Source organism: Micromonospora orduensis (assembly GCF_006228125.1).
GTDB lineage: Bacteria > Actinomycetota > Actinomycetes > Mycobacteriales > Micromonosporaceae > Micromonospora > Micromonospora orduensis.
On record NZ_VDFY01000139.1, the window covers coordinates 1 to 57671 of the forward strand.

Sequence of the window (57671 nt, forward strand, 5' to 3'; positions counted from 1 at the left end):
GTCGTGGTGGGCGGCGGGGTGGTCGGCGGCGGGGTACCGGAGAAGACGCTTGCCTCCCGGGCGGTCTGCCGGATGCCGTTGGCGCCGTTGAAGAGCCGCTGACCCCAGGTGGTCAGGTTGGCCGGGTTGAAGGACGTGGCCAGGTCGAGGTATTCGACGCCACCGCCGTTGCCGCTCCACGACCAGCCCAGCCAGCCGATCCCGTTGGCCTGGCTGTAGGCGAGGATGGTGTCCTCGTCGGGGTCGCCGTCGGAGTGGTTGAACCCGAACTCACCGACCACGATGGGCAGCCCGGCGGCCCGGAACCGGCCCAGGTAGTCGCTGATCTCCGCGGCGGTGTCGAACACCCCGTACATGTGGATGGAGAAGACCGTGTTGCGGGCCGGGTCGGCGGCGAAGACCGAGGCGGCGTTGTCGCGCATGGTGAACGACCAGTCCTGCCCCCAGTTCGGCGCGTCCACCATGATCGTGTGGGTCAGCCCGGCGGCGCGCAGCCGCTTGATCGCCGCCGCGTTGTCGGTGGCCCAGGAGCCGTAGTTCTGGTTGCCGTACGGCTCGTTGCCGATGTTGACGATGACGTACTTCTCCTGGCCGGCGAGGACGTCGGCCAGGCTGATCCAGTAGTCGACCGCGCGGGCGAGGGTGATCGCGCCGCTCTGCTCGCCGTACCCGGTGGTGTCGTGCACCTCGAGCACGCAGATCAACCGGTTGGCCTTGCACAGCGAGATGACGTTCGCGACGTCCGCGTTTGTGTTGCGGGTCCACCTGTCGCCGCTGGAGAGCACCACCCGCACGGTGTTCGCGCCGAGCGCCTTCACGTCGGCGAACGAGCTGGTCTGCTGCGGGTACCAGGTGTGCGCGTGGTTGACCCCGCGCATGATGAATTCGGTGCCGTTGGCGTCGTACAACTTGCCGTTGGCGACTGTGAAACCGGCGGCGGCGCGGGCCGGCTGGCCGAACGCCAGCACCGCGACGAGCAGCGCCAGCAGCGCGGCGCCGGCGGCGGAGAGTCGAGTCTTCATGGCCTTCCTCAGAAAGGACCCCCGGTGCCCGACAGGGGTGGGACGTGACAGGGGGGAGGCGGCTGCAGCCCGGCAGCCACCGCTCGGCTCCCGGCGGCGCAGGCATCAGCGTAGGACGATGGGTCGACCCGCGCAACCGGTTCAGTGACCACAGGCGGCCCCGCACAGCCGTGACGGCCCACGCGAGCGCAGGCCGTCACGGGGCGATCACCCCCACCACAGGATGCGCGCCGCAACCGGTCTTAACCGGTTAAGAGCGACGGTAGGCAGGTCGCCGTCATCCGTCAAGCACCGTCGCCCACGAACCGGACGCGAGGGTTGAGGGCTGCCGACCTGGGTATCCCGGGAATGATCCGTCGGTGGAAGGGGAAACCAGGATGGTCAGCGTCGGCTACACCCTGATGGGCGAACAGGCCGGTCCCAAGCAGTTGGTCGACCACGCGGTACGCGCCGAGGCCGCCGGCTTCGACCAGCTCGTGATGTCCGACCACTACTACCCCTGGCTGGATTCGCAGGGCCACTCCCCGTACGCCTGGTCGGTGCTCGGCGCGGTCGCCCACGCCACCTCCCGCGCGGAGCTGATGTCGTTCGTGACCTGCCCGATCCGCCGCTACCACCCGGCCGTCGTGGCGCAGAAGGCAAGCACGATCGGCGCACTCTCCGACGGACGCTTCACCCTCGGCCTCGGTGCGGGCGAGAACCTGAACGAGCACGTGGTCGGCGGGTGGCCGCACGTGCAGCAACGCCACGAGATGTTCGAGGAGGCGTTGCAGATCATCCGGCCGCTGCTCAACGGCGAGACGCTGACCTTCTCCGGCAACCACTTCGACGTGCCCGACGCGTACGTCTGGGACCGCCCCGAGCGTCCGGTGCCGATGGCCGTCGCCGCGTCCGGTCGACAGTCCGCCACGCTGGCCGCCGAGTACGGCAACGGCATCATCGCCACCGAGCCCGACCGCCACATCATCGAGATGTACGACGACGCCGGCGGCGCCGGCCAGCCCCGTTACGGGCAGGTGGCCATCTGCTACGGCCCGGACGAGGCGGAGTGCCGCAAGATCGTGCACGACCAGTTCCGCTGGTTCGGGCTGGGCTGGAAGGTCAACGCCGACCTGCCCGGCCCGGACTCCTTCGCCGCCGCGACCCAGTTCGTCCGGGAGGAGGACGTCGCCGAGGGCATCCCCTGCGGCCCGGACATCGACGCGCACGTCGAGGCGTTCCGCAGGTTCGTCGACGCCGGCTTCACCCACGTGGCGATCATCCAGGTCGGCGGGGAGACCCAACCGATGTTCCTGGACTGGGCGCAGGAGCAACTGCTGCCCCGGCTGCGGCAACTGTGAGGTTGACCCCCGCCGGCCGGTTCGGGCGGACCGAGCTGCGCCTCGCGATGGCCGCGCCCCGGCCGGCCGCCGGACTGGTAAGCGAATGGCGGCTCGTCGACGGCCTGCGCAGCCACACCCGGAGAAGCGAGGACCCCGGCACCGGGGCGCCGCCGGTGGTCCTGCGGGACGTGTCGAACGCCCGGCCCTGGCGGGTCCTCGCGACGCTGTCGCACTCGGCGCGGAACGCGATCGAGGCCGATCTGGTCCGGGTCACCGCGCCGACCCTCGTCGTCGCCGGACGTCGTGACCCGGTCGCGCCGGCCGGTTGGCGAAACGAGGCGGCCCGGCTGGCGAACGCCGACCTGGTGGTCGTCCCCGGCGCCGCGCACAACGTGCTCACCACTGCCCCGACGGCGGTCGCCGACGCGATCCGCCACCTCCTCGCCCCCACCCTGACGAAAAGGTGAACCCATGCGCTTCGGCAACACGGAGATCCGCCCCCTCGGCGGTGGCCTCGGCTGCCTCCTGATGATCCTCTTCTCGATCGTCGCCTCGGTGGTGCTGACCGTCCTGCTCAACCTGGTGCTCTGAGCACCGCCGAGAGTGGGGTGTTCAGCGACGCACGCCCGGGGCGTTGAACACCTCACGTGGAGTGGGGTCCAGGTCCAGTTCGGCCAGCAACGGATAGTGGTCCGAGGCGGTGTCGGCCGCCCCGCCACGGATCACCCGACAGTCACTGACGCGTTCGGCCAGCGCGGGGCTGCCGAACAGGTAGTCCAGGCGCATGCCGGCGAACTCGGCCCCGCCGAACCGGGTGGGCACGGTCAGCCCCTCGGCCTCCGGCGCCCCGGGAGCGGACGCGGGCCAGAGGTCGACCAGCCCGGCGGCCAGCAACCGGGCGATGGCACGGGTGTCCACCGTCCCGCCGGCCCGTCGCAGGTGCCGCCGCCGGTACAGGACGGGCATCCCGGCCAGCCGTGCGGTGTGGTCCACGGTCGGGTCGAGCGAGTTGAGATCGCCGGTGATCAGCGTCAGGGGCCCCGGCGCGCGTCGTACGGCCGACACCAGCCAGTCCACCTCCATCCGCCGGCGCCCACCGGAGTACGGGTAGAGGTGGGCGCCCACCACGGTCAGCGGACCGGCGGAGGTGGCCACCACGGCGCGGGCGGCGGCGTGGTGGAACGGCCGGCGCACCGGTCCCGCGTCGACGACCCGGTACGGCGGCCGGACCAGCACCGCCACCGGCTGCCCGAAGCAGGACCGGGCCAGGTGGGGCGTCATCCCCACCCGGCCCGCCACGGTGGCCATCAGCCCGTCGCGGTCGAAGCCACGCAGCTCCTCAAGGGCCAGCACGTCCGGCGCCTGCTCGGTGACGACCCGGACCACCTGATCCAACCGGTCGGGGCCGCCACGGTCCCGGCCGCCGGTACGGATGTTCCAGGTCATCACGCGCACCACGGCGCGGCGCTCAGTCGGCCCGGCCGGCCCGCGCCAGCTCATCGTCGAGGGTGTCCACGTCCTCCGACTCGATGGCCGGCTGGTTGCCCTCCTTCAGGTCGGCATTCGGGCGGACAACCAAATAGAGCAGCCCGATCCAGAGCGCGGAGAGCAGGATCGCGCCCATGAAGTCGGTCGGGTGGTGCATGCCCCGGTACATCCGCGAGGTGGCCACACCGACCGGCATGATCACGGCCAGCGCCACGAAGATCCACCGCCACCAGCGGTCGGTACGGGGGAACACGATGAGGGTGATGGCCAGCCAGACGCAGATCGTCGCCGCGATGTGCCCGGACGGGAACGACGAGGTGGGCATCTGCCCGTCCAGGTTCTCCACCGGCGGGCGCGGGCGGTCGACCGCCCGCGCCGAGGCGAGGAAGAGGGTCAGCTCGCCGACCATCGCCAGCGCCACGAACAGCACCGGCCGCCAGCGCCGCCACACCGCCAGCACCAGCGGGCAGAACACCAGCGAGATGAGCAGGATCGCGTGGGTGTCGCCGAACTTGCTCCACCACCAGCTCACCTCGGTCAGCACCTCGGTGTGCCGCTCGGCGAACCAGCGCGGCACCTCCGTGTCGAGGGTGTCGAAGAAGGTGCCCTTGGCGTGGTAGCTGACGTACATGCCGAAGCCGTACAGCGCGCCGAACACGAGCACCCAGCCGACCAGCAGCTCGGCCACCGCCGAACGCGGATGGGCCAGCACGTGCTCCTCGGCCGGGGCGGGGGCGATGTCGTGCCCGGCCTCCGGCTCCAGACCCTCGCTCAGCGACGGCACCGGCCGGCCCCGCTCGCGCCGCCACAGCCGGAAGGCGTACGCGGTGACGCCCAGCCACACCGCGCCGAGCAGCCAGCCGCCGAACACGTCGGAGACGAAGTGCACGCCCAGCGCGATCCGGGTCAGGCCGATCAACGCCACGAGCACCCCGACGCCGACGATCGCCGGCTTACGCCAACGAGGCGCCATCGCCGGCAGGAACACCAGCAGCAGCGCCCCGTACGCGACGAACGAGCCGAGCGCATGCCCGCTGGGGAAGCTGTTGCCCGGGGCGCTGGCGATCGGCACGTCCACGATCGGGCGGAGCCGACCGACAAGCGTCTTGAGCGACGGGTCGAGGATCAGACCGCCGACCCCGGTGATGATCAGATAGACGGCCAGTCGGGGCTGCCGCCGGATCAGCAGCCCGACGACCGCGATGGTGACCAACCAGATGAGAATCGGCCGGCCGCCCAGGTCGGTCACCGCCTGGAGCACGGTGACGAGGGCGTGGTGCGGGGCGACGAGCCCGTTGAACCATTCGGCGACGGCATGGTCGGCGTCCTGCAACGGACTCCACCGCACCCGGACGAGCAGCAACAGCAGCCCGAAGGCCACCCCGACGCCGGTGACGGCCGCCAGGCCGGCGATGCTCCGTTCGGCGAAATGACCGATCGGACGCCGCGCCACCTCTTTGACCGCGGTCACCCCGCACCTCCCTTGTCGTCTCTGGCGAGGCGCATTACCCGATCCGCGTCGTGCGTACACGCGGGGGGACCGCTACAGCGCGGACATGTCCCCGGTGTCGAGCAGCTCGCCGCGGTCGGTGTCGGGCTCCCACCGGTCCGGCTGGGCGGGCTCCTGCACGCCGATGCGCAGCGCCTCCAACTGGGCGGCGAACGCCAGCCCACCGAAGAGCGCCATCCCGGTCAGGTTGGCCCAGAGCAGCAGCGCCATCATGCCGGTCAACGCGCCGTAGGTCTGCCCGAAGCCGTCGCTGAACCGCACGTACGCGGCGAGCAGCAGACTGGCCAGCCACCACAGGGCGGTGGCGATGCCGGCGCCGAACAACAGCCAGGACAGGCCGGGCTGGTTGCGGCGCGGCGCGTGCCGGAACAGCACGGCCACGGCGAGCACGGTCAACCCGAGGCTCAGCGGGAAACGGACCACGTTCCAGATGGCGTTGGCGACCTCGCCCCACTCGTAGTGCTCGCGCACCGAGTCACCCATCGCGCCGCCGCCGACGAGGATCAGGAAGCCGGCCAGCGCGGGCAGACCGGCGGTGACGGCCAGCACGGCGGCCCGGAGATATTTCCATAAGGCCGGGCGGTCCCGCTCGACGCCGTAGATGCGGTTGGCGCCCCGCTCGATCTGGGCCATCGTGGTGGTCAGCGCGACCAGACCCGTGAGCAGACCGAGGGTAAGCGCCAGCTCTCCGGCGTCCTCGACGCGTTCGCCCTCACCGAGCAGCTCGCCGACCATCTCGGCGCTCTGGCCGGGGGTGAGCGCCAGCACGGTGTCGGCCACCACCTGGCCGCCCTCCTCGACGCCCAGCTCGCTGATCAGCCCGGTCAGAGCGATCAGGAACGGCACCACGGCGAGGCAGAGCTGCAACGCGAAGGCCCGGGAGTGGCTGAACCCGTCGCCGTAGCGGAACCGGATGAAGGCGTCGCGCAGCAGGTGCCAGCCGCCCTGGCGGCGCAGTGTGAGCCAGGCGTCGTCGGCGGACAGCTCCTCGTTGGCCATCAGCCGGGTCTCCGGCACGATCCGGGTGCTACTCACGGCGCGCTTCCTCGATCAGCTGCTCGCCCCGCTCCCCGGCGCCCTGTGCGTCGACGGCCAGGTCGGGGGCGTCCTCGGGCTGCGGGACGCAGAGCCAGAGCGACTCAGGCCGGATGTCCGCCCGCAGTTGCCGGCCCGGGGAGATGAGGTCGCCGTCGAGCTCGCGGGGCTGCGCCCGGTTGCTGGTGACCACCACGCTGCGGCCGCGGAACACCTCCATCTGGGGCACCTCGCCGCTGCGGCGGATCACCGCCCAGCCCAGCGCGAGCCAGTGCCGCAGGCTGCGCGGGGTGAGCACCGCGACGTCGAGCCAGCCGTCGTCCGGCTCGGCCTCGGTGAGCAGCCGTACGCCGCCCTGGAGCCGGCCGACGTTGGCGATCAGGACCGAGCGGGCCCGGCGGCGTACCGGTGGCCGGTCGTCGATGCGGATCTGCACCCGCATCGGCCGGTCGCGCAGGTGCCGGACGGCGCCCACCACGTACGCCGGCCAGCCGATGCGGGCCTTGGTGGTCTCGTTTGTGGCTTCGAGCATCTGGGCGTCGAAGCCCATGCCGGCCATCACGGTGAAGTAGCGGTCCTCGACCGCGCCGACGTCGAGCAGCCGGCGGCCCCGCTCGACGGCGACCTGGAGACCGGCGGCCAGGTCGGTGGAGAGGCCCAGGTTGGCGGCGAGCAAATTGCCGGTGCCCTGCGGCAGCACGGCGAGGGCCACGTCGGTGCCGACGAGCGCGCTGACGCAGGACATCACGGTGCCGTCGCCACCGCAGGCGAAGACCAGGTCGACCCCGTCCTTGACGGCCTGCTCGGTCTGGCCGCGGCCCGGGTCGTCGACTGTCGTCTCGTACCACTGCGGCGCCGGCCAGCCGGCGGCGGCCAGGGCGTCGTCGACGGTGCGTCGCAGCTCGTCGAGATCGTCGACCTTCACCGGGTTGACCACCACGGCGGAGCGCAGCCCACCGTCGCCGCCCGAGGGTCGTCTGTCCTGTCCAGGATCCACGGCGCCAGTGTGCAGCACCCGGACGGCTTCAGCGAGCCCATGAACGCCCGGCGTCGGAAGTGCCACAGACAGGTTTCAACGCGTTGGCGGCCGGTCAGGCGGCGGTTCGCAGGGCGCTCTCCACCCGGCGGCGCAGATCGTCGAGGTCGACGCCGAACTCGGTGAGCACCTGCGCGCCCAGCCCGTGGCCCTCGCGGAGCACGCCCAGCAGGATGTGCTCGGTGCCGATGTGCTTGTGACGCAGGCGCAGCGCCTCCCGCAGGGACAGCTCCAGGGCCTTCTTCGAACGGGGTGAGAACGGCCCGCCCAGGTACCTCTTGCGCCTCCAGCGGCGGCGCGGCGCGGGTACGGCCTCGCGCAGCGCGTCCGGGCCGAAGGACTCCTCGATGCGGGCCACGATCGCGGCCAGGTCGATGCCGATCTCCCGCAGGGCGGCCGCGTCGGCGTCGCCGAGGCCGGCGCCGCCGCTGGCGGTGTGCCGGCGTACCCGTTCGCGCAGGTCGTCGGCGCGCACCCCGGCGTCGGTCAGCACGCGGCTGGCCAGGCCGGCCTCGTCGGCGAGCAGGGCGAGCAGCAGGTGCTCGGTGCCGACCGGTCGCTGCCCCTCGGCCCGTGCCTCCTCCAGCGCCCGCCGCACCACGTCGCGCGCCCGGTCGGTGAACCGTTCGAACATCACGCCTCCCAGGATGAGTTGGCCGCCGGTCGTCCGGCGTGCTTCTTGTGCACCGCCTGCCGGCTGACCTCGAGCGCGTCGGCGATCTCCTGCCAGGACCAGCCCTGTCGACGGGCGTTGTCCACCTGGACCACCTCGAGCCGCTCGAGCAGCCGGCGCAGCGCGCGGACGGCGCGCAGCCCGACCCGAGGGTCGGTGCTGCCGGCTGCCGCCGCGAGTTCCGTCGCCTGACTCATGCCGTCAACATACGTTGACAGCACCACTCATGTCAACCCCGGTTGACGAGGCCCAGGTGAATCGGCCCGCTGTCGTATCCATCCGACTACCCTCAGTCAGGGACAGCGTGGTCGTGCCGGGCGCGACGCCCGGGAGGTGATGTCGGATGACCGCATCCGCCGACGCGGAGGTGCTGGTCGGCCTCGGCTCGGAGCGCGATCTCCCGGTCGTCCAGCAGGCGGCGCTGGAGGCCGCCGGGCACGGCCGGGCACTGCACCTGCTGCACACCTTCGACTGGCACGCCGCCTTCGCCGCCGACACCGTCGCCGCACCCCGGGAATGGGCCGAGCAGCTGATCGCGCAGGCCGCCCAACTCGCCCACCAGACCGAGCCGGGGCTGACCGTACGCGGCGAGATCATCGAGAGCGCCATGCTGATGACCCTCATCCGGCGCTCGGAGGCGGCCTTCCTGTTGGCGGTCGGCGACAGCGGCATGGCCGGCAGCGGCCAGTGCGTACCGGCCGAGACGCCAGCGGTGCAGTTGGCGGCCCGGGCCGGCTGCCCGCTGCTGACGGTCCGCCGCGAGCCACCGCCGCAGGGTCCCGTGCTGGTCGGCGTGGACGGCTCACCCAGCTCCCACCTCGCCCTGCGATGGGCCCTGGACTGCGCCGCCCAGCGCGGCGCCCGGCTCCTGGCCATGCGGGTGGTGGAGCACGACGAGGACACCGACGCGGTCGCCGAGCAGCTCACCGAGGCGCTGGACCGGCACACCGCCGACCGCCCCGGGGTGGTGACCGAGTGCCGGGTCGAGCACGGCGATCCCGGCGCGGTGCTCGTCGAGACGTCCCGCTCGGCGCAGATGGCGCTGGTCGCGGCCCGGGGCGACGAACCGGGCCGAGCCATGTTGGGCGCTGTCGCCCAGTCCCTGCTCTACCACTCCCCGGCCCCGGTGGTCGTCGTGCGAGGCCTCGCCACGAAGCCGCTCACCGGGCCCGACGCCCGCCCGACGCGGGACCAACGGCCCTGATCCGGGGCGCCGCCAGCCGCGAAGCTGGACGCCGGACGCCCATCCCGACCCGCGAGAGGCAGCATCATGGACACCGCTCTCGACGTGCACCGCGCCCTCACCGACGACGAGCTGCGCCGGCTGGACGCCTACTGGCGCGCCGCGAACTACCTCACCGTCGGGCAGATCTACCTGCTGGGCAACCCCCTGCTGCGCGACCCCCTGACCCCGGACGACATCAAGCCACGGCTGCTCGGCCACTGGGGCACCAGCCCCGGGCTCAACCTGATCTACGCCCACCTCAACCGGGTGATCGTGGCGCGCGACCTGAACGCCATGCTGGTCACCGGCCCCGGGCACGGCGGCCCGGCCATCGTGGCCAACACCTGGCTGGAGGGCACCTGGTCCGAGCGCTACCACGGCGTGGCGCGCGACGAGGCGGGGATGGCCGAACTGTTCCGGCAGTTCTCGTTCCCCGGCGGCATCCCCAGCCACGTCGCGGCGGACGTGCCGGGTTCGATCCATGAGGGCGGCGAGCTGGGGTACGCGTTGAGTCACGCGTACGGCGCCGCGTTCGACCACCCGGACCTCGTGGTGGCCTGCGTGATCGGCGACGGCGAGGCGGAGACCGGTCCGCTGGCCGGCAGCTGGCTCTCCAACGTGTTCCTCAACCCGGCCCGCGACGGCGCGGTGCTGCCCATCCTGCACCTCAACGGCTACAAGATCGCGAATCCGACCGTGCTGTCCCGGATCCCCGAGGCCGACCTGCTCGACCTGATGCGCGGGTCGGGCTACCAGCCGTACGTGGTGGCCGGCGACGACCCGACCGAGGTGCACCGCACGCTCGCCGCGACGATGGACCGAACGCTGGACGAGATCGCGGCGATCCAGAGCCGGGCGCGCACCGGGGGCGTCGTCGAACGTCCCCGCTGGCCGATGATCGTCCTGCGGACGCCGAAGGGCTGGACCGGCCCCGGCGAGGTCGACGGCAAGCAGGTGGAGGGCACCTACCGGGCCCACCAGGTGCCGCTGTCGGGGGTTCGCGACAATCCGGCGCACCTGGCCGCGCTGGAGCAGTGGCTGCGCAGCTACCGGCCCGAGGAGCTGTTCGACGCCACCGGCGCGCCGGTGGACGAGTTGCGCACGCTGCCGCCGCGCGGCGATCGGCGGATGAGCGCCAACCCGGTCACCAACGGCGGGGTGGTGCTGCGCGACCTGGCCCTGCCCGACTTCCGCGACTACGGCGTGGAGGTCCCCGAGCCGGGTCAGCCGATGGCCGGCGCGACAGGGGTGCTCGGCCCGTGGATCCGCGACGTCATCGCCGCCAACCCGGAGACGTTCCGGCTGTTCGGCCCCGACGAGGTCGCCTCCAACCGGTTGGGCGCCGCCTTCGAGGTGACCGACCGGGCCTGGGTGGCCGAGACGGTGCCCGGCGACGACCACCTCTCCCCCGACGGCCGGGTGATGGAGGTGCTCTCCGAGCACCTGTGCCAGGGATGGCTGGAGGGCTACCTGCTGACCGGTCGGCACGGTGTGTTCACCAGCTACGAGGCGTTCATCCACATCGTCGACTCGATGCTCAACCAGCACGCCAAGTGGCTGAAGGTGACCCGGGCCATTCCGTGGCGGCAGCCGATCGCCTCGCTGAACTACCTGCTGTCCAGCCACGTCTGGCGCCAGGACCACAACGGCTTCTCCCACCAGGACCCCGGCTTCATCGACCACGTGGTCAACAAGAAGGCCGAGGTGGTCCGGGTCTACCTGCCGCCGGACGCGAACACCCTGCTCGCCACGATGGACCACTGCCTGCGCAGCCGGCACTACATAAACGTGGTGGTGGCCGGTAAGCAGCCGGCGCCGAACTGGCTGACGATGACCGAGGCCATCCAGCACACCCGGCGCGGCCTGGGCATCTGGGAGTGGGCCAGCAGCGACGCGGGCACCGAGCCGGACGTGGTGCTCGCCTGCTGCGGCGACGTGCCCACCCTGGAGACCCTCGCCGCCGTGGAACTGCTGCGCCAGCACCTGCCCGAGCTGAAGGTGCGGCTGGTAAACGTGGTGGACCTGATGCGGCTCCAGCCGGACACCGAGCATCCGCACGGGCTGCCCGACAAGGAGTTCGACACCATCTTCACCGCGGACCGGCCGATCATCTTCGCGTACCACGGCTACCCGTGGCTGATCCACCGGCTCACCTACCGCCGTACCAACCACGAGAACCTGCACGTGCGCGGCTACAAGGAGGAGGGCACCACCACCACCCCGTTCGACATGGTGATGCTCAACGACCTGGACCGCTTCCACCTGGTCATCGACGTCATCGACCGGGTGCCCGGGCTGGCGGCCCGCGCCGCGCACCTGCGCCAGGAGATGATCGACGCCCGGCAGGCCGCCCGCGACTACACCCGCCGGTACGGCGAGGACGACCCCCAGGTCGCGGAGTGGAGCTGGATCCGCGAGACCGACCCGACGAACCGCTGAGGAGGACGACGTGCGTGACGCGGAGATCCTGGTCGGCTACGACGGCTCCACCGACGCGTCGAGGGCCCTGGACTGGGCGCTGGACGAGGCTCGGCACAGCGGGCAGCCGGTGCGACTGGCGTACGTGTTCGAGTGGCTGACGGTGGCCGGCTGGGTGGGCCCGGGCGTGGCGCCCGGCGTCTGGCCGGACGACACCGCCCGGCGGCAGGTCGAGGACCTGGTCCGCAGGGCGGCGGCGGACGCCACGGCCGCGAACCCCGGGCTGACGATCACCGGCCAGGTGTACGACGGGCCGCCGGCCCTGGTGTTGCAGGAACGTTCGGCCGAGGCCGGGATGCTGGTGCTCGGCAGCAGGGGGCACGGCGGGTTCGGTGGCCTGCTGGCCGGGTCGACGGCGGTGGCGGTCGCCGCGCACGCGCGCTGCCCGGTCGTCGTGGTCCGCGACGGCGACGCCCCGAGCGACACGTCGCCCGGCCCGGTGGCGGTCGGCGTGGACGGCTCGGAGCCGTCGCAGGTGGCGCTGGGCTTCGCGGCGGAGCGGGCCGCGCAGCGGCAGGTTCCGCTGCGTGTCCTGCACGCCTGGACACCGGGCCCCGGCGGGCCGGCCGGGGTGCCCGACGAGCAGGCCGCGATCGAGGAGACGGTGGAGCCGTGGCGGCGGACGTTCGCCGAGCTGGACGTCACAGTCGACCTGGTGCCGGGCAGCCCGGCGACGATGCTGATCGAGGCGAGCCGCGACGCGCGGTTGGTGGTGGTCGCCACCCGGGGCCGGGGTGGGTTGGCCGGCATGCTGCTCGGCTCGGTCAGCCAGCAGCTGATCCAGCACGCCCACTGCCCGGTCGCGGTGGTCCGGGAACGCTGAGACCGGTCGGGCTCGCGGTTCACCGCCGCTCGGCCGCCGGATCGGACGGGTCCAGGGAGAAGAACTCCTCCTCTTCCTGGGCCAGGTGCAGGCGCAGCACGGCGTCCAGGCCGTACAGGGTGGCCAGCAGGTCGGGCACCTGGTCCGGACGCAACCGACCGTCGGCGCTCTGCGCGAGCTGGGTGCCGAGCAGGTCGACCTGGCGGCGGATCTCCACGTGGGCCCGGCTCATCGTCGAGGTCGCCTCGCCGCTGCCCAGTGGCTCGGCCAGCGCCGGATAGAGCTGCTGTTCCTCGGCGGCCTCGTGCGGCAGCACCCGGTCGGTCAACCGGTGGTGCGTCTCGCGCAGCGCCGGCAGGCACCTCGGCGAGGTCGGGTCCGTGGCGACCAGGTCGGCGGTGTCGCGCAGCCCGGCCAGCACGCCCCGGACCGCCTCGTGCTCCACGTCGAACCGGGCGAGCAGCTCCCGCGTACGCGGTGCGATGTCGCCTCGGTTCAGTCCGCCCCGCAGGGCCCGCAACGCGTTGAGGATGACCAGCACGTCGATGCCCTCCTGGAGGAACGCTCCGACCACCGGGGGCAGTCGACCGGCCGCCGCCGCGACCATCGCCAGCACGGCCAGCCCCATCCCGACGGTGGCGCTCTGCGCGGCGATGCGACGGGCGTACCGGGCGATCTCCACCGCGTCGGCGAGCCGGTCCAGCCGGTCCACGGTGAGCACGGCGTCGGCCACGTCCGCCGAGGCGGTCGCGCCGGTCGCGCCCATGGCGACGCCCACGTGCGCCTCGGCCAGCGCCGGCGCGTCGTTCACCCCGTCGCCGACCATCACGGTGACCGCGCGATCGGCCTCCGCCCGGACCCGGGCCACCTTCTCCCCCGGCGTGCAGCGGGCCAGGACGTCGTCCACACCGACCATCGCGGCGACCTGCGCGGCGGTGGATGGACGGTCGCCGGTGACCAGCACGATCCGTCGCAGCCCCGCCGCGCGCAGCCGGCGTACGGTCCGGCGGGCGTCGGGGCGCACCGGATCCTCCAGCAGGATCGCGCCGAGCGGCCCGTCGTCGTCGCTGACCCACACCGCCGACCAGCCGGCCAACTCGGTGCGGGCTCGGGCCCGGTCCGCCCACACCGGCGGCTCGCCGCGGAGCTGCCCGACCCGGATCAGCCGCCCGTCGACCCGGCCGCTGACCCCCCGGCCCGGCTCCTCGGTCACGTCGGTCGGCTCGGTCAGCGCCAACCCCCGCTCGCGGGCCTGCCGGACCAGCGCGGCGGCCAGCACGTGCGGTGACAACTGCTCCACCGACGCCGCCAGCCGCAGCACCTCGTCCCGGTCGCCACCCGGAGCGACGACCGTCTCGGCGGCACGGGGGTGGCCGGCGGTGAGCGTGCCGGTCTTGTCCACCAGCAGGGTACGGGCCCGGCCGAGCAGTTCCAGCGCGCCACCGTCGCGGACCAGCACCCCACGCCGGGCCGCCCGGGACAGCCCGGAGACGATCGCGATCGGGGTGGCCAGCAGCAGCGGACAGGGAGTGGCCACCACCAGCACCGCCACCGCCCGCACCACGTCGCCGGAGAGCAGCCACGCCAGCCCGGCCAGGACCAGCGTGAACGGAACGAAAGCGGCGGCGTACCGATCGGCAAGCCGGACCATCGGCGCCCGGTGGGCGGTCGCCTCCTCGGCCAGTCGCACGATCCCGGCGTAGGTGCTCTGCGCCGCGTTCTTCGTCGCCCGCATCCCGAACCCGGCGCCGGCGTTGACCACGCCGCTGGCCACCGACTCCCCGGCGGCCCGCTGGACCAGGCGCGACTCCCCGGTCACCACCGACTCGTCCAGGGTGGCCGCCTCGTCGAGGGTCCCGTCGACCGGCACCACGTCACCCGGCCCGACGAGCAGCCGATCCGCCACCGCCACCTGGTCCAACGGCACCACCTCGATCGCGCCGCCCGGGCCACGCCGACGGGCGGTACGCGGGGCGCGCGCCAGCAACGCCCGCAGGTCTCGGGTGGCGCGGCGCTGCGCGTACGACTCCAGGGACCGGCCGGTCGCCAGCATCACCGCGATCACCGCCCCGGCCAGGTACTCGCCCACCGCGAGCGCGCCGGCCAGGGCCAGCACGGCGATCACGTCCACGCCGAACCGCCGGTGCCACAGCGCCCGCAGCATCGACCAGGCGGCGGGCAGCAGCGCGGCCACCGTGACGGCCGCCCAGATCAGGTCGGCCGCTGCCGGCCGGTCGGCGATCCGCAGTGCCGCACCGGCCAGCACCGCGATCCCGAGCGCGACCAGCGGCGTCCACGCCCACCATCGCCGTACGCGGAGCCGGGCCGGCCGCTCCGGCACGCACTCGGTCGACTCCGCCGCCCCCACCTGCGCATCGTCGCAGCCCGCAGCCGGCCGGTGGCCCCACACGGGTGTTTCGCCGGCCAGGTGGGCAGGCGCAACGTCCCGGCCGGGTCGGGACCTGCGACCCGTGTGGGTCGACGCCGGATGGCACAGGATGGTGCGGCAAGTCCCGCACGGCATCGCGTCGTGAGGCACGATGGGCAGAGACGGAAAGGTCGTGACCATGAGTCAGGAGAGCCAGCTGACCACCGCGCTGGCGGAGGCCGCCGCCACCGCCGGCCACGCCCCCTCGGTGCACAACACCCAGCCATGGCGGTGGCGGGTGCTCCCCGACGCGTTGGAGCTGCGCTCGGTCGCCGACCGGCAACTGGCCGCCACCGACCCGGAGGGTCGGCTCCTCGCGATCAGCTGCGGCGCCGCCCTGCACCACGCCCGGGTGGCGCTGGCCGCGCAGGGGTGGCGCGCGGTCGTGGAGCGGCTGCCCGACCCGGGCGACCGCGAGCTGCTGGCCCGGCTGACCGACCTGAGCCGCACCGACGCCGACCCGGACGCCATGCGCATGGTGCAGTGCATGCAGGTCCGGCACACCGACCGACGGCCGGTGAGCGACGAGCCGGTGCCGACCGCCGCGGTCGAGCAGATCAGCCGGGCGGTCACCACCGAGGGCGGCCGGTTGCAGATCCTCGACCGCGACCAGGTGCTGGAGCTGGCCGCCACGGCCGGGCACGCCGACACGGTCGAGTCCGAAGATCCGGAGCTGCGTGCCGAACTGGCGTACTGGACGGGCCGGGCCGGCACCGGCACCGGGCTGCCGGCGGAGGTGCTGCCCGAGCAGCTCCCCCAGACCACCGTGCCGGCCCGCGACTTCGGCCGCCCCGGCAGCCTGCCGGTGGGTCCGGGTCACGACCGCGCCGCGGTGTACGCGCTGCTGCACGGCGACGAGGACGAACCGGACAGCTGGCTGCGTGCCGGCGAGGCGCTCTCCGCCGGTTGGCTGACCGCCACCCGCCTCGGTGTGTCGGTGGTGCCGCTCAGCGCCGTGGTGGAGGTGCCGGGCACCCGGCAGACCCTGCGTCAGCTGCTCGCGGGGCTCAGCTACCCGTACCTGGTGCTGCGTCTGGGGATCGCCGACCCGGCGCACGCCGGCCCGCCGCACACCCCGCGACTGACCACCGAGCAGGTGGTCGACACCTCCACGGTCCGCGGCGAGCAGGGCTGAGGGGCCTGGCCAGGAAATCCGCGGCGCTACCATCGCCGGGTGACGAGCAGCCCCCCGCACCCCCGCCAGGAATCGCCGGTGACCCCGTCGCTCGGGTTGAGCCCGCTGTCCCGGGTACGCCTCGACGAACTGCTCCAGGAGATGCTGGACCGGGTCGGTGAGGTGGTCACCAGCCGGGAGCGGCTGCGTGCCCTGCTCGACGCGGTGGTCGGCATCGGCACCAACCTGGATCTGCGGACCACTCTGCAACGCATCGTGCAGTCCGCCTCGGAGCTGGTGGGCGCCCGGTACGGCGCGTTGGGCGTGATCGGCCCGGACCGGCTGCTGCACGACTTCATCGTGCACGGCATCACGCCCGAGCAGCACGCGCAGATCGGCGACCTGCCGCACGGGCGGGGCGTGCTGGGCCTGCTCATCGACGACCCCCGGCCGCTGCGGATGCCGGACATCACCCAGCATCCCCGCTCCTACGGCTTCCCGGCGAACCACCCGCCGATGCACAGCTTCCTTGGCGTGCCGGTGCGTATCCGGGACCAGGTGTTCGGCAACCTGTACCTGGCCGAGAAGCAGGGTGGCGCGCAGTTCACCGAGGACGACGAGGAGATCGTCGTCGCGCTCGCCGCCGCCGCCGGCGTGGCCATCGAGAACGCCCGCCTGTACGCCCTGGCGCACCGACGGGAACGCTGGCTCGCCGCGACCGCCGAGATCACCTCGGTGCTGCTCGGCGAGGTGCGCCGCACCGACGCGCTGGCCCTGGTCGCGCGCCGCGCCCGCGAGGTGGCCGAGGCGGAGCTGGCGCTGGTGCTGCTCTACGACACCGACGCCGAGCAGTTCACCGTCGAGGTGGTCGACGGCGTCGACGAGCAGGCCCGCGGGTTGGTCGGCGCGGTCCTGCCGGCGGCCGACACCAGCTTCGGAACGGCGATCGCCGAGGGCCGCCACGATCAGGTGGACGACCTCGGCCACGCCGCGCCGTGGCCGGCGCTGCTGCGCACCGGCCCTGCGGTGATCTCACCGTTGGCCACCGCGGAGACGCTGCACGGTGTGCTGGTCGTCGCGCACCGGCCGGAACGCGGCGGCGGCGCCAGCGACGACGAGGTGGCCCTGCTGGGCAGCTTCGCCGGGCAGGCGGCGCTGGCCATGGAGCGGGCGCGCGGTCAGGAGGAACGGGAGTTGCTGGTGGTCCTGGAGGACCGCGAGCGGATCGCCCGCGACCTGCACGACGTGGTGATCCAGCGGCTCTTCGCCACCGGTCTGCAACTGCAGAGCGCCGCGCCGATGATGACCCGCCCCGAGGTCGCCAAGCGGATCAACGCGGCCGTCGACGACCTGGACGCCACCATCCGCGACATCCGCCGGACCATCTTCGAGCTGCGCACCCCGATGACCGCAGCGCTGCGCACCGAGATCCGCGAGGCGGTCGAGTTGGCCGCCGAGTCGCTGGGCTTCAAACCGCACCTGGAGCTGACCGGCCCGGTGGACAGCGCCGTCCCGGACGCCGTCCGCCCGGACCTCACCGCCGTGCTGCGCGAGGCGTTGTCGAACGCGGTCCGCCACGCGCAGGCCAGCCGGGTCTCCGTCGCCGTGCGGGTCGACGGCGGGCAGGTGAGCGTGACTGTCACCGACGACGGGGTGGGCTGCGACCCGGCCGCCGCCCGGGGCGGCCTGGTCAACCTGCGGGAACGCGCCGAGGGCCACGGCGGCATCTTCACGGTCGGCCGGGTCGAGCCGCACGGCACCGAGCTGTGCTGGACCGTTCCGCTGCGCGACTGAGCGGGTCGGGTCAGGTGGACTTGCCGAGCAGGCGGGTCGCCAGGACGGCGGCCTGCGTACGGCGTTCCAGGCCCAGCTTGGCCAGCACGCTGGACACGTAGTTCTTCACCGTCTTCTCGGCCAGGAACATCTTCCCGGCGATCTCCCGGTTGGTCAGCCCCTCCGCCACGTACTCCAGGATCCGCCGTTCCTGCTCGGTGAGCGACTTCAGCTCGCGTGGCTGCTCGACACCGTTGCGGATGCGTTCCAGCACCCGGGTGGTGATCGCCGGGTCGAGCAGCGACTGCCCGGCCGCCACCCGGCGCACCGCGTCGACCAGGTCGGTGCCGCGGATCTGCTTGAGCACGTACCCGGCGGCGCCCGCCATGATCGCGGCGAACAGCGCCTCGTCGTCCTCGTACGAGGTGAGGATGAGGCCCTTGATGGACGAGTCGACGGCCCGGACGTCGCGGCACACGTCGATGCCGTTGCCGTCGGGCAGCCGGGCGTCGAGGATCGCCACGTCGGGCCGCAGCGCGGGAATGCGGCGGGCCGCCTCCTGCGCGGAGCCGGACTCGCCGACCACCTCGATGTCGCCGCTGCTCTGCAGCAGGTCGGCCAGGCCACGGCGGACGACCTCATGGTCGTCGAGGAGGAACACGCGGATCATCCCTCGTTTCTACAGGTGCCGGCGCCCCGCCGCACGGGCCGAAGGTCCCGACCAGGACGGGCCGGAGTTCGCGGGCGGTCGGACCCGACTGGTCGGGACGTCCGGCCCTGCTCGCCACCCACCCGGTGGGCGGACCGTGGGGGTGCGCCGGCCGCGCGTCTCGTGGACCGGCCCGAACCGAGAGGAGCACCGCCATGGACGTCGGCTACACCGCGGCCCACCTGCGGGCCGCCGCCGTGGACGCGGTCCGGGCGCCGTCGTTGCACAACACCCAGCCGTGGCGGCTGCGCCTGCGCGACGGCGGGATCGAGGTGCTGGTTGACCAGGCCCGCCGGCTGCCGGCGACCGACCCGAGCGGGTGGGGGGTACGGATCGGCTGCGGCGCGGCCCTGTTCAACCTGCGCGTCGCGCTGGCCGTGGCCGGCGTTCCGGCCCGGGTACGACTGCGTCCCGACCCGGCCGAGCCGGACCTGTTGGCCCGGCTGGTGCCGGACGTTCCGCGTCGGCCCACCCCCACCGAGCAGCGCCTGCACGCGGCCATCCCCCGCCGGTTCAGCAACCGGATGCCGTTCTGGCCGGACCCGGTGCCGGCCGACGCACGGTGGCGGCTCGGTGAGGCGGCCCGCGCCGAGGATTGCTGGCTGGAGCTGCTGGTCGGGGTCAGCGCGGTGGCGGCGTTCGGCGAGATCGCCCACAGCGCGCACCGGGTGCTGGAGCGCGACCCCGCCTACCGGGCCGAACGCGAGGAGTGGCTGCGCCGGGAGCCCGCGCCGGACGGCGTACCCGCCTCGGCCGGCGGCCCGCAGGGCGAACCGCAGGACGTGCTGCCGACGCGCGGCTTCGGCGGCCGCGACCGGGCACCGGGGCGGGACTTCGAACCGGAGCCGTTGGTGGGCGTGCTCGGTTCGGTGGGCAACACCGCCGTGGACCAGGTGGTCGCCGGGCAGGCGCTGCAACGGCTGCTGCTCACCGCCACCGACGCCGGGCTCAGCGTGTCGCTGCTCTCCCAACCGATCGAGGTGCCCACCGCCCGGGAACAGTTGCGGCTGTCGCTGGGCCGGTTCGGCACCCCGCAGATGGTGCTGCGGATCGGGTACGGCCAGCCGGGCCGGCCCACCCCACGCCGCCCGGTCGACGAGGTGTTGGAGCTGCCGGTGATGCCGGCCTGACCCTGGCACCACCGGCGCGACAACGTTCAGGCGGGCAGTGCCGCCTCCCGCTGCGCGTCCAGGCCCACCGCCAGCCGTGCCGGGTGTACGCCGGGCGGCACCGCACCGTGCAGACCGCGGTTGAACACCGTCACCGACCAGCCCGGCCGACCGCCACGGCAGGCGGCACCCGCGTTCGCCAGCAGCGGATCTGCCCTGGGCAGAACCAACGACCGGCTGTCGACCGCACCGCGGCGGGCCCGGATGGCAGCGGGGTCACAGGTCCGCGAGCCAGGGATGCCCCGGATGCGCGCGAGCGAGCAGCTCGGCCAGGCTCCTGCGCTGAGTCGACCTCAGATGGGGGACGGTGGCGTCGAAGTCTGCCTGGTCCTTGCGGCGTACGTGCTTGGCCTTGAACAGCAGGACCAGTTCCGGCGCCAGGTACGGGATGCCGTCCCGGGTGTGGTGGATGACGTCGCGGTAGGGGAGCCGGATCCCATCATCGCGTCGGCAGATCCAGGTGTCACCGTCGTGCGGCTCGCGGAACACGTCCAGCAGGTAGTCGCCGGTGGCCGGATCCCGCAGCCACGTCTGATGCACGGCGGCCAGCACCTCCGGTGCCGCGTCCTCCCAGATCCGGCCACTGCCCGCCCCGTCGAAGACGTATCCGGGGAAGCGATCGACGACCTGGGAGAAGTTCGCGGCGGGAATTGCGATCTCGATGTCCCCGTGCGGGCGCGTCTGCCTGCCGCGGAACAGGTCCAGCGCCCAGCCCGCGGCCACGTACCAGGGCGTGTCGATCCCGGCCAACCGCTGCGCGACCTCTGTCGGGGTCCAGCAGGACAACCATCTGGTGGGGAGGGCTTCGATCTCGTCGGGTGACAGCTCGACGCCGCCGCCGGGCAGTCGCTCGCTCACCGCGGGAACCTATCAGCGGTCAGGGTGCCGCGACGGCCGGCCGGAATGGCCACCGGGTCGTTCAGGGATGGTGGGCGATACTGGGTTTGAACCAGTGACCTCTTCCGTGTCAAGGAAGCGCGCTCCCACTGCGCCAATCGCCCGTGGTCTCCGCCAGAACCAGATGACGGATCGAGAGCGGACGACGGGATTCGAACCCGCGACCCTCACCTTGGCAAGGTGATGCGCTACCAGCTGCGCTACGTCCGCACGCCCCCGGCAAGCGCCGGCGACGGGTGAAACCCTACCCGATGCCAAGATCGGTGGGCGCGGCACCCTGCGGCGGTGGCGGTTGCGCTGCCCGACGGCGGGGTACTGAAGGACCTCGACAGCACACCACATCCCCTAAGGAGGCTGTCGTGGGTATCGGCACCAGCATCTTTCTGATCGCCCTCGGCGCGATCCTCACCTTCGCGCTCGACGCGAGCGTCGGCGGCATCAACCTCGACGTGGTCGGCTGGATCCTGATGGGGGCCGGTGTGCTCGGCCTGATCATGACCACGGTGATCTGGGGTCGTCGCCGTAGCGCGGTGGTCACCAGCACCGAGCAGCCGGTCGAGTACCGCCGGGTCGAGGAGCGACGGGACATCGCCCCGCCGCTGTGAGGCTTCCGCCTGCCGAGCCGGCCACCTCACATGAGGCGGCCGGCTCGTCGCACTGGGTGACACCCCGGGCGCCGCTCACTTCATCAGCGCGTTGAGCGTGCCGTAGTCGAGGGCGTCCGCCAGCGCGCCGTACGTGCCCGCGCCGAGGGCTTCGTCGGCCGCCCGGCGGGCCACCGTGTACGCGGCCTCGGCCACCGACGAGCCGAGGCTCACCCGTGCCACGCCCAGCCGGGCCAGCTCCCCCACCCTGGGCGCACCGGGCCCGGCGAGCACGTTCAGCGGCGCCGGCACCGCCCGCACCAGCGCGCGGATGGTCTCCGGGTCGACCACTCCGGGCACGAAGATGCCGTCCGCGCCGGCGGCGAGATAGGCGGTGGCCCGCGCCACCGTCTCGTCGACGTCCTCGGCACCGCTGAGGAACGTGTCGATCCGGGCGTTGACGTAGAGCGCAAGGCCGGCCGCGTCGGCCGCGCCGCGCACCGCCGCGATCCGCGCGCACTGGTCGGGCACGTCGCGCAACGGCGGGCCGGCTGCCCGTCGGGCGTCCTCGACGTTCACGCCGACGGCACCGGCGCCGAGCACGGCGCGGGTGGTCACGCCGACCTCCGCCGGTGTCGCCCCGTACCCGGACTCGATGTCCGCGGTGACCGGCAGCGACACGGCGGCGGTGATCCGGCGGACCAGGTCGACGGCCGCGTCGCGGCCGAGGACGTCGCCGTCGGCCGCGCCGAGGCTCCAGGCGACGCCGGCGCTGGTGGTGGCCACCGCGCGGACGCCGGCGGCCGCCACGATGCGGGCGCTCGCGGCGTCCCAGGCGTTGACCAGGACCAGCGGCGTCCCGGGGGTGTGCAGGGATCGGAACAGGTCAGCTCGGGTGTGGTGTTCGCTCACCCGGCAAGTCTCGGGCGGCACCGACGCCGCCGGTAATGTTTCAGTCCCAGCTGAATCCACCGGGGGTGCCGTGGTCGCCATCAGCATGTCGGCGGGTGCCGTCGCTCGCATCCGGTTCGCCGTCTCCTGCCTGTGGGAGGTCGCCGCGAGTGTCCGGGTGCTGCGCGACCCCGGCGACCACGCGGTCCACCTGCCCTGGATACGGCGGGTGCGTCCACCCCTTGTCGAAGCGGGTCTGATCGAGGCGGACGGTGGTCTGCTCTGGCAGCTCGTACCGGCCCGGCCCGGCTACCTGGCCGACTTCCTCACCCCGCCGCCCGCCGGCCTCAACCCGGACCTGGCCGCCGAACTGGCCGCCCTGCGCGCCACCCCGGCCGATACCGTCCGCGCCCACCTGGACCTGTATCCGGGCGACCGGACGCCGGCGCTCGCCACCCTGTACGCCGACCCGCCGGGCGGGCTGCGCCGGCTGTGCGAGGAGATCGAGGCGTACTGGCGGATCGCCCTGGCCCCGCACTGGCCGCGGCTGCGGCTGCTGCTCGACGCCGACGTCACCGCCCGCGCCCGCCTGCTCGCCGAGGACGGCGCGGCGGTGCTCCTGAACGACCTGCACGGACAGGTCCGGTGGGAGGACGACACGCTGGTCGTCGCGCAGCGGCACTGCCTGGCCCCGGACGTCGCGGACGGCCCCGGCCTGGTACTGGTCCCGTCGGTCTTCGTCTGGCCGTCGGTGGCGAGCGTGTCCGCCGGGGACGCGCCCCAGCTCGCCTATCCCGCCCGCGGGCTCGGCACCCTGTGGGAGCCCTCGAACGGCGTCCAGGACGCGCTGGCCGTCGTGCTCGGTCGCGGCCGGGCCCGGCTGCTCACCGAGCTGACCGGGCCGGTCAGCAACACCGAGCTGGCCCGTCGTAGCGGGATGTCGCCCGCCGGGGTCTCCCAACACCTCACGGCGTTGCGCGCGGCCGGTCTGGTGGTGACCCACCGCCGGGGCCGGAGCCTGCTCAGCGCCCGCACCGACCTCGCGGAGGCGCTGCTCTCCGCGACCGCGTAGGCGTCGCCCGGCCGGGTGGCCCGACGCCGTTTCCGCTGGTGAGGCGTGCCGCCGGGACAGGCGGCAGACCGTCGTCCAGAATGCAGGAAAGCCACCCCGGAGCATCGGCTGAGCGAGGTCCTCCGCGCCGGCGAGTAACGGCATGCCGAGCGGGCCCAATCGCCCCGGAAACAGAAACCGCCGAGGCCCGGTACCGGGCCTCGGCGATTCTGTCGAACATATGGTGGGCGATACTGGGTTTGAACCAGTGACCTCTTCCGTGTCAAGGAAGCGCGCTCCCACTGCGCCAATCGCCCGTGCATAATGCCGAGGTGGGGACGGGATTTGAACCCGCGTACACGGCTTTGCAGGCCGTTGCCTCGCCTCTCGGCCACCCCACCGAGGTTGCCCCCGTCATGCGTGGCGGCAGCTCCGAGCGGACGACGGGATTCGAACCCGCGACCCTCACCTTGGCAAGGTGATGCGCTACCAGCTGCGCTACGTCCGCACGCCCCCGGCGTTACCGGGTGACGGATGAGAACTTTAGCCGAGCCCGGGAACGACTGCCAACTCGGGGGGCATCTCGGCGCGCCCTGTCCCGTTTCGGTGACCGGAGGCGGCGTGCGGGACGAGATCACGACCATCACCGACGGGCTTCCTAGGGGGCTGGCCTGGTGTCTCAATTGACGCTCTGTCATCACACTCCGGCATCACGCGACAGACCCCCGCACCGGCGGCCCGGCCCCCGCCCACCAGTTTCCCCCGCAGCCGAGCAACGCGCGGCGGACCTCGACGAACTCTCTCCGGAGAACGACCGACGGCACCTCCGGGAAGTGTCCGGCTTCCGACTGTCGCAGCGCGAATCGGGCAGCGGTGGTAACTGTTCGTGTTCGGTAGGATGGGCTACGGTAACGGTCGTGACGAGACGTGCGGCCGAGATCCGCCTGGATGCCCTGCTGCGCACCGCCTGTGACGTGATCGTGGAGCGCGGTCTGGCCAACACCCGGACAGCGGACGTGGCGCAGGCCGCCGGCGTGAGCCAGGCACTGGTCTTCTACCACTTCGCCACCAAGGAACGGTTGCTCGCGCAGGCGTTCGCGTACGCGGTCGAGCAGGATCTGGCCCGACTGGACGCGGTGACCCGGTCCCCGGCCCCGCCACTGACCAAGCTCCGCCGGATCCTCAAGCTGTACACACCGGCCGGGCGGGCCACCTCCTGGTCGATGTGGATCGACGGCTGGTCCGAGTCGCTGCGTACCCCCGAGTTGGAGAAGGTCTCCCGCCGGCTCGACCTGCGGTGGCGGCAGGACCTGGCCGCGGTCATCGCCGCCGGCGTGGCCGACGGCACCTTCCAGTGCGCCGACCCGGACGGGGCGGCCTGGCGGATCAGCGCGGTGATGGACGGCCTGGCCGTGCAGCTCGCCGTGCACGACCGGGTGATCTCCCGCCGGCAGTTCGGCGAGTGGGTCCGGCTGGTCACCGCCCGGGAACTGGGTCTCGACCCGACCGAGCTGGACTGACCCGCTCCGGACGACCGACCGCCCGCTGAATGGCGGGCCGACGACATTGCACGGCTCCGGACCTTGCCCCGCCCCCGGCCGGCTGATATCCACAGATGCGCATGCGTCACCGCGCAGCGTCGGCCGGCGGTCGCCGGCCATCCCGCTCCCACGAGGAGGTCCCGTGCCACAACCGGAGTGGTCACCCCCGATGAGCCGGCGTCGACGCCGGCTCATCGCCATCCTGGCGACGACGGCCACGGCCGCCGCGTTGCTCCCCACCGGCGTGAGCACCGCGGCCCCCAGCGCGAACCCGCCGTCCGCCGAGCGCAGGTCCGGCCCGTTCGCCGAGGGACACCAACCCGCCGACGTCGACAACCGCACCGGTACGGCGGCACCCGACGCCCGCCAGCGCGGCCTGGCCCGCGCCGCCGACCCCGACGTGCGGTGGAACCGCCTCGGCACCCCGCAGGCGCTCGGCCCCGGCCGTACCCCCCTCGCCACCGGGCTGCCCACCGACCCGGAGGCCGCCGCCCGCGCCTACCTGACCGCCAACCGCGACCTGTACGGCATGGACGCGCCCACCGTCGCCGCCATGGAACGGGTGCTCGTACGCCCCATCGGCAGCGGTGCCGTTGTCACCCTCCGGCAACGCTTCGGCGACCTGCCGGCCGGCCCGGACGGCCTCGTCACCGTCGCCGTCGCCGGCGGGGCGGTGCTCTCGGTCAGCTCCTCGCTCGCCCGCGACACCGGCACGCCGGCACCGGCCACCCGCACCGCCGGGCAGGCGTACGCCGCCGCGCTCGCCGACGCCCGACTCGACGCCGGCGCGGTGGCCAGCCACACCGTGCGGGCCGTGGCGGTACCCACCCCGCTGGACGGCCCCCGGTCCGCGTACGAGGTGACAGTCATCGGCGCCGACAGCGACCACCCGGCCGCGTTCACCACCTACGTGGACGGCATCACCGGGGAGGTGCTCGTCCGGGAGGACCTCATCGACTTCGACTCCGACAACCCGAGCTGGGCGGTCTTCCCGGCCACCCCGCCCCGCGACCTCGGCCCCGGGCAGGACCCCCGGGTGCGCTGGTGCGGCGACCCGGCACCGGGCTGCCAGGCCGCCTTCCGTGACCCGGCCACCGGCCAGCCGTGGGACGTCGACGCGGCCACCGGCACGCCCACCTTCACCTCGCGCGGCAACTCTGCCAACACCGTGCTGTCCTGGGGTGGCGCCAGCCCGGTCGTCCCGGCGCCCACCAGCCCGGAGCGCCGCTACGAGTACCCGTTCACCGACCAGTGGCACCAGGCGAAGTGCAACCCGGCGGTGTTCACCTCCGCCCAGCGCAACGACGCGGACGCGTCGATCGCCAACCTCTTCGCCATGCACAACCGGATGCACGACTGGGCGTACCAGCTGGGCTTCACCGAGTCCGCGTGGAACCTCCAGGCGGTCAACCTCACCCCGGCGGGTCTGGGCGGTGACGCCGAGCAGGGCCGCGCCCAGCAGGGCGCCTTGACCGGCAACCGGAACAACGCCAACCAGGGCACCCCGCGCGACGGGCTGCCGCCGACCACCAACATGTACCTGTGGCAGCCGCAGGCGGGCGGACCGTACCCGCCGTGCGTCGACGGCGACTACGACATGACGGTGATCGGCCACGAGTACACCCACGCGATCACCAACCGGATGATCGCCGGCCCGGACAGCGGGATCGGCGGCCACCAGGGCGGGGCGATGGGCGAGTCGTGGGGCGACCTGCTCGCCGCCGAGTACCTCTACCAGAACGGCCTGCGCGCGCCCGGTGAGACGCCCTTCGTCACCGGCGGCTACGTCACCGGCAACCTGGTCAGCGGCATCCGCAACTACGACCTCAGCCGCAGCCCACTCAACTACTCCGACATCGGCTACAACACCGGCGGTCCGGCGGTGCACGCCGACGGGGAGATCTGGGGCGCCACCAACTTCCGGGTCCGCTCCGCACTCGTCAAGCGGTACGGCCTCGGCACGCCCCAGCGGCAGGCGGAGTGCGCGCAGGGCAAGGTCGCCGCCGACAGGTGCCCCGGCAACCGGCGCTGGTCGCAGCTGGTCTTCGACTCGTTCCTGCTCCAGGCGGCCAGCCAGGTCAGCATGCTCGACATGCGGGACAACATGCTCACCGCCGACCTGCTGCGCTTCGGCGGGGCGAACCAGGACCTGATCTGGGCGGAGTTCGCCCGCTCCGGCATGGGCCGCGACGCCGTCACCAACGGCGCCGCCGACACCGACCCGACGCCGAGCTTCGCGTCACCGCGCGGCGGCAACGCGACGTTCACCCTGCGCCCGCGTGGCGACAGCGCCGACGCGCCGATCCGGGTGTACGTCGGGGCGTACGAGGCTCGGGCGACGCCGATCGCGGACACCGACCCGGCGACCCCGATCCCGGACACGCTGGAGATGGTGGCCGGCACGTACGACCTGCTGGCGGTGGCGCCCGGCTTCGGGCACCAGCGGCTCAGCGTGGTCGCCGACGCCGGCCGGAGCGGATACGTGGACCTGTCGCTGAGCCGCAACCTCGCGTCCACCACGTCCGGGGCCACGATCAGCGGCGACGGGGTCAACCTGGACCGGATCGCCGACGACACCGAGGCGACGAACTGGGCCTCGGTGGACGGGGTGGCCGGGCGGCAGGTCACCGTGGCGCTGCCGGGCGGCGCGCCGCAGACGGTCAGGCGGGTCAACGTCAGCGCGATGCTGCGTCCCGCGACGGCCGGGGACGTCGACACCGGCAGTCAGAACGCGCTCAGCGCGCTGCGCTCGTTCGCCGTGTCCGCGTGCAACGCCCGGACCACCGACTGCGCGGACCCGTCGCGCTGGCAACGGATCTACACAAGTGCGGCCGACGCGTTCCCCGGCGGGGCGTACCGGGCGTACAGCCGGGACATCAACCTGCGGACGTTCACGGTGCCCAGCACCGTCGCCACCCACCTGCGGCTGGAGGTGCTGACCAGCCAGTGCACCGGCGGCCCGCAGTACGCCGGTGAGCAGGACGACGACCCGGCCACGACTACCGACTGCGCGACCGCCAGCCCGGCGCGGAACCAGGTCAGGATCGCCGAGTTCCAGGCGTTCGCCAGGTGACAGCGTGGGGGCCGGCGGATCTCGCCGGCCCCCACGCTCCCCGTGTCGACGGCGGACCGGCCGCGAGACCAGCGGCCGGACGGCCCGACGGTCACCGCCGGGCGGGTCGCCAGCGGCCGGTCGTCGTCGGCCGCTCCCAGAGCCGGTCCACCGGCGGCTCCTCGGCCTCGGTGGCCGCGGCCCGGGTCAGGTGGCGCAGTCGCAGCAGCAGCCCCACCCCGAGCGAGAGCAGCAGTCCGCCGAGCAGGAACGCGGCGTGCACCAGGCCGAACCCGCCGGCCTGCGAGACCGGACGGCCGGCCGCGGGCGGCGCGGCGTCGACCGGCTGGTCGGCGACCGGCTCGTCGACCGGCGTGCTCGCCGCCTCCTCCGGCTCGCTCGTCGGCTCGCTCAGCGTCGGCGTCGCGCTCGGCGTCGCGGTGGGGGTGGCGCCCACCCCCACCACCGAACGGGTGGCGGTCTGCCGGGCCAGCAGCCGCAGGTTCGCGTCGTACGCCTCGGCGGCGAGGGTGATCCGCCCCTGGGTGACGTCCTCGGCGAAGGCCACCCGGTAGCGGGCCGTGACCGTGCGGCCCGGGCAGAGGGTGCCCGGGTCGAGCTGCCGGTCGGTCAGCCGGGCCACGTCACCCTCGGTCCGGACCTCCAGCGGGAAGTCGCCGTTCTCCTCCACCCGGTCCATCTTCACCTGGTCGAGTCGGATGCCCCGCACGGTGAGCACCATCGACCAGCGCACCTTCGCGCAGCCGCCGCGCCGGTCCGTCTGCGAGACCACCGCGGAGATCGTGCGCACCTGGTCGCCGGCGGTGAACCGGGCCGGCAGGCCACTCATCTCGGTCGCGAAGGCCGCCTGTGCCGGTGCGGCCAGGGTCAGCACCGCCCCGGTCAGGCCAGCCAGCACCACCCCGGCCCTCAGCGCATTCCGCCACACCGTCACCACCGCCGCCTCCGTTCGGTCGTCTCCACCTCGCAACGCTAGGAGCGGGCCGGCGCCCCGACCAGACGGGTGTGTTCGCACCGGGCGGCAAGCACGGGGTGGGTTTTCACCGACGGTGGTGAACCGGTAACCGCTCCCCCGCGACACGCCGGGCCACGGGCCGCTGGAACAATCGGGCAGGTGTCCGAGCTCTCCAGCACCTTCGTCCGGCTGCATGCGCGGCTGTCCCCGGTCCCGTTCGTTCCCGAGGTGCGGCTGCACCAGGCGGACGAGCCGATCGGGCTCTGGGAGCTGACCGAGGGCGAGTTCAGCACGGACCGTCCGCCGCCGTTCTGGGCGTTCGCCTGGGCCGGCGGTCAGGCCCTCGCCCGCTACGTGACCGACCACCCGCAGGTGGTCGCCGGGCGCCGGGTGCTCGACCTGGCCTCCGGCTCAGGCCTGGTGGCCATCGCCGCCGCCCGGGCCGGCGCGGCGTCCGTGCGGGCCGTCGAGGTGGACGAGCTGGCCGTCGCGGCCGTCGCGCTCAACGCCGAGGCCAACGGGGTACGCGTCGACGCCGAGTTCGGCGACATCCTCGACGGCGACGCCGGGGACGCCGAGGTGGTCCTCGCCGGTGACGTCTTCTACAGCGACGCGATGGCCCGTCGGGTGCTGCGGTTCCTGCTGCGCGCCGCCCGGGCCGGCGCGCCGGCGCTGGTCGGTGACCCCGGGCGGGCGTTCCTGCCCCGGGACCGCTTCGACGAGTTGGCCCACTACGACGTGCCGGTGCCGGAGGCGCTGGAGAGCGTCCGGGTGAAGCGCACCACCGTCTGGCAGTTGCGCCCCGGGCTGCCGGGAGCCGCCCGCTAGCGTGTCGACGTGCTGTTCCGGAGCTGGGAGTCCGCGGTCGAGGCACCCGGGCCGGACGTCGCCGAGGTGACCGACCACGTCGGCGTACGCCATCTGGTCGTCACCCGGCACGCGCTGGTCCGGCAGGTCCTCGCGGACCCGGTCAGCTACCGGCCGGACAACGCGCTCGACGCGGTGACGCCGATGCCGGTGACGGCGCTGCGGGTGCTCGCCGGGCACCGGTTCCGGCTGCCGCCGACCCTCGCGAACAACTCAGGAGTCAGCCATCCGGCGATCCGGGCGATCGTGGCGGACGCGTTGCATCCCGCGCGGGTCGCCGAGCAGCGGCCGTGGCTCACCGCGCTGGTACGGGACCGGGTCGCCCGGCTCGGCGGCACGCTCGACGCCGGCCGTCCCGTCGACCTGTACGCCGATCTCGCCGCCGACCTGCCGCTGCTGGTGCTGGCCCGGCTGGTGGAGCTGCCGGACGCTCCGGTGGGCGCGGTCAAGGAGTTCGCCCGGGCCGCACTGGAGTTGTTCTGGGCGCCGCTGGCCGCCGACCGGCAGGTGGCGCTCGCCAACGAGGTGGGCAGCTTCCACCGCGTCCTGCGCGACTTCGCGGCCACCGGCGGTGGACTGGCCGGCGACCTGCGGGCCGCCGGGCATCCGCCGGACGTGGTGGTCGGCGCGCTGTTCTTCCTGCTGGTCGCCGGGCAGGAGACGACCTCGCAGTTCCTCACCCTGCTGCTGCACCGGCTCGCGGGCGAACCGGCGGTACGGGCTGGACTGCGTACCGGCGAGGTCGCGGTCGCCGACGTGGTGGAGGAGGGTCTTCGGCTGGAACCGCCGATCGTCACGTGGCGGCGGGTGGCGGCGGTGGACGGCACGCTGGGCGGGACGGTGGTGCCGGCGGGCACCAGCCTCGTGCTGTGGCTGGGCCGCGCCGGCCGGGATCCGGCGGTCGTCGAGTCGCCCGACGAGTTCCGCCCCGGTCAGCGCGGATCGCGCCGGCACCTGGCGTTCGGGGCGGGCGCGCACCGCTGCGTGGGTGACGTGCTGGCCCGGATGGAGGCGGCCGTGGTGGTGGCCGAGGCGGCGCCGCTGCTGGACGGGATCCGGGTGGTCCGCCCGCCCTGGTGTCCGGACAATCTCACCTTCCGGATGCCGGACGCCTTCGTGGTCCGGCGGCCTCCGGTCTGATCTCCACTCGGTATGTTTCCGGGCGTGTCCGCCACCCCATCCCGTCGGATCCGTTTCGGCACAGCGCTTCTGGCCCTGCTGGCGCTGAGTGCCTGCACAGCCGGACCGACGTTCCACGCGCGCCGGATCACCACGACCCCGCTGCCGGCCCCGTCCACCCCGACGCCGTCGCTCTCGCCGTCGCCCACGGCGAAGCCCACACCGGGGAGCCTGGCCTGGTACGTGTCGCAGGTGCCGACGTTCCCGCCGGCGCCGCCACCGCAGCCGGTGCCGCTGCCGGCGACCGGTTCGGCCCCGTTCTGGCACCGGCTGCCGACCGAGCAGCCTGTCGCCTTCATCACCATCGACGACGGCGGGCTGGCCCGGCCACCCGCCGTGATCGACTTCATCCGGGAGGCGCGCATCCCGGTCACCATGTTCCTCAACTCGCCGGCGGCGGAGGAGCACACCGACTACTTCCGGCAGATCGAGGCGGCCGGTGGGGTCGTCGAGAACCACACAATCACGCACACCTCACTGTCCGGCCGGTCGTACGACTTTCAGAAGCAGGAGATCTGCGGGGCGGCGGACCGGTTGGAGACCCTCTTCGGCAAGCGACCCACCCTGTTCCGCCCGCCGTTCGGCAACCGCGACGCCAGCACCCTGCGCGCGGCACACGACTGCGGCATGAGGGCGGTCTTGCACTGGTCCGAGACCGTCCACGAGGGGAAGGTGCGCTACCAGACCCCGGAGAAGGTCGTACGCCCCGGCGACGTGCTGCTCATGCACTTCCGGCCGGCGCTCATGGACGACCTGCTGGGAGCGCTGAAGGCGATCCACCGGGCGGGGCTCACGCCGGCGCTGCTGGAGGACTACATACCGCTGACCTGACCAAAGTCAGGGTCGGGTGGTGCCGTTCGGGCGCGGTGGGACGACGGTCCGCCCGCCTACCGTCACCGCATGATCACATTACGTGGGTTGACGAAACGGTTCGGTGCGACAGTCGCCGTCGACGTCCTGACCGTCGACGTCGCACCCGGGCGGGTCACCGGGTTCCTCGGCCCCAACGGCGCCGGCAAGTCCACCACCATGCGGATGATCCTCGGACTCGACCGGCCCACCGCCGGGCAGGCCCTCGTCGGCGGACGGGCGTACCGGGAGCTGCGCCGGCCACTGCGCGAGGTGGGCGCGCTGCTCGACGCGCGCGCCATCCACCCGGCCCGGTCCGGACGGGCGCATCTGCGGGCCATGGCCCGCAGCAACGGGATCCCGGCCGGTCGGGTCGACGAGGTGCTGGACATTGTCGGGCTGGACGCACGCGCCGCCGCCAAACCCGGTCGGACCCTCTCCCTCGGCATGGGCCAACGGCTCGGCATCGCCGGCGCGCTGCTCGGCGACCCGCCGGTGCTGATGTTCGACGAGCCGGTGAACGGCCTCGACCCGGACGGGGTGCGCTGGGTGCGGCAGCTCACCCGGACCCTGGCCGACGAGGGACGCACCGTCTTCGTCTCCAGCCACCTGATGAGCGAGATGCAGCTCACCGCCGACCAGCTCGTGGTGATCGGCCGGGGCCGGCTGCTCGCCGACGCCCCGGTCGCCGAGGTGATCGCGGGCAGCGGGGTCGCGGTCCGCGTCCGCGGCCCGCACCCGGACGGCCTGGCCACCCTGGCCGCGCATCTCACCGCCGCCGGGGCCACCGTCGAGCCGGCCGGCCCGGACGAGCTGACCGTCACCGGCACCACCGCCGACCGCGTCGGCGACCTGGCACACGAGCTGGGGGTACGACTGCACGAGCTGAGCGCGCACAGCGCGTCGCTGGAGCAGGCGTTCATGGAGCTGACCGCCGACAGCGTCGAGTACGCGGGCGGCCCGACCGGAGGTGGCACCCGATGATCGACTCTCTGCGCGGCGCGGTGGCCGCCGAGTGGACCAAGCTCTCCTCGGTCCGGAGCACCTGGTGGACGGTCCTGGCCGGCCTGCTGGTGATGGCGGCGGGCGCCGGGCAGCTGGCCATCTACGTCGCCAACGGCAACACCAACGACGACCCGACCGACAACGCCGGTGTGGTCACCGCCGGCCGCGTGATGATCGACGCGGTCGAGCTGACCCAGTACGCGGTGCTGGCGTTGGGCCTGCTGGCGGTGACCGCCGAGTTCACAAGCGGCACCATCCGGACCACCCTGCAGTGCACCCCGTCGCGCGGTCGCGTGCTGCTGGCCAAGGCCGTCGTCGCCGGCGCGGTGACCTTCGTGCTCGGGCTGCTGCTGGGCGGTGTCGGCGCCCTGGTCGCCCGGCCGGTCCTCGGCGAGTGGGGCAGCGCGCCCGCCGCCGGCACGATCGGCGACATCGTGGCGGTGGCGACCTACCTGGCGCTGGTCGGCGTGCTCGCGGTGGGCCTCGGCGCTGCGCTGCGCAGCGCGGTGCTCACGATCATCGTGCTCCTCGCCACCCTGATGATCGTGCCGCTGTCGCTTCAGGAGCCGGACATCGCCGTGCTGAACCGGATCGCCGACGTGTTCCCCGGGGTGGCCGGCGGGCACTTCCTGGCCGGCGACACCGACCCGTACCCGGGCGCGGTCGGGCTGCTCCTGCTCGCCGGGTGGGCCGCGGCGGCGCTGCTGCTGGGCCGGGCCGCGCTGCGTCGACGGGACGCCTGAGGCGCTGAGCGGGGGCCGGTCCGGCCCCCGCTCAGCCGTCGACCAGCCCCGCCTCGTACGCGAGGATCGCCGCCTGCACCCGGTTACGCACGTCGAGGCGGGTGAAGATGCTTGTCAGGTAGCTCTTCACGGTGCCCTCCACCAGGTGCAGCCGGCGGGCGATCTCCGCGTTGGACAGCCCCGCCCCGACCAGCGCCAGCACCTCCCGTTCCCGCTCGGTCAACCCGGCCGTCCGGTCCCGCGCGGCCGGTCGACGGGCCAACCGCCCCGCGCCCAGCTCGATCACCCGCCGGGCCACCCGCGGCGACAGGTACGCACCCCCGTCGGCGACCGCGTGCACCCCGGCGATCAGCTCACGCGGGTCGCCGGCCTTGAGCAGGAACCCGCTCGCGCCGTGCCCCAGCGCCCGGGCCACGTGGTCGTCCTCGCCGAACGTGGTCAGCATGACCGTCGCGGTCTCCGGCACGACCCGACGGATCTCGGCGGCGGCGGCCAGCCCGTCCAGCCTCGGCATCCGGATGTCCAGCAACGCCACCCGGGGCCGGTGCGCACGGACCAGCTCCACCGCCGCGTGCCCGTCGCCGGCCTCGGCGACCACCTCGATCCCGGGATCGGTGGCGAGGATGGCCCGGACACCCGCCCGGATCATCGCCTCGTCGTCGGCGAGGACCACCCGCACGGGTCCGGTCGTTTCGGTGATCACTGCGTGATCCGCTCCTTGCTGGCCAGCCGGCCGTCGGTGAAGCAGAGCCGCCACGTCGGCGCGGCGAGCGGGAAATTGCCGTCGGTGTAGTACTCGCAGCCCGGCTCCGACGTCCCGAGCGGCCCGGTGAGCTGCCGGCGGGGCAACCCGGGCAGGTCGGCGCGCGCCGTCCCGGGCCGCATCCGGTCGTACACCGACTCGCTCAGCACCGTGCCGGCCGTGGCGAACGGGTAGTAGACCAGCGACAGCACCAGCGCCAGACCGGCCGGGGCGGCGAGCGCGGTCACCAGGCTGCGCCGGACCCGGCGGCGGGCCTCACCGAGCCGCCGCTCGGCGTCGACCGGCCGCTCGATCCCACCGCCGTCGTCGCCCGCCTCCGGGTCGGGGGGAACGGCGGGCCACCCCCCGGCCGGCACACCGGTGAACGGGTCGGCGGGCAGGGGCAGCCGGGCCCGCACCTCGAAACCACCGTCGGGGCACGGGCCGGTGTCCAGGACGCCGCCGGCCAGCCGTACCCGCTCGGCGAGGGCGAGCAGCCCGCTGCCCGAGGACGCCGGTGTGGGCGGCCGGTCGGCGGGCGACGGCCCGTTGCGTACCCGCACCTCGATCCCGTCCCCGGCGGGGGCGAGGGCGACGGTGACCGGGGCGTCAGGGGCGTACCGGGCCGCGTTGGTGAGCGCCTCCCGGACCACCCGGTGCGCGGCGGCGCCGGTCATCCCGGGCGGCTCGGCGGCGCCGGCCTCGACGTCCAACCGGACCGCCATCCCGGCCTCCCGCGCCCCGTCCACCAGGTCGACGACGGTCTCCCCCACCGGCGCGACACCGGCCGGGCGGCCCTCCTCGCGCAGCACCCCGATGATGTCGTGCAGCCGTTCGGTCGCCGCCGCCACACTGGCCCGCAGCTCACCCACCGCCGCCCGGTGCGCCGACGGCAGGTCGTCGGCCAGCTCCAGGGCGGCGGCCCGCAACGCGATCAGGCTGAGGTCGTGGCCCAGCGAGTCGTGCATCTCCTCGGCGATGCGGGCCCGCTCCCGCAACCGGATCCGCTCGGCGGCGCCCCGCCGCTCGCGGGTCGACGCCTCGACGTGGCGGCGGGCGGCGTCGGTCAGCTCCCGCTGCTGGCGGCGGTACCGGCCCACCAGCCAGGGGAACACGCCGGCGAACAGCAGCACCGAGGCCAGCAGGAACCAGGTGGCCGCCCCGGTGCCGAGCAGCCCCAGGTTCAGCACCGTGCCGCCGACCGCGATCACACCGAACACCACCGCGGCCGGCGCCGCGCCCGCGCTGCGACGCCCGGTCAGATAGCTGAACACCGGGATCGCGAAGACGAAATTGCCGTCCACCAACGAACCGAGCACCGCCAGCAGCAGTCCGACAAGCGGCCACCGCCGCGCCGACCCCACCGCCACCGCCAGCACCGCAAGCGAACCGACGAGCATCGCCACGTCCCACGGCGGGGACGGCGGGCTCAACCTGGCGCCGGCTATCGGAGCGGCCACCACCGCCCAGAGCAGCGCGTCCAGCAGTGGACGCCGCCACCGGGACACCCGGTCCGGCGCACCGGGCGCCGAGCGGTCCAGAATCCTCACGGCGGCCAGGCTACCCACGCCCGACCTGCCCGGACACCGACGAAAGTCAGGTGTTCAGCTGCTCTCCTCGGCCCAGGTCCGCCAGTCGTCGAGCACCCCGTGCAGGGCCGGGGTGAGCCAGCCCGGCGCCGAGCGCCGGAACACGCCCGGGTCCATCGCGCCGGCGCCGTCGGGCACCGCGCCGAGCAGGTTCGGCACCAGGTCGGTGAGGTTCGTCCAGTGCACCAGCTCCGGCGTGGCCGGCCAGGCGCCGATCACCACGCCCGCCGGCACCGCCCGCCGGTCCAGCGCCTCCAGGGTCAGCGCGGTGTGGTTGAGCGTGCCCAGGCCGGCGCGGGCGACCACCACCGCTGGCGCGCCGAGCGACACCGCCAGGTCGGCCATCGTCCACGGCTCGCCCGACGGGCGCAGACCCATCGGCACCAGCAGCCCACCGGCGCCCTCCACCAGCACCAGGTCGTGCTTGTCGGTCTCGTCGCGTACGGCGTCCACGGCCGTGTACAGCTCCAGCGGCGGCAGGTCGGCCACCCGGGCGGCGGCCAACGGCGCCAGCGGATCCGGGTAGCTGGCCAGCGTACGGCCGGTCAACGGCGCGGCGAGCCGGTTCACCGCGTCCACGTCACCCGGTTCACCGCCGGCCGTACCCGTCTGGCCCGGTTTGACCACGGCCACCCGCAGTCCGGCGGCCTGCGCGGCTGCCGTGATCGCCGCGGTCACCACGGTCTTGCCGACCTCGGTGTCGGTGCCGGTGACCAGCACCACTCCCTGCCAGGCACTCACGCGACCACCTCGGTATCCCTCGCCGGCACGGGCGCACACTCCACGACGACGTCCAGGGCCCGCTCGAAGGCCGCCCGGGGCACCCCGGCGCTGACCGTGAGCCGCAGGCGGGAACGGCTGTCCGGGGTGGACGGCGGCCGGAAGCAGCCCACCGCGACGCCCCGGTCCCGGCAGGCGGCGGCCCAGGCGGTCGCCGCGTCGGGACCGGGAGCGGTCACCGAGATCACCGCCGCGTCCGGAGCGGACACGACCAACCCGGCCGCGCGCAGCCGACCGACCGCCAGCGCCACCCGGTCGGCCAGCTCGGCCCGCCTGTCGTCCCCGGTCCGGGCCAGCCGCAGCGCGGCGTGCACCCCGGCGGCGACCGCCGGCGGCAGTGCCGTGTCGAAGATGAACGTGCGCCCGGTCTCCACCAGGTGCCTGACGAACTCGGCCGGGCCGGCGACCACTCCTCCCGCACCGCCCAGCGCCTTGGACAGGGTGGCGGTGACCACCACGTCCGGTTCGCCGGCCAGCCCGGCGGCGGCGACCGCACCGGCGCCGGCCGGACCGGTCACGCCGAGCGCGTGCGCGTCGTCGACGAGCAGCAGCGCGCCGTGGCGGCGGGCCACCGCGTGCAGTCGGGTCAGCGGGGCGAGATCACCGTCGACCGAGAAGACCGACTCGGTGACCACCACCGCCGGACGGCCCGGAGCCGCCGCGAGCGCCGCGGCGACCGCCGCCACGTCGGCGTGCGCGGTGACCACGGTCTCCGCGCCCGAGATGCGGCACCCGTCGATCAGGGACGCGTGGTTGTGCGCGTCGGAGACGAGCAGCGTACGGGGCCGCACGAGGGCCCGCAGCGCGCCGAGGTTGGCCAGGTAGCCGGAGGAGAAGACGAGCGATGAGTCGGTGCCCAGCCACCGCGCCAGCTCGGTCTCCAGCGCGTGGTGCGCGTCGGTCGAGCCGCGTACCAGCCGCGACCCGGTGGCCCCCAGCCCGTACGCCGACAGAGCCGCCGCCGCGGCGCCGGTGACCTCCGGGTGGGTGGCCAGGCCGAGATAGTCGTTGCCGGCCAGGTCGGTCATACCGTCGTCGGCGGGACGCGGGTGCAGCCGCCGGGTCAGCCCGGCCTTCGCCCGCAGGTCCGCGCGGCGGTCGAGCGCCGCCAGCCAGTCCGCCACCGTCACCCCTTCGCCGCTGTCCGCGCCGGTCACGCCGACACCCGCCGGGCGAAATTACCACCCGCCGCCATCGGCCCGACGGATCCACTCGGTGCGAGGGTCCGCGGACGGCGGGTCATTCCGGCTGATCGGGAGGCCTTGTAGGGTACGAGCCATGCCAGAGATCCTCGACCAGGCCCGGACCCAGGTCCTGGGTGACGGTGTCGGCCTCGACCAGGCCGGCATTCTCGCCGTGCTCAGTCTGCCCGACGAGCACCTGCCCGCCGCCCTCCAACTCGCCCACGACGTGCGGATGCGCTGGTGCGGCCCGGAGGTCGAGGTCGAGGGGATCGTCTCACTGAAGACCGGCGGCTGCCCGGAGGACTGCCACTTCTGCTCCCAGTCCGGGCTGTTCACCTCTCCGGTGCGTTCGGTCTGGCTGGACATCCCGTCCCTGGTCGAGGCGGCGAAGCAGACCGCCAAGACCGGTGCGACCGAGTTCTGCATCGTCGCCGCGGTACGCGGCCCGGACGCGCGGCTGATGAAGCAGATGCGCGAGGGCGTGGCCGCCATCCGGGCCGAGGTCGACATCCAGGTCGCCGCGTCGCTGGGAATGCTCTCCCAGGAGCAGGTCGACGACCTGGTCGACATGGGCGTGCACCGCTACAACCACAACCTGGAGACCTGCCGGTCGTACTTCCCCAACGTGGTCACCACACACTCGTGGGAGGAGCGCTGGGAGACGTTGCGGATGGTCCGCGACTCCGGCATGGAGGTGTGCTGCGGCGGCATCCTCGGCCTCGGCGAGACCGTCGAGCAGCGGGCGGAGTTCGCCGCTCAGCTCGCCGAGCTGAACCCGCACGAGGTGCCGCTCAACTTCCTCAACCCCCGCCCCGGCACGCCGCTTGGCGACCGTCCCGTGGTGGAGGGCAAGGACGCGCTGCGGGCCATCGCCGCGTTCCGGCTGGCCATGCCGCGCACCATCCTGCGGTACGCGGGCGGCCGGGAGATCACCCTCGGTGACCTGGGCACCCGCGACGGTCTGCTCGGCGGCATCAACGCGGTGATCGTCGGCAACTACCTCACCACGCTGGGCCGGCCGGCGACAGCCGACCTGGACCTGCTCGACGAGCTGAAGATGCCGGTCAAGGCCCTGTCCGCCACGCTGTGACGACCGTGACGACGACCCAGGTGTGGTGCGACAGGTGCGGTGAGCCGGCGACCGACGGCGCCCATCCGGGCTGCGCGTCGGCCCGCCGGTTGGAGCCACCCCGGTACTGCCATTCGTGCCGCCGTCGGATGAAGGTGCAGGTGCTGCCGGTCGGCTGGTCGGCGGTCTGTGTCGAGCACGGCGAGAGCAGAGGCTGAGCCGGTGCTGCGCGGGCGTGCGGTGACCCTGCGACCGGCGACGGTCGCGGACGTGCCGGCCCTCGCGGCCATCCGGGCGCACCCGGAGGTACGCCGATGGTGGCGCGGCGGCGACGACCTGACCGCGTCCGTCCACGCCGACCTCGGTGACGACGACCTGACGCTGTACGCCATCGAGCACGACGGCCGGGTGATCGGCGCGATCCAGTGGTACGCCGAGTCCGACCCGGACTACCGGCACGCCAGCCTGGACGTGTTCCTCGACCCGTCGGTGCGCGGCGAGGGACTGGGCGGGGACGCCATCCGCACCCTGGCCCGGCACCTGATCGACGAGCACGGCCACCACCGGTTCACCATCGACCCGGCGGCGGCGAACAGCGCGGCCATCCGGGCGTACGCGAAGGTGGGCTTCCGTCCGGTGGGCATCATGCGCCGCTACGAGCGTGGCGAGGACGGCCGCTGGCACGACGCGCTGCTGATGGACCTGCTCGCCGAGGACCTGGCCGACTGAGGCCCCGAAGGGCGTGCCCGGCACCCTACGGTGCCGGGCACGCCCCGGTCCCCTAGCGTTGCAGGGTCAGCACACCCGGCCGCCACGGCAGCAGGTTGTAGTCGCCTCCCGCACTGGGGTTCTTGCCCTGGTACAGCAACTGCAGGTTGCAGGCGTCGACGGTCTTGGTCTGGTCGGGGTTGGTGCGGACCAGGTCACCGTGGCTGATGTCGTTGGTCCACGTCGCGCCGCTGTTGGCCTTGCCGGCGAACGGGTTGCTCTCGGTGGCGGCCTGCGGGGTCCACGAGCCGCCCAGGCTGGTGGACGTGAACGACCGGAAGTAGCGTCCCTGGCTCCCGATCGCCTCGACGATCATGAGGTACTGGTTCTGGCCCGCCACCTTGTAGACCTCGACGCCCTCGAACAGGTTGTTCGTCGAGTCGGTCATGATCGTCGTGTAGGTCGAGCCGAAGCTGCCCGGGAAGTTCCCGAGCGGCATGCTCGACCGGTAGATCTTGCCGTTGTCCCCGGCGAAGAACAGGTACATGTTCTGGTCGTCGCCGATGAGGGTCTGGTCGATCACTCCGTACGGGGCGTCGGGCAGGGTGGCGGTGGAGAGCGTCTGTGCCGAGGACCAGCCGTTGGCGTTCGTCGGGTCGCTCGACGTCTTGTAGCTGAACGAGGTCGGTCCCCACTGGTACGCCAGCACCCAGATGTTCTTCGGGGCGAAGTACAGCAGCGTGGGCGCCACGGTGCCCTGGCTCATCCCGGTCTGGCTTGCCGAGGCCATGTCGGACCAGTTGGTGAACAGGCTGAAGTTCATCGAGCCGTACTGGCCGCTGCTGTTGACGTTCGACCCGTAGACCAGGTGCTTGCCGTTGTAGACCACGTTTGTGAAGTCCTTGAGCGAGACCCAGCCGTTCTGCGGGTTCGCCAGCGCGCCGGTCGACGACCACCGGTAGGTCGACGGAAGCGCACAGCCACCCGTCGGCGGCGGCGTGGTGGTCGGCGGCGGTGTGGTGGGAGTCGGCGTGGTGCCGCCACCGAAGTCGGTCCGCCACTGCTGGTTGGTCTGCCCGTGGCAGTCGTACAGCTGGACCTGCTGGCCGTTGCCGGTGCCCCAGACGTCCAGGCACCGGCCGGACTGCACGCCGCTGATGGTGCCGTTGGAGTTGATGTTCCACTGCTGGTTCGGCTGACCGTTGCAGTCCCAGATGATGATTCCGGTGCCGTTCGCGGTGCCCGCGCCGTTCGCGTCGAGGCACTTGCTGCCGTAGACCCTCAACTGCTTGCCGGTGGTGTACGTCCACTGCTGGTTCGACTGACCGTTGCAGTCGTAGAGCTGGACGCGGGTGCCGTTGGTCTGCGTGGCGTTGGGCACGTCGACGCACCGGCCCGACTGCACGCCGACGATCCGGCCGGCGCCGCCGCTCGGCGGCGGGCTCACCGTCGGGCTCACGGTCGGGCTCACGGTCGGGCTCGAGGTCGGCGGGGCCGCGTTGAGCGCGTTGAGAACGGAGGTGTAGGCGGCCTTCTTGTTGCCGCCGCCGTCGAAGAGCAGCGGGCTCTCGTTCGAGCGCCAGGAGTCGCTGTCGCGTACGCCCCAGACGGTGATGCCGATGCAGCGCGGCACGTTCAGGCACGCCTGGGTCAGCCCGGCGTACTGGGTGGTGGAGGCGTTGGTGACGTCGACCTCGGTCAGCGCCACGTCCACGCCGAGCGCGGCGAAGCTGGACAGCGTGGTCTGGAAGTTGCTCGGCAGTGAGCTGCCGCCGGTGAAGTGGGTCTGCAACCCGACGCAGTCGATCGGCACGCCCCGGGACTTGAAGTCCTGGATCATGCGGTAGACGCCCTGCGTCTTGCCGTACGACCAGTTCTCGATGTTGTAGTCGTTGTAGCAGAGCTTGACCGACGAGTCGGCCGCCCGCGCCGTGCGGAACGCCACCTCGATCCAGTCGTTGCCGGTGCCCTGGAGGTTCGACTGACGACGGCTGCCGTCCTCGTTGAACGCCTCGTTCACCACGTCCCACGCGGCGAGCTTGCCCCGATAGTGGCCCATCACGCCGTTGATGTGGTCGATCATCGCCTGACGCAGGTTGCTGCCGCTCAGGCTCTGCATCCACCCCGGCTGCTGCGCGTGCCAGGCCAGGGTGTGCCCACGGACCTTCAGGCCGCGCTGGGTCGCCCAGTTGTAGATCTGGTCACCGGAGTTGAAGTTGAACTGGCCCCGCTGGGGCTGCGTCGCGTCCGGCTTCATCTCGTTCTCGGCCGTGATCATGTTGAACTCGCGCCCGGCGATCGTGCTGTACGTCGAGTCGCCGAGCCGGCCCGCCGCGATGGCGGTGCCGAAGTACCGGCCCGACTGGGCGGCGGCCGCGCCGAGCGTGGTCGCGGCGGCGTTCGCCGAGGGCATCATCACCGCGGCGGCGGCCACGGTCACGACGCTGAACGCGCCGGCGAGCAGCGCTCGGACGACGGGCGATCGCCGTCGCCGAGTCCCGCCGCCGGGAACGGATGGGCTTGTTGCCATCTCTGCCTCCTTACTGGCCAACACCCGGGCCGCCGAGGCGGGGACGACCAGACGTCTCGGTTGATATATCGAATCTGGCCGATGTTAACCATGCGCCGGTCCGGGCAATGGAGTTTTCGGAAAAATTTCGGGATTGTTGTGCCTCTGCGCGGCGTGAACGTGGCCGGTCGCCCGGGCGCGGTACCGGCCACGCCACGCCGCGTCGATGGGTCAGGAGACGGTGCAGGCGGCGCCGTTCAGGGTGAAGGCGGCCGGCCTGGGGGTGCTGCCGGTGTGGGTGCCGTTGAAGCCGAAGCTCGTCGACGCGCCCGGCGCCAGCGTCCCGTTGTAGGACAGGTTCGACGCGGTCACCGCGGCGCCGGTCTGGGTCACGTTCGCCGACCAGGCCTGCCCGACCTTCTGCCCGCTGCTTCCGAAGGTGAACGCGAGCGTCCAGCCGTTGATCGCCGTGGTGCCGGTGTTGGCGATCGTGATGTTCGCGGTGAACCCGGTATCCCAGCTGTTCGCCGTCCAGGTCACCGCGCAACCGCCGCCGGCAGGCGGGGCCGTGGTGGTGACCGTGACGCCGGGCGACGCGGACGAAACGTTTCCGGCCGCGTCCACCGCCACCACTGTGAAGGTGTACGTGGTCGAGGCGGTCAGCCCGGTCACCGCCAGCGTGGTGCCGGTGGCCGAGCCGACCAGGACGTTGCCGCCCCGGTAGACGCGGTAGGCGGTGACGCCCACCGCGTCGGTGGACGGGCCCCAGGTCAGGGTCAGGCCGGTCGGGCCGATCGCGGAGGCGGTGGGCGTACCGGGTGCGGTCGGCGGCGTGGTGTCCGGCGCTGGGCCGGCCGGCGTGGTGACGGTGAGCGCGGCCGATGCCGCCGAGCGGTTGCCGGCGCCGTCGAACGCCCGCACGGTGAACTGGTACGTCCGCTCGGGCGCCAGCCCGGTCACGGCCAGGGCGGCCCCCGTCGAGGCGGTGAGGACCGGGGTGGCGCCGGCCGAGGTACGGGTCACCTCGTAGCCGGCCAACCCGCTGCCGCCGGTGTCGGTGGACGCGGCCCAGGTCAGCGTGAGCCCGCTGGACGTCACGGCGGACGCGACGGGCGTGCCGGGCACCGTGGGCGCGGTGGTGTCCGGGGTGGCCGGTCCGGGCTCCTCGCCCCAGACGCGGGTGCTGCCGGCGTAGAGCGGGACCTTCCGGTTGGGACCGGCGGTCGCCTGGTACGACGGGTCGTTGGTCGGGTCCCAGGTGCCGCCCTCCGGCACGCCGATCTTGAACTGGACCTCCATCCGGTGCTGCGACTGACCGGCCGGGGCGATGGTGTACCCGGCGCAGTCCACCTCGACGTACCAGATGTCACCGCTGTACTGCTTGGCGGTGGTCGGGGACGGGCAGCCCTGGGTGTAGCCGGCGGTGACCTGCACGGGACCGGTGCCGTCGGGCCGGAAGTAGTACCGGAACCGGCCGTCGGTCAGGGCGCGGGCCGGGAAGGCGGACTTGTTGTAGACCATCACCTTGAGCCCGGTGGCCCGCGGTTCGGCCTGCATGACCGTGGTCTCCACGGTCAGCTCGTCGATGTCCGGCGTCTCGGCGACCGGGAAGTTGGCCAGCGGGGTGCCGCCGTACTCGGAGGTCAGCCGGACCAGCGCGGACGTGAAGCCGGCGTTGTAGTCGGTGGCCACCTCGTTCATCACGTAGTCCGAGCGGCTGTCGCTGTACGCGTCGTTCGCCGAGGACGGGCCGCCGACCAGCGCGCCGTAGAGGGTGTGCCGGGTCTCGACGGGAACGGTCTGGCTGTCCCACCAGGACCCGTGCGCGGTGCGGTGGTGCGGGTTCTTCGGCGAGTTGGCGCCGAAGCCGATGACGTAGCTGGAGTTCCGGGGGTTGTCGCCGAGCGCGTAGTTGATCTGCCGGACGGCGAAGTCGTGGTAGCGCGCCTTGCGGGTCGTGTCGGTGGTCTTGTCGCTGTAGACCAGCGCGGCGAAGGAGGTGTTCGCGGCGTAGCGCAGCGCGCCCCAGGAGTCGAGCACCGCCATCCCGCCCGGCGAGTACGGCACCCGCTGCCCGTTCACCCCGACGGTCCAGTAGTCCAGCCACCGGTTGGCGTCGTCGACGTACTTCTGCTTGCCGGTCAGGTTGGCCAGCAGCACGTACGCGCCGAACTGCTTGTTGTCCCAGGCGATCGTCCACTTGTAGGAGCGGGTGGTGGTCTGGTTCTCGGTGCCGAGCTTGTCGTACTCACTCTCGGCCTTGGCCAGGTAGCTGGCCTCGCCGGTGGCCCGGTGCAGCCAGATGGCTGCCCAGACCAGTTCGTCCTGCCAGCCGCTCCACGAGCGGTAGAAGCTCGTCGCGTCGGTGATGCACTCGTGGTAGGACTTCCGCACCGTGTCGGCGAACGTGTAGAGCTGCCGGGCGTGGCCGAGCAGCTTGTCCGCGTACGCGGCGTCGGTGGGCCGGAACACCATCGAGGACGCGGCCATCGCGGCCGCCGTCTCCCCCGCCAGATCCGCGCCGCCACAGCTCGCATCGATCTTGTACGCGGGCCGCGCCATCGGCATCACCTCGGCCGGACCCCACCACTTGTGGTCGTCGTCGCCCTTGCCGACCTGCCCGTAGAGGACGTTGGCCGACGGGTGGGCCTTGATGAAGTAGTCGTTGACGAAGCGCAGGTTGTTCAGCAGGTGCGGCAGTTGGCCGGAGGCGGTGTAGCCGCTGCGGTACTCCACCGCGCCCCAGGCGAGCATGGTGGCGCTGAACGCCATCGGGAAGCCGAACTTGACGTGGTCACCGGCGTCGTACCAGCCACCGGTGAGGTCCAGACCCGCGCTGGCGCCGTCGGTGAGCGCGCTGTCTCCGCGCCAGGAGACCCGGTTCCAGTCGGGCAGCCGACCGGACTGCTGCGCCTCGTAGAAGAGCAGCGACTTCTGCAACGCCTCGGCGTAGTTGAAGGACGCCGGCGCGGCGGAGGCGCTCCCGGTCAGGGGGGCGGCGACCACGAGGGACAGTCCGGTGAGCAGGGCGATGCCGGCGGCCAGCATTCGCCTGGGCCAGGGCTGGTCGGCGACCGGCGACCGGCCGGTTCGGCCGGGAACCGGCCGGGTCAGATGGCGCATGGCGGGCTCCTGTCGGAGGCGCCGCCGGTGGTCGCACCGACGCGGGACGGCGTGGGGGCGGCGTGGCCACCGGCGACGGTGGGGTGGCGGTGTGACCACGGGTCGTGGAAGCGCTCCCATGGATAACCGACAATGTAATGGGCGGGCCGTCGGTTGGGAAGCCTGCCGGCCGGGGCCGAGGTGCGGGGGTCCGCTTCCGTACTCGCGAGTAACCACTGCGGACCATCTCACATCATCGATATCCTTCGATTTATGTTCGATGTTTCCGCAGCTCACGACAGGCGTTTCGAGAAAGATCCTCGCGCCGCTCGGGCGCGTTGACGGCCAGCCAGACAAACGTACTGTTGCTGACCCGCTACCGCGCGCGGGACAGTACCGACCACCAGCGGTGCCATCGACGCCGCCGCTCCCCGGTCGACCCTGAGGAGGACGCGATGGCACTACGACTCGCCGAGGGCACCGCCTGGTCCGAGGTCCTCGCCCGCGCGGTGGCTGCCGCGCCGGAGGCGTTCGGCGCCGACGTGGACGGCGTCACCACACTGCACAACCTCGTCGAGGGCGAATGGCGGGCCGTGGGCCGCCCCGCCCCGGTCCGCACCCCGGTGGACAACACCGTCATCATCAACCTGCCCCGGCTCGACGCCGACACGGCCCGCGCCGCCGTCACGCACGCCACGTCCGCGCACCGCGCCTGGGCCCGGACCCCGCTCGCCGACCGCAAGGCCCGGGTCGCCGACGCCCTGGACTCGCTCACCGCCCACCGCGACCTGCTGGCCCTGCTGCTGGTCTGGGAGATCGGCAAACCGTGGCGGCTCGCCTGCGCCGACGTGGACCGGGCGCTCGACGGCGTCCGCTGGTACGCCGGCGAGATCGACCGGATGCTCGCCGACGGCCGCGAGCCGCTACTCGGCCCGGTCAGCAACATCGCGTCGTGGAACTACCCGATGAGCGTCCTCGTGCACGCCGAACTGGTCCAACTGCTGGCCGGCAACGCGGTGATCGCCAAGACGCCGTCCCAGGGCGGCGCGGTCTGCCTGACCGTCGCGCACGCGTTGATGCGCCGTGCCGGCCTGCCCGCCACCCTCGTCTCCGGCGGCGGCGAGGAACTGTCCGAGGTGCTGGTCCGCGCGCCCGAGATCGGCGCGGTCGCGTTCGTCGGCGGCCGCTCCAACGGCGGCAAGGTGGCCGCCGCGCTACTCGACAGCGACAAGCGGCACTTCATCGAGCAGGAGGGCCTCAACGCCTGGGGCATCTGGAACTTCTCCCAGTGGGACCTGCTCGCCGCGCACCTGAAGAAGGGCTTCGAGTACGGCAAGCAGCGCTGCACCGCGTACCCCCGGTTCGTCGTGCAACGCGACCTGGTCGACGAGTTCCTCGACATGTACCTGCCGGTGGTGCGCTCGGTCCGCTTCGGCCACCCGCTCGCCGTCGACGAGAACTGGACCGCGGGTGACCCGCTGCCCGAGTTGGACTTCGGGCCGCTCATCAGCGCCGCCAAGGCCGACGAACTGCACCGCAAGGTCGACGAGGCGCTCCGCGGCGGCGCGGTGCCCCTGCACCGGGGCAAGCTGACCGGCGCGCCGTTCCTGCCCGGGCAGGACACCTCGGCGTACGTGGCGCCGTCGGTGCTGCTCGCCCCACCCGGCCGGTCCCGGCTCATGCACGCCGAGCCGTTCGGCCCCGTCGACACGATCGTCGTGGTCGACACCACCGACGAACTGCTGGCCGCGATGAACGCCTCCAACGGCGCGCTCGTCGCGTCCCTCGCCTGCGACGACGAGGAGCTGGCCGGCAAGCTCGCGGTGGACCTTCAGGCGTTCAAGGTGGGCATCAACAAGCCGCGCTCGCGGGGTGACCGCGACGAGCCGTTCGGCGGCCGGGGCGCCTCGTGGAAGGGCGCGTTCGTCGGCGGCGACCTGCTGGTGCACGCCGTCACTGTCGGCGGCCAGGGCCGGCTGTACGGCAACTTCCCCGACTACAGCAGCTACCCCGCCACCTGATCCGGCGGTGGCCGGCAGGGGTGCCCCTACGCGCCCGGCGTGAGGAAGGCGCCCCTGCGGTCCACCGTGGTCGGCACGGTGACGGTGAGCAGGGCGCCGTCCCGGTCGACCGAGCTGGGCCGGTCCAGCCGGCGCAGCGTCCGCAGCATCGGCGTGTTCTCGGCCTGGACGTGCAGCACCAGCGCCGCGTACCCGGCCGCGTCGGCGTGCCCGGCCAACCGGCGCAGCAACGCCGAGCCGAGCCCCCGCCGCTGCCAGTCGTCCCGCACCAGCAGCGCCACCTCGGCCTCGTCGCCCTCGCCGAGCAGGTTCGCCAGGGCGACCACCGACTCCGGCGCGCCGTCGGCGCCGGTGGTCGTGGCGACCAGCGCCAGCCCCCGGCCCGGCTCCAACAGTCGACGCAGCCGGGCCGGCTGCGGCACCGCCGCCCCACCCAGGTACCGCCGGTGCCGGCTGCGCGGGGAGCACGCCTCGTGCAGCTCCAGCACACCCGACAGGTCGTCCACGCACGCCGGTCGCACGGCCACCTCGGCGCCGTCGGGCAGCACCAGGGTGACCTGTTCGGCGGCCCGCCGCGCCACGGTGGCGGCCAACTCGACCAGGGCCTGCGCCCGGGCGTACTCCGCCGGGGTGAACGCGGGCGCCGCCCGGCGCAGCGCGAACGAGCCGCCCGCCGGGTCGGCCAGCGACATGCTGGTGCCGGTGACGCCCCGCTCGACGCCTGTCGACGCCGGTCGCCAGGCGACCGAGTCGGCGCCGAGCAGCGCGCGCAGCGCCTCGCCCGTCGCGTCCGGGTCACGCACCAGCCGGTTGGCCAGACCGAGCACCCGGGTCGGCTGGTCGACCAGGCCGCGCGCCTCGCTGCGCGCCACCCAGCAGTCCCGCCCACGACCACGCTCGACGGCCGCCATCAGCTCGGCCCCGTCGAGCGTGTCCGGCGCGTCGACCAGAAAGTCGTCCACCGCGCCCTGCTCGGTGGGCTGCACCTGCACGGTGAGGATGTTGACCCCGCGCAGCGCGAGGCTCGCCGTGAGGACGGACAGGTAACCCGGCCGGTCGTCCACCGTCGCTCGGATCCGCCACAACGTCATGGTTGGCTCCCTTCCCCACGTCAGAGCCTCGCCCCCGGCTGTTGCCGGCCGGTTGCCCGCCGGTGTCGGCCCGGGAACTCCTGCGGCCGTTCAGGGGCCGGCGACCACGGGGGGCGCGCCCACCAGGTCCAGCCGGTCACCGAGGATGACCGCGCTGGCGCGTACGAGCTGACTGAGCCGGTCCACCTCGGTGCTGTGGAAACCGGCGGCGTAGAGCGTGTCGCTGTGCTCGCGGGCCACCACCAGCACCAGGCCGGCCCGGCCGAACGGCGCTATCGCGTGGTGGGTGCCGTCGGGGGTGGTCATCGACCGGCCCCGCAGCGGGGTCACCTCCGGCAACCGCAGGGGTACGGGGGCGCGCCAGCTCGCGTGCCCGACGGTGGCTCCGCCGCTCCCGCTGCGCGAGGCCCAGTCCACCGGGACCACGGCGGCCACCGCCCAGTCGGCCGCCAGCAGCCCGGGCACCGCGTCGACCAGGGTGGCCAGCCCGTCGGCCGGGTTCGCCGCGACCTGGGCCAGCAGCTCCGCGTCCTGACCGGTGGTGGTGGGCGCGCCGATCGCCCGCCACACACCGTCCACCCGTACGCCGGGGATCGCCGCGAGACCGGCCAGCAGCCGCTCGACCCGGGCGGCCCCCGGCCAGACCACAGTGAAGTCGTCCACCGCGCGCCCGCCCAGCCGCTCCAGGACCACCACCTGGACGATGTCCGCGCCGGACACGCCCAGCGTGCGGGCGACCTGGCCGAGGGTGCCCGGACGGTCCGGCAGGGTGACCCGAACTCGCAGCAACATGTCTGTCCCTCCGCTCGGCGGGCCGGCGACGGCCGGCAGGCTGGTCACAGCCTGGTCGTAGACCATTTCGTCCCTGTTGCAGGGGCATGTCCCGAGCGGAAAATCTGACCTTGACAACGTGAGCGGGCTGCCATCAACTAGTCGGATGACTGATCCGGCCGTCGACGCACTCCGGCCCGGAGCGGTCCCGGCCGGCCTGGACCTGGCCCGGCTCGCCGACCACCTCGCTCAGCACCGGCCCGAGCTGGCCGCCGGGCCGCTGCGGGCCGAGCTGATCGCCGGCGGCAAGTCCAACCTCACCTACCTGCTGCGCGCCGGCGACCGGGAGGTCGTCCTGCGCCGGCCGCCGCTCGGGCACGTGCTGGCGACCGCGCACGACATGGCCCGCGAGTTCCGGGTCATCTCGGCGCTGGCGCCGACCGACGTGCCGGTCCCGCGGGCCCTGCTGCTCTGCGCCGACCCGGACGTGATCGGCGCCCCGTTCTACCTGATGGAACGCGTACCCGGGGAGGTCTTCCGCACCCGCGCCCAGACCGACCCGCTGGGCGACGAACGACGCCGGGCCCTCGCCATGGCGATGATGGACACCCTCGCCGCGCTGCACACCGTCGACCCGGCCGCGGTCGGGCTGAGCGACTTCGGCCGCCCCGAGGGCTACCTGGCCCGGCAGGTACGCCGCTGGGCCGGGCAGCTCGACCGCTCCCGCAGCCGCCCGCTGCCCGGCATCGACGAGCTGCGCGACCTGCTCGCCGCGACCGCCCCGGAGGGTGCGAACGCCGGCCGGATCGTGCACGGCGACTACCGGCTCGACAACCTGCTCGCCTCCGCCGACCCGGTGGCCGTGCACGCGGTGCTCGACTGGGAGATGGCCACCCTCGGCGACCCCCTCGCCGACCTGGGGCTGCTCCTGACGTACTGGGACGTGCTCGGCGGCAGCGAGACGGCCACCGGCAACCCGGTCGCCGACGGCCTCGGCCCGCGCGCCGGCTTCCCCAGCGGCGCCGAGCTGATCGACAGGTACGCCGGGCGCAGCGACGTCGACGTCGGGCCGCTGCACTGGCACGTGGCGCTCGGCTGTTTCAAGCTCGCGGTCATCTGCGAGGGCATCCACTACCGGCACACCCTGGGGCAGACCCTCGGTGCGGGTTTCGACCGGATCGGCGACATGGTGGCACCGCTGGTCGTACACGGGCTGACCGCCGCCAGGGAGCGGTGATGGACTTCGCGTACGACACCCGGACCGAGGAGCTGCGCGACGAGCTGACCCGGTTCCTGACCGAGCACGTCTACCCGGCCGAGGCGGTGCACGCCGAGCAGGTGGCCGCCGGCGACCCGTGGTCGCGTACCCCGGTGCTGGCCGAGTTGAAGGCCGAGGCCCGCAAGCGCGGCCTGTGGAACCTCTTCCTGCCCGACCCGCGCTACGGCGCCGGCCTGACCAACCTCCAGTACGCGCCCCTGGCCGAGCTGACCGGGCGCAGCCCGCACCTGGCGCCGGAGGCGGTCAACTGCGCGGCGCCGGACACCGGCAACATGGAGCTGCTGGCCGAGTTCGGCTCGGACGCGCAGCGGGAGCGCTGGCTCATGCCGCTGCTGGAGGGGGAGATCCGCTCCGCGTTCTGCATGACCGAGCCGGACGTCGCCTCCTCCGACGCCACGAACATCGCCACCCGGATCACCCGCGACGGCGACGAGTACGTGATCAACGGGCGCAAGTGGTGGTCGTCCGGGGCGATGGATCCGCGCTGCGAGATCTTCATCGTGATGGGCAAGACCGATCCGGACGCCGACCGGCACCGCCAGCAGAGCATGGTGCTGGTGCCCCGGGACACCCCGGGGGTGGACGTCCGTCGGGGCATGACCGTGTTCGGCTACACCGACGGGTCGCACGGCGGGCACGCCGAGATCGACTTCACCGACGTCCGGGTGCCGGCGGAGAACCTGATCGGCGCCGAGGGCGGCGGCTTCGCCATCGCCCAGGCCCGGCTCGGTCCGGGGCGGATCCACCACTGCATGCGATTGATCGGAATGGCTGAGCGGGCATTGGAGCTGCTCTGCAAGCGGGCGCTCGGGCGGGTCGCGTTCGGCCGGCCGCTCGCCGAGCAGGGCGTCGTGCGGGAGTGGATCGCCGAGTCGCGGGTGCGCATCGAGCAGGCCCGCCTGCTGGTGCTCAAGACGGCCTGGCTGATGGACACCGTCGGCAACAAGGGCGCCCACACCGAGATCCAGGCCATCAAGATCGGCACGCCGGCGATGGCGGAGTGGGTGATCGACAAGGCCATCCAGGGGTACGGCGGCGCCGGCGTCAGCCAGGACACCCCGCTGGCCGCTCTCTGGGCACAGACCCGCACCCTGCGCCTCGCCGACGGCCCCGACGAGGTCCACCGCAACTCCCTCGCCAAGCGCGAGCTCCGCCGCTGGACCTCGTAACCCCATCCCGGAGCCTCCGCCCGCCCTCCGGGTGGGGGTCAGGCGGAGGCTCGGTGGATCAGTTGGGTGTCCAGGAGGATGTGCGGGGTGGGCAGGTCCTCGCCGCGGATGCGGGCCACCAGCAGACGGGCCATCTGCCGGCCCATCTCCTCCACCGGCTGGAAGACAGTGGTCAGCGGCGGGTCGGCCCGTAGGGCGATCGTCGCGTCGTCGAACCCGATCACCGCGACGTCCTCGGGCACCCGCCGGCCGGCCTCGCGCAGGGTGCGCAGCGCGCCGAACGCCATCAGGTCGGACGCGACGAAGACCGCGTCCAGATCCGGGCAGGTGTCCAGGAGCCGGCGCATGGCGCTCGCGCCGCTGCCCTCGCTGAAGTCGCCGTACGCGATCAGGTCGGGGTTGACGCCACCCCCGGTGGCCTTGACGGCCTCGGTGTAGCCGGCCAGCCGGGCCAGGCCGACGCCCATGTCCTGCGGGCCGGCGATGGTGGCGATCCGGCGCCGCCCCCGCCCCGTCAGGTACTCCACGGCCTGCCGGGCCCCGCCAACGTTGTCCACGTCGACGAACCAGGCCGGCTGCGCGCCGGGTTGCAGCATCCGGGCCGGCCGGCCGCCGAGCACGGCGGGCAGGCCGCGCTCCTCCAGCAGGGTGGGCAGCGGGTCGGAGTCGTGCAGCGACAGCAGCAGGACACCGTCGACGTGCTGGTTGGTCAGGTGGTGCTCGACCCGCTCCCGTTCGACAGGCGACTGGGCCATGGCCAGCCAGAGCTGCATGGGCGTCTCCAGCAGCCCGGAGCTGATCCCCCGCACGATCGCGGCGAAGAACGGCTCGGTGAAGACCCGGTCGCCGGATTCGGACACCACAAGCGCGACGGAGTCGGTCCGCTGGGTGACAAGCGCCCGGGCGGCCCGGTTCGGCACGTACCCCAGCTCGGCGATGGCCTGTTGGACCGCGGCCCGGGCCTCCGGGCTGACCTGGGGCGAGCCGTTGACGACGCGGGAGACCGTGCCCCGGCCGACGCCGGCGCGCGCCGCGACCGCGTCAAGGGTCGGGCGCCCGAGCGACCGGGTGCGCTGCGTTGTCATCGTCTGCTCCTCCGACGGCGGGCGGGCCCGGTGCCACCAGCGGAAGGTGGACACCAGGACCGCCCTGATGGCTGGCCCGAGCCTATTGTGCGGCCAGACCGTTGCGTCGGATCACCGAGGCGTACCACCTGGCGCTGGACTTGGGAATGCGGACCTGGCTGTCGTAATCGACATGGATCATGCCGAATCGCTTGGTGTAACCCCAGGCCCACTCGAAATTATCCATCAACGACCAGGCGAAGTATCCCCGCAGGGGCACCCCCGCGTTGATCGCCTCGTGCGCGGCCCGCAGGTGGGCGTCGAAGTAGGCGAGCCGGTCGACGTCGTCGACCCCCCCGTCGACGACCGCGTCCACGAAAGCGGAGCCGTTCTCGGTGACGTACAGCGGCAGGTCCGTGTAGTCGTCGTGCACCCGGCGCAGCGTCTCGGTCAGGCCGGGGGCGTCGATCTCCCAGCCCATGTCGGTGACCGGGACACCCCGGGTGACGAAGCGGACGTCCTCGCTGCCCGGCCAGCACGACGGGGCCGGGTCGGCCTCGACGCCCTCGACCGCCGCGGCGACCACGTGCCGGCTGTAGTAGTTGACGCCGACCATGTCCAGCGGCGTGGCGATGGTCGCCAGGTCACCGTCGCGCACGTGGTCGAAGTCGGTCACCGTGCGCAGGTCGGCCACCAGGTCCCGGGGGTACGACCCGCGCAGCAGCGGGTCGAGGAAGAAGCGGTTGGCCAACCCGTCGATGCGCCGGGCCGCGTCCACGTCTGCGGGCGCGTCACTGGCCGGGTCGACCGGGTAGAGGTTGACCGTCACGCCCACCTCGGCGTCCGGCCGGCTGGCCCGCAACGCCTGCACGGCCAGGCCGTGGCCGAGCATCAGGTGGTGCCCGGCACGGACCGCGTCCGCGCCGTCGGTACGACCGGGCGCGTGCACGCCCGAGCCGTAGCCGAGGAACGCCGAGCACCACGGCTCGTTGAGCGTGGTCCAGTAGCGCACCCGGTCGCCGAGCGCGTCGGCGACAAGCGTCGTGTAGTCGGCGAAGCGGGCCGCGGTCTCCCGGGCCGGCCAGCCACCGGCGTCCTCCAGCGGCTGCGGCAGGTCCCAGTGGTAGAGGGTGAGCCACGGCTCGATGCCGTTGGCCAGCAGCTCGTCGACCAACCGCCGGTAGAAGTCCAGGCCGCGCTGGTTGGCCGCGCCGGTGCCGCCGGGCTGCACCCGGGGCCAGGAGACCGAGAAACGGTACGACTTGAGGCCCAGCTCGGCCATCAGCGCGACGTCGTCACCGACCCGGTGGTAGTGGTCGCAGGCCACGTCGCCGGTGTGCCCGGCGACGACCCGGCCGTCGGTGTGGCTGAAGGTGTCCCAGATCGACGGGGTACGGCCGTCCTCGGCCGCCGCCCCCTCGATCTGGTACGCCGCGGTCGCGGCCCCCCAGAGGAAGCCGGGTGGAAAGGTCAACCCGGGCCGGTCGTCGAGGACACCGACGGCGGGCGGGCTGGCGGGGTTGCTCACGACTTGACGGCACCTTCCATGATCCCGCCGATGATCTGGCGGCCGAACAGAACGAACACGACAAACAGCGGAAGGGTGGCGATCAACGTACCCGCGAAGATCTGGGAATTGTCCGCGAAGTACGCGGTGTTCAGACTGCGCAGCGAGATCTGCACGGTCGGGTTGGCCGGGTCGGCCAGCACCACGAACGGCCAGAAGAACTGGTTCCACTGCTCCATGAAGGTGAGCAGGCCGAGCACCGCCGCCGCGGGACGCAGCGCCGGCACCACCACATGCCAGTAGACACGCCAGGTGGAGCAGCCGTCGACCCGGGCCGCCTCGATCAGTTCGTTGGGCACGGCCTGTTCGGCGTACTGGCGCATCATGAAGATGCCGAAACCGCCGATCAGGAACGGCACGGTCACCGACGGCATGGTGTTCAGCCATTCCAGCTTGGCCATCAGGATGTACAACGGCAGCACGCCGAGCTGGATGGGAATCATCATCGAGGCGAGGATGATGAGCAGCAGCGCGTTCTTGCCCCGGAACCTCAGTTTCGCGAACGCGAACCCGGCGAGCGAGCCGAAGAAGACGGTCGCCACCGTGATGGTGCCGGACACGAGGAACGAGTTCATCAGGCCCTTGACGATGTTCGCGTCGCCGTTGTCGAGGACCCGCTGGATGTTCTCGCCCAGCTTGCCGCCGGGCAGGAACGGCGGCGGCCAGGAGTTGGCCGCGTCGCTGGTCCGCGAGGCGATGACGATCATCCAGTAGAAGGGGAAGAGCGACAGGATCACGCCGAGGACGAGCCCGACCCAGGTCAGGGGACTGGCCGTCCAGAGCTTCTCCGCCCGGTGGCGGATGCCGGTACGCCCGGTCGGCGGCAGGGCCGCCGGTGGTCGCAGAGTGGTCATGGTCATGGGTGCGCCACCCTCACTTGTCGGAGCTGATTCGGCGGGCCAGCAGGTAGTTGAGCAGTGAGACAGATGCGATCAGCACGAAGAGCACCAGGGCGACGGCGCCCGCGTACCCCCACCGGAACCGCTGGTTCATCACGTCCAGCAGGTACATCGTGATCGTCTGGAACTGCCCCTCCGAGCCACCGGAGAGTGCGCCCGAGCCACTTGTGAACATGAGCGGCTCGGTGAAGAGCTGCAGACCGCCGATCGTCGAGATGATCAGCGTGAAGATGATGGTGGGGCGCAGCTGGGGAATGGTGATCGACCAGAACTGCCGACGCCGGGAGGCGCCGTCGAGGGCCGCGGCCTCGTACATGTCCTTGCTGATCGACTGCATCGCCGCGAGGTAGATCAGGGCGTTGTAGCCAACCCACCGCCAGTCGACCATCGTGGAGATGGCGAACCAGGACGCGAACCGGTTGGCCCGCCAGTCGATGGGGCCGACGCCGACGAGGTCGAGCAACCAGTTCACCAGGCCGAACTCGCGGGCGTAGATCATCGAGAAGATGAGCGCGACCACGGCGGTCGAGGTGATGATCGGCATGGCGATGGCCAGCCGGAAGAACATCTGCCCCCGGATACGCCGGTTCAGGGCGTTGGCCAGCAGCAGGGCGATGAGCAGCTGCGGAATCGTGGACATGAGGAACATCCCGAAGGTGTTCACCACGGCGTTCCAGAACTGCGGGTCGTTCGTGAACAGCTCGACGAAGTTGTCCACGCCGACGAAGCTGATCGTGGCGTTCAGCGGTGACCTGTCGGTCATCGCGATCCAGAACGTGTAGATGATCGGGTAGACGCCGAAGATCGCGAAGAGCACGAAGAACGGCAGGACGAAGACGTACGGGGTCAGGCGCAGGTCCAGCCGGTTCAGTAGCCGGCCACGCTGCGGGGAGTGCCGCGGGGCGGGCCGCGGCCCACGGGCCGGCGCGGCCGGCGGCGCGGTGGTCTTCAGAGAGCTCATGAACGGTCCTTCACACTTGGCGGCACCGTCGCGGGCGCCGCGGCAGGGCGTTCCGACGCGGGTTCACGGGTGGTGCCGGAGTCCGGCACCACCCGTGAGCGCGTCGACAGCCAGTTACTTGCCTGCTGCCTCGCCGTTCTTCACCGCGTCCTGCCAGGCCGCGTCGGCGGCCTTGCCCTGCTCGACGCTGCGCAGCGCGTTCTCGACCGCGTCGCGGACCGCCTGGTTCTTCGGGCCGAGGTAGACCGGCTTCAGCTCCTTCGCGCCGGCGGCGAAGATCTTGCCGATCGGCGCCCCGCTGAAGTACTCGTTGGTCGCGGCGAGCACGGCCGGGTCCTCAAGGGCCTGCGGCGACGAGGGCAGGTTCCCGACCTTCTTGAACGCCTCGGTCTGGCTCTTGGCGCTGGTCAGGAACTTGGCCAGCTCCGCGGCCTCCTTCTGGTGCTTGCTGGACTTCGGCACGGCCAGCCAGGAGCCGCCCCAGTTGCCGCCGTTGCCGGGCGCCTTGGCCACGTCCCACTTGCCGGCGGCCGCGTCACCGGCCTGACCCTTGATGACACCGGTCATCCAGGCCGGGCAGCCGATGGTGGCGAAGCTGCCGTTCTTGAAGCCGGCGTTCCACTCGTTGGAGAAGCTCTTCAGGTTGTTCGACAGACCGGCGGCGGTCATCTTGGTGGTCAGCTCGAACGCGGACCGCACGTCCGGGTTCTCACCGACGGTGAGCTTGTTGCTCTTGTCGAAGTAGGTGTAGCCGGTGCCCGCGCCGGCCTTCTGCATCAGCACGATGTTGTAGAAGTTGGTCGCCGAGTCGACGAACTTGTGCTTCTTGTCGGCGGCGGCGAACTTCTGCCCCTGCGCGATGAACTCGTCCCAGGTCGGCCAGAGGGCGCCGACCTGCTCGCGGTCGGTCGGCAGACCGGCGGCCTTGAACAGGTCGCTGCGGTAGCAGACGGCCATGCCGCCGACGTCGGTGCCGAGACCGAGGACCTTGCCGTCCGGGGTGAGGCCACCCTCCCACTTCCAGGGCAGGAAGTTGCTCTTCAGGTCGTTGGCGCCGTGGTCGGCCAGGTTCACGAACTTGTCGGCCTGCGCGAAGAACTGCACGATCGTGCCCTCTTCGAGGGCGACGACGTCGCCGGCGCCCGCGCCGGCGGTGATCTGCTGCGTCAGCCGGGTGTTGTAGTCGCCCAGGCCCAGGCCCTTGCCGCGCTCCTGGATGGTGACGTTCGGGTGCTCCGACTGGTACTGCTTGTAGAGCTCCTCGTACCCGAAGCCCTGGTCGCCGAAGACGTCGACGACCAGAGTGACCTTGCCGCCGTCCGATCCGGACGACGAGTCGCTGTCGCCGCAGGCGGTCGCCGCGGCGAGCACGGCGACGGACGCGAGCGCGACCGCCGCAAAGCGGCGACGTGAGGTGACGCTCATCCTGACCCCTCTCAAGTGGTGAGGCTTGGTGTCGTGTGTGGCGGGGGATGCTGCAACGCCCTGCTGTCGCCCTGCCGATGGCCGGGGCGTCGTGGGGGGAGCCGTGAAGGAGATATCCGCCACTCCCCCGGGAGCGCTCCCATGAGATTGCCGGGGTGCCCCCAGGGTGTCAATAGACCGATGGGAGCGTTCCCAGATCGTTACCGCCCTGTTTCGGGCGGGCACCCTGGGCGACCGTTGCCTGGTGGAACCGACGGAGCCGGATCAGCAGAAGCGGCGCAGCAACGTGGTCGTACGGTCG

50 protein-coding genes and 5 tRNA genes (1 of these 55 running past the window's edge) are annotated in these 57671 nt (G+C 72.8%); 23 read left to right on the forward strand and 32 right to left on the reverse strand.

Going from position 1 to position 57671, the window contains the following annotated elements; genetic code table 11:
* A partial coding sequence (locus FHG89_RS11820) for a glycoside hydrolase family 5 protein (RefSeq protein WP_139584430.1) occupies positions 1-1022 on the reverse strand: 1022 nt, incomplete at its 3' end.
* 377 nt (positions 1023-1399) lie between these two features.
* Between FHG89_RS11820 and FHG89_RS11825 the strand changes: the two genes are divergently transcribed.
* A complete protein-coding gene (locus FHG89_RS11825; protein ID WP_139584474.1) occupies positions 1400-2362 on the forward strand; it encodes a TIGR03557 family F420-dependent LLM class oxidoreductase in 963 nt (320 codons plus the stop codon).
* Positions 2359-2811, forward strand: coding sequence for an alpha/beta fold hydrolase (locus FHG89_RS11830; RefSeq protein ID WP_139584431.1), 453 nt, complete (start codon positions 2359-2361; stop codon positions 2809-2811). Before FHG89_RS11825 ends, FHG89_RS11830 begins: the two co-directional genes overlap by 4 nt.
* Positions 2812-2956: 145 nt before the next feature.
* Here FHG89_RS11830 and FHG89_RS11835 read toward each other — a convergent pair whose 3' ends face one another.
* The 6 genes from FHG89_RS11835 to FHG89_RS11860 form a co-directional block, all read right to left on the reverse strand.
* Positions 2957-3802, reverse strand: a complete 846-nt coding sequence (locus FHG89_RS11835) for an endonuclease/exonuclease/phosphatase family protein (RefSeq protein ID WP_139584475.1) — start codon at positions 3800-3802, stop codon at positions 2957-2959.
* A 10-nt stretch (positions 3803-3812) separates the two neighbouring features.
* A complete protein-coding gene (locus FHG89_RS11840) occupies positions 3813-5303 on the reverse strand; it encodes a phosphatase PAP2 family protein (protein ID WP_139584432.1) in 1491 nt (496 codons plus the stop codon).
* Positions 5304-5375: 72 nt separating this feature from the next.
* Positions 5376-6377: a YihY/virulence factor BrkB family protein gene (locus FHG89_RS11845; protein WP_139584433.1), complete on the reverse strand. Its 1002-nt coding sequence runs from the start codon at positions 6375-6377 to the stop codon at positions 5376-5378.
* The gene (locus FHG89_RS11850; RefSeq protein WP_139584434.1) at positions 6370-7374 is read right to left on the reverse strand and encodes a diacylglycerol/lipid kinase family protein; all 1005 of its coding nucleotides are present in this window, start codon (positions 7372-7374) and stop codon (positions 6370-6372) included. The genes FHG89_RS11845 and FHG89_RS11850 overlap by 8 nt, the downstream gene beginning before the upstream one ends.
* Before the next feature lie 94 nt (positions 7375-7468).
* Positions 7469-8047 (reverse strand): Clp protease N-terminal domain-containing protein, encoded by a 579-nt coding sequence (locus tag FHG89_RS11855; protein ID WP_139584435.1) that lies wholly within the window; start codon positions 8045-8047, stop codon positions 7469-7471.
* Positions 8047-8283: an HTH domain-containing protein gene (locus FHG89_RS11860; protein WP_139584436.1), complete on the reverse strand. Its 237-nt coding sequence runs from the start codon at positions 8281-8283 to the stop codon at positions 8047-8049. Before FHG89_RS11860 ends, FHG89_RS11855 begins: the two co-directional genes overlap by 1 nt.
* A gap of 146 nt (positions 8284-8429) precedes the next feature.
* On the opposite strand from FHG89_RS11860, the gene FHG89_RS11865 reads away from it, so the two are divergent.
* The 3 genes from FHG89_RS11865 (at position 8430) to FHG89_RS11875 (ending at position 12612) form a co-directional block, all read left to right on the forward strand.
* On the forward strand, positions 8430-9290 hold the full coding sequence (locus FHG89_RS11865) for a universal stress protein (protein WP_139584437.1): 861 nt from the start codon (positions 8430-8432) through the stop codon (positions 9288-9290).
* 66 nt (positions 9291-9356) lie between these two features.
* A complete protein-coding gene (locus tag FHG89_RS11870; protein ID WP_139584438.1) occupies positions 9357-11750 on the forward strand; it encodes a phosphoketolase family protein in 2394 nt (797 codons plus the stop codon).
* A 10-nt stretch (positions 11751-11760) separates the two neighbouring features.
* Positions 11761-12612: a universal stress protein gene (locus tag FHG89_RS11875; RefSeq protein ID WP_139584439.1), complete on the forward strand. Its 852-nt coding sequence runs from the start codon at positions 11761-11763 to the stop codon at positions 12610-12612.
* Between the two features lie 19 nt (positions 12613-12631).
* Here the strand turns inward: FHG89_RS11875 and FHG89_RS11880 are convergent, their stop codons facing one another.
* Positions 12632-14980 (reverse strand): heavy metal translocating P-type ATPase, encoded by a 2349-nt coding sequence (locus FHG89_RS11880; RefSeq protein ID WP_341874254.1) that lies wholly within the window; start codon positions 14978-14980, stop codon positions 12632-12634.
* A 199-nt stretch (positions 14981-15179) separates the two neighbouring features.
* Between FHG89_RS11880 and FHG89_RS11885 the strand changes: the two genes are divergently transcribed.
* On the forward strand, positions 15180-16175 hold the full coding sequence (locus tag FHG89_RS11885) for an Acg family FMN-binding oxidoreductase (protein WP_139584441.1): 996 nt from the start codon (positions 15180-15182) through the stop codon (positions 16173-16175).
* Between the two features lie 96 nt (positions 16176-16271).
* Positions 16272-17948 (forward strand): sensor histidine kinase, encoded by a 1677-nt coding sequence (locus FHG89_RS11890; RefSeq protein WP_139584476.1) that lies wholly within the window; start codon positions 16272-16274, stop codon positions 17946-17948.
* 10 nt (positions 17949-17958) lie between these two features.
* Here the strand turns inward: FHG89_RS11890 and FHG89_RS11895 are convergent, their stop codons facing one another.
* Positions 17959-18597: a response regulator gene (locus FHG89_RS11895; protein WP_139584442.1), complete on the reverse strand. Its 639-nt coding sequence runs from the start codon at positions 18595-18597 to the stop codon at positions 17959-17961.
* 194 nt (positions 18598-18791) lie between these two features.
* On the opposite strand from FHG89_RS11895, the gene FHG89_RS11900 reads away from it, so the two are divergent.
* Positions 18792-19766: an Acg family FMN-binding oxidoreductase gene (locus tag FHG89_RS11900; RefSeq protein ID WP_139584443.1), complete on the forward strand. Its 975-nt coding sequence runs from the start codon at positions 18792-18794 to the stop codon at positions 19764-19766.
* Positions 19767-19792: 26 nt separating this feature from the next.
* On the opposite strand, the gene FHG89_RS11905 is transcribed toward FHG89_RS11900, so the two are convergent.
* From FHG89_RS11905 to FHG89_RS11920, 4 genes are all read right to left on the reverse strand, one after another.
* A complete protein-coding gene (locus tag FHG89_RS11905) occupies positions 19793-19975 on the reverse strand; it encodes a hypothetical protein (RefSeq protein WP_139584444.1) in 183 nt (60 codons plus the stop codon).
* 46 nt (positions 19976-20021) lie between these two features.
* Entirely contained in the window at positions 20022-20663 is a 642-nt protein-coding gene (locus FHG89_RS11910) for a nucleotidyltransferase domain-containing protein (protein WP_139584445.1), read from the reverse strand.
* 68 nt (positions 20664-20731) lie between these two features.
* Positions 20732-20806, reverse strand: a tRNA-Val gene (locus tag FHG89_RS11915).
* Positions 20807-20839: 33 nt separating this feature from the next.
* Positions 20840-20912: transfer RNA gene (locus FHG89_RS11920), tRNA-Gly, on the reverse strand.
* 149 nt (positions 20913-21061) lie between these two features.
* Here FHG89_RS11920 and FHG89_RS11925 point away from each other — a divergent pair.
* Entirely contained in the window at positions 21062-21307 is a 246-nt protein-coding gene (locus FHG89_RS11925; protein WP_139584446.1) for a DUF6458 family protein, read from the forward strand.
* 75 nt (positions 21308-21382) lie between these two features.
* Here FHG89_RS11925 and FHG89_RS11930 read toward each other — a convergent pair whose 3' ends face one another.
* Positions 21383-22198 (reverse strand): isocitrate lyase/PEP mutase family protein, encoded by an 816-nt coding sequence (locus FHG89_RS11930; protein ID WP_139584447.1) that lies wholly within the window; start codon positions 22196-22198, stop codon positions 21383-21385.
* A 70-nt stretch (positions 22199-22268) separates the two neighbouring features.
* On the opposite strand from FHG89_RS11930, the gene FHG89_RS11935 reads away from it, so the two are divergent.
* Complete coding sequence (locus FHG89_RS11935; protein ID WP_139584448.1) at positions 22269-23249, forward strand: ArsR/SmtB family transcription factor; 981 nt, start codon at positions 22269-22271, stop codon at positions 23247-23249.
* A gap of 221 nt (positions 23250-23470) precedes the next feature.
* On the opposite strand, the gene FHG89_RS11940 is transcribed toward FHG89_RS11935, so the two are convergent.
* From FHG89_RS11940 to FHG89_RS11950, 3 genes are all read right to left on the reverse strand, one after another.
* Positions 23471-23545: transfer RNA gene (locus tag FHG89_RS11940), tRNA-Val, on the reverse strand.
* Between the two features lie 13 nt (positions 23546-23558).
* Positions 23559-23629, reverse strand: a tRNA-Cys gene (locus FHG89_RS11945).
* A gap of 34 nt (positions 23630-23663) precedes the next feature.
* Positions 23664-23736: transfer RNA gene (locus FHG89_RS11950), tRNA-Gly, on the reverse strand.
* 409 nt (positions 23737-24145) lie between these two features.
* On the opposite strand from FHG89_RS11950, the gene FHG89_RS11955 reads away from it, so the two are divergent.
* Positions 24146-24748, forward strand: coding sequence for a TetR/AcrR family transcriptional regulator (locus FHG89_RS11955; RefSeq protein ID WP_139584449.1), 603 nt, complete (start codon positions 24146-24148; stop codon positions 24746-24748).
* A gap of 163 nt (positions 24749-24911) precedes the next feature.
* The gene (locus tag FHG89_RS11960; protein ID WP_208760939.1) at positions 24912-27842 is read left to right on the forward strand and encodes a M36 family metallopeptidase; all 2931 of its coding nucleotides are present in this window, start codon (positions 24912-24914) and stop codon (positions 27840-27842) included.
* Between the two features lie 91 nt (positions 27843-27933).
* Here FHG89_RS11960 and FHG89_RS11965 read toward each other — a convergent pair whose 3' ends face one another.
* Positions 27934-28779: a hypothetical protein gene (locus tag FHG89_RS11965; RefSeq protein ID WP_244295375.1), complete on the reverse strand. Its 846-nt coding sequence runs from the start codon at positions 28777-28779 to the stop codon at positions 27934-27936.
* A 177-nt stretch (positions 28780-28956) separates the two neighbouring features.
* Between FHG89_RS11965 and FHG89_RS11970 the strand changes: the two genes are divergently transcribed.
* The 5 genes from FHG89_RS11970 (at position 28957) to FHG89_RS11990 (ending at position 33440) form a co-directional block, all read left to right on the forward strand.
* Positions 28957-29625 (forward strand): class I SAM-dependent methyltransferase, encoded by a 669-nt coding sequence (locus FHG89_RS11970; RefSeq protein ID WP_139584450.1) that lies wholly within the window; start codon positions 28957-28959, stop codon positions 29623-29625.
* Between the two features lie 9 nt (positions 29626-29634).
* A complete protein-coding gene (locus FHG89_RS11975; protein WP_139584451.1) occupies positions 29635-30804 on the forward strand; it encodes a cytochrome P450 in 1170 nt (389 codons plus the stop codon).
* 24 nt (positions 30805-30828) lie between these two features.
* Positions 30829-31674 (forward strand): polysaccharide deacetylase family protein, encoded by an 846-nt coding sequence (locus tag FHG89_RS11980; protein WP_244295377.1) that lies wholly within the window; start codon positions 30829-30831, stop codon positions 31672-31674.
* Positions 31675-31743: 69 nt separating this feature from the next.
* A complete protein-coding gene (locus tag FHG89_RS11985) occupies positions 31744-32676 on the forward strand; it encodes an ATP-binding cassette domain-containing protein (RefSeq protein ID WP_139584453.1) in 933 nt (310 codons plus the stop codon).
* A complete protein-coding gene (locus FHG89_RS11990; RefSeq protein WP_244295379.1) occupies positions 32673-33440 on the forward strand; it encodes an ABC transporter permease subunit in 768 nt (255 codons plus the stop codon). The genes FHG89_RS11985 and FHG89_RS11990 overlap by 4 nt, the downstream gene beginning before the upstream one ends.
* Positions 33441-33471: 31 nt before the next feature.
* On the opposite strand, the gene FHG89_RS11995 is transcribed toward FHG89_RS11990, so the two are convergent.
* From FHG89_RS11995 to FHG89_RS12010, 4 genes are read right to left on the reverse strand one after another with little or no spacing between them, the layout of a single operon-like run.
* Complete coding sequence (locus FHG89_RS11995; RefSeq protein ID WP_425280170.1) at positions 33472-34143, reverse strand: response regulator; 672 nt, start codon at positions 34141-34143, stop codon at positions 33472-33474.
* Positions 34140-35732: a histidine kinase gene (locus FHG89_RS12000; RefSeq protein WP_244295381.1), complete on the reverse strand. Its 1593-nt coding sequence runs from the start codon at positions 35730-35732 to the stop codon at positions 34140-34142. Before FHG89_RS12000 ends, FHG89_RS11995 begins: the two co-directional genes overlap by 4 nt.
* A 54-nt stretch (positions 35733-35786) precedes the next feature.
* A complete protein-coding gene (bioD, locus tag FHG89_RS12005) occupies positions 35787-36491 on the reverse strand; it encodes a dethiobiotin synthase (RefSeq protein ID WP_139584480.1) in 705 nt (234 codons plus the stop codon).
* Between the two features lie 17 nt (positions 36492-36508).
* Complete coding sequence (locus FHG89_RS12010; protein WP_139584481.1) at positions 36509-37675, reverse strand: 8-amino-7-oxononanoate synthase; 1167 nt, start codon at positions 37673-37675, stop codon at positions 36509-36511.
* 154 nt (positions 37676-37829) lie between these two features.
* Between FHG89_RS12010 and bioB the strand changes: the two genes are divergently transcribed.
* Genes bioB through FHG89_RS12025 form a run of 3 tightly spaced genes read left to right on the forward strand, consistent with a single transcriptional unit; the run spans position 37830 to position 39533 of the window.
* On the forward strand, positions 37830-38825 hold the full coding sequence (bioB, locus tag FHG89_RS12015; protein ID WP_139584455.1) for a biotin synthase BioB: 996 nt from the start codon (positions 37830-37832) through the stop codon (positions 38823-38825).
* Positions 38822-39022 carry a biotin synthase auxiliary protein BsaP gene (gene bsaP / locus FHG89_RS12020; protein WP_139584456.1) on the forward strand — a complete coding sequence of 67 codons (201 nt, stop codon included), beginning with the start codon at positions 38822-38824 and terminating at the stop codon, positions 39020-39022. Before bioB ends, bsaP begins: the two co-directional genes overlap by 4 nt.
* Before the next feature lie 4 nt (positions 39023-39026).
* Positions 39027-39533, forward strand: coding sequence for a GNAT family N-acetyltransferase (locus FHG89_RS12025; protein WP_139584457.1), 507 nt, complete (start codon positions 39027-39029; stop codon positions 39531-39533).
* Positions 39534-39585: 52 nt separating this feature from the next.
* Here the strand turns inward: FHG89_RS12025 and FHG89_RS12030 are convergent, their stop codons facing one another.
* Positions 39586-42042, reverse strand: a complete 2457-nt coding sequence (locus FHG89_RS12030; protein ID WP_139584458.1) for a non-reducing end alpha-L-arabinofuranosidase family hydrolase — start codon at positions 42040-42042, stop codon at positions 39586-39588.
* A 210-nt stretch (positions 42043-42252) separates the two neighbouring features.
* Positions 42253-45144 carry a glycoside hydrolase family 9 protein gene (locus tag FHG89_RS12035; protein WP_208760940.1) on the reverse strand — a complete coding sequence of 964 codons (2892 nt, stop codon included), beginning with the start codon at positions 45142-45144 and terminating at the stop codon, positions 42253-42255.
* A gap of 434 nt (positions 45145-45578) precedes the next feature.
* On the opposite strand from FHG89_RS12035, the gene FHG89_RS12040 reads away from it, so the two are divergent.
* Entirely contained in the window at positions 45579-47144 is a 1566-nt protein-coding gene (locus FHG89_RS12040) for an aldehyde dehydrogenase family protein (protein WP_139584459.1), read from the forward strand.
* A 26-nt stretch (positions 47145-47170) separates the two neighbouring features.
* Here FHG89_RS12040 and FHG89_RS12045 read toward each other — a convergent pair whose 3' ends face one another.
* Positions 47171-48235: a GNAT family N-acetyltransferase gene (locus FHG89_RS12045; RefSeq protein ID WP_139584460.1), complete on the reverse strand. Its 1065-nt coding sequence runs from the start codon at positions 48233-48235 to the stop codon at positions 47171-47173.
* Positions 48236-48325: 90 nt separating this feature from the next.
* Positions 48326-49027 (reverse strand): ACT domain-containing protein, encoded by a 702-nt coding sequence (locus tag FHG89_RS12050; protein ID WP_139584461.1) that lies wholly within the window; start codon positions 49025-49027, stop codon positions 48326-48328.
* A 145-nt stretch (positions 49028-49172) separates the two neighbouring features.
* Between FHG89_RS12050 and FHG89_RS12055 the strand changes: the two genes are divergently transcribed.
* Positions 49173-50243: a phosphotransferase family protein gene (locus tag FHG89_RS12055; RefSeq protein WP_139584462.1), complete on the forward strand. Its 1071-nt coding sequence runs from the start codon at positions 49173-49175 to the stop codon at positions 50241-50243.
* Positions 50243-51454: an acyl-CoA dehydrogenase family protein gene (locus FHG89_RS12060; protein WP_139584463.1), complete on the forward strand. Its 1212-nt coding sequence runs from the start codon at positions 50243-50245 to the stop codon at positions 51452-51454. Before FHG89_RS12055 ends, FHG89_RS12060 begins: the two co-directional genes overlap by 1 nt.
* 38 nt (positions 51455-51492) lie before the next feature.
* Here FHG89_RS12060 and FHG89_RS12065 read toward each other — a convergent pair whose 3' ends face one another.
* From FHG89_RS12065 to FHG89_RS12090, 6 genes are all read right to left on the reverse strand, one after another.
* Positions 51493-52539: a LacI family DNA-binding transcriptional regulator gene (locus tag FHG89_RS12065; protein ID WP_139584464.1), complete on the reverse strand. Its 1047-nt coding sequence runs from the start codon at positions 52537-52539 to the stop codon at positions 51493-51495.
* A gap of 82 nt (positions 52540-52621) precedes the next feature.
* Complete coding sequence (locus FHG89_RS12070; RefSeq protein WP_139584465.1) at positions 52622-54046, reverse strand: GH1 family beta-glucosidase; 1425 nt, start codon at positions 54044-54046, stop codon at positions 52622-52624.
* Positions 54043-54945, reverse strand: coding sequence for a carbohydrate ABC transporter permease (locus FHG89_RS12075; protein ID WP_139584466.1), 903 nt, complete (start codon positions 54943-54945; stop codon positions 54043-54045). The genes FHG89_RS12070 and FHG89_RS12075 overlap by 4 nt, the downstream gene beginning before the upstream one ends.
* Before the next feature lie 13 nt (positions 54946-54958).
* Positions 54959-55945 carry a carbohydrate ABC transporter permease gene (locus FHG89_RS12080; protein ID WP_139584467.1) on the reverse strand — a complete coding sequence of 329 codons (987 nt, stop codon included), beginning with the start codon at positions 55943-55945 and terminating at the stop codon, positions 54959-54961.
* Positions 55946-56059: 114 nt separating this feature from the next.
* Positions 56060-57370 (reverse strand): ABC transporter substrate-binding protein, encoded by a 1311-nt coding sequence (locus tag FHG89_RS12085; RefSeq protein WP_139584468.1) that lies wholly within the window; start codon positions 57368-57370, stop codon positions 56060-56062.
* A gap of 264 nt (positions 57371-57634) precedes the next feature.
* Positions 57635-57671, reverse strand: the end of a protein-coding gene (locus tag FHG89_RS12090) for a plasmid pRiA4b ORF-3 family protein (RefSeq protein ID WP_139584469.1). 518 nt of this gene lie beyond the right edge of the window; only the last 37 of its 555 coding nucleotides appear in the window; the start codon falls outside the window, past its right edge; it ends in the stop codon at positions 57635-57637.

Bases quoted from the DNA above. Each gene is read 5' to 3' on its own strand.
- FHG89_RS11825 (WP_139584474.1), top strand. From the start codon at position 1,400: ATGGTCAGCGTCGGCTACACCCTGATGGGCGAACAGGCCGGTCCCAAG.
- FHG89_RS11855 (WP_139584435.1), bottom strand. From the start codon at position 8,047: ATGTTCGAACGGTTCACCGACCGGGCGCGCGACGTGGTGCGGCGGGCG.
- FHG89_RS11860 (WP_139584436.1), bottom strand. From the start codon at position 8,283: ATGAGTCAGGCGACGGAACTCGCGGCGGCAGCCGGCAGCACCGACCCT.
- FHG89_RS11865 (WP_139584437.1), top strand. From the start codon at position 8,430: ATGACCGCATCCGCCGACGCGGAGGTGCTGGTCGGCCTCGGCTCGGAG.
- FHG89_RS11870 (WP_139584438.1), top strand. From the start codon at position 9,357: ATGGACACCGCTCTCGACGTGCACCGCGCCCTCACCGACGACGAGCTG.
- FHG89_RS11885 (WP_139584441.1), top strand. From the start codon at position 15,180: ATGAGTCAGGAGAGCCAGCTGACCACCGCGCTGGCGGAGGCCGCCGCC.
- FHG89_RS11895 (WP_139584442.1), bottom strand. From the start codon at position 18,597: ATGATCCGCGTGTTCCTCCTCGACGACCATGAGGTCGTCCGCCGTGGC.
- FHG89_RS11900 (WP_139584443.1), top strand. From the start codon at position 18,792: ATGGACGTCGGCTACACCGCGGCCCACCTGCGGGCCGCCGCCGTGGAC.
- FHG89_RS11985 (WP_139584453.1), top strand. From the start codon at position 31,744: ATGATCACATTACGTGGGTTGACGAAACGGTTCGGTGCGACAGTCGCC.
- FHG89_RS11990 (WP_244295379.1), top strand. From the start codon at position 32,673: ATGATCGACTCTCTGCGCGGCGCGGTGGCCGCCGAGTGGACCAAGCTC.
- bioB (WP_139584455.1), top strand. From the start codon at position 37,830: ATGCCAGAGATCCTCGACCAGGCCCGGACCCAGGTCCTGGGTGACGGT.
- FHG89_RS12030 (WP_139584458.1), bottom strand. From the start codon at position 42,042: ATGGCAACAAGCCCATCCGTTCCCGGCGGCGGGACTCGGCGACGGCGA.
- FHG89_RS12035 (WP_208760940.1), bottom strand. From the start codon at position 45,144: ATGCGCCATCTGACCCGGCCGGTTCCCGGCCGAACCGGCCGGTCGCCG.
- FHG89_RS12040 (WP_139584459.1), top strand. From the start codon at position 45,579: ATGGCACTACGACTCGCCGAGGGCACCGCCTGGTCCGAGGTCCTCGCC.
- FHG89_RS12045 (WP_139584460.1), bottom strand. From the start codon at position 48,235: ATGACGTTGTGGCGGATCCGAGCGACGGTGGACGACCGGCCGGGTTAC.
- FHG89_RS12050 (WP_139584461.1), bottom strand. From the start codon at position 49,027: ATGTTGCTGCGAGTTCGGGTCACCCTGCCGGACCGTCCGGGCACCCTC.
- FHG89_RS12055 (WP_139584462.1), top strand. From the start codon at position 49,173: ATGACTGATCCGGCCGTCGACGCACTCCGGCCCGGAGCGGTCCCGGCC.
- FHG89_RS12060 (WP_139584463.1), top strand. From the start codon at position 50,243: ATGGACTTCGCGTACGACACCCGGACCGAGGAGCTGCGCGACGAGCTG.
- FHG89_RS12065 (WP_139584464.1), bottom strand. From the start codon at position 52,539: ATGACAACGCAGCGCACCCGGTCGCTCGGGCGCCCGACCCTTGACGCG.
- FHG89_RS12075 (WP_139584466.1), bottom strand. From the start codon at position 54,945: ATGACCATGACCACTCTGCGACCACCGGCGGCCCTGCCGCCGACCGGG.
- FHG89_RS12080 (WP_139584467.1), bottom strand. From the start codon at position 55,945: ATGAGCTCTCTGAAGACCACCGCGCCGCCGGCCGCGCCGGCCCGTGGG.
- FHG89_RS12085 (WP_139584468.1), bottom strand. From the start codon at position 57,370: ATGAGCGTCACCTCACGTCGCCGCTTTGCGGCGGTCGCGCTCGCGTCC.